53 protein-coding genes (2 of these 53 cut by a window edge) are annotated in these 55,702 nt (G+C 73.8%); 31 read left to right on the top strand and 22 right to left on the bottom strand.

The genetic code is table 11. The features are described 5' to 3' along the window. Positions 1–1,007, bottom strand: partial view of a helix-turn-helix transcriptional regulator gene (locus AB0J53_RS33245; protein ID WP_364179685.1) — the 5' portion only. 28 nt of this gene lie to the left of the window's left edge; 1,007 of the gene's 1,035 nt are visible here — the first part of the coding sequence; the start codon lies at positions 1,005–1,007; its stop codon lies off the left edge, out of view. 273 nt (positions 1,008–1,280) lie between these two features. On the opposite strand from AB0J53_RS33245, the gene AB0J53_RS33240 reads away from it, so the two are divergent. Beyond that, on the top strand, positions 1,281–1,511 hold the full coding sequence (locus tag AB0J53_RS33240; protein ID WP_219510032.1) for a hypothetical protein: 231 nt from the start codon (positions 1,281–1,283) through the stop codon (positions 1,509–1,511). Between the two features lie 6 nt (positions 1,512–1,517). Here the strand turns inward: AB0J53_RS33240 and AB0J53_RS33235 are convergent, their stop codons facing one another. From AB0J53_RS33235 to AB0J53_RS33215, 5 genes are read right to left on the bottom strand one after another with little or no spacing between them, the layout of a single operon-like run. Further along, positions 1,518–2,492, bottom strand: a complete 975-nt coding sequence (locus AB0J53_RS33235; RefSeq protein WP_364179683.1) for an LLM class flavin-dependent oxidoreductase — start codon at positions 2,490–2,492, stop codon at positions 1,518–1,520. Between the two features lie 34 nt (positions 2,493–2,526). Then, positions 2,527–3,552: a hypothetical protein gene (locus tag AB0J53_RS33230; RefSeq protein WP_364179681.1), complete on the bottom strand. Its 1,026-nt coding sequence runs from the start codon at positions 3,550–3,552 to the stop codon at positions 2,527–2,529. Further along, positions 3,549–4,031 carry a SigE family RNA polymerase sigma factor gene (locus AB0J53_RS33225; protein WP_357588471.1) on the bottom strand — a complete coding sequence of 161 codons (483 nt, stop codon included), beginning with the start codon at positions 4,029–4,031 and terminating at the stop codon, positions 3,549–3,551. The genes AB0J53_RS33230 and AB0J53_RS33225 overlap by 4 nt, the downstream gene beginning before the upstream one ends. Positions 4,032–4,083: 52 nt before the next feature. Continuing rightward, a complete protein-coding gene (locus AB0J53_RS33220; RefSeq protein ID WP_308125997.1) occupies positions 4,084–5,049 on the bottom strand; it encodes an adenylate/guanylate cyclase domain-containing protein in 966 nt (321 codons plus the stop codon). A 23-nt stretch (positions 5,050–5,072) separates the two neighbouring features. Continuing rightward, on the bottom strand, positions 5,073–5,825 hold the full coding sequence (locus AB0J53_RS33215) for a FadR/GntR family transcriptional regulator (protein WP_357588469.1): 753 nt from the start codon (positions 5,823–5,825) through the stop codon (positions 5,073–5,075). Positions 5,826–5,911: 86 nt separating this feature from the next. Between AB0J53_RS33215 and AB0J53_RS33210 the strand changes: the two genes are divergently transcribed. From AB0J53_RS33210 to AB0J53_RS33170, 9 genes are read left to right on the top strand one after another with little or no spacing between them, the layout of a single operon-like run. Next, complete coding sequence (locus tag AB0J53_RS33210) at positions 5,912–7,426, top strand: ABC transporter substrate-binding protein (RefSeq protein ID WP_364179678.1); 1,515 nt, start codon at positions 5,912–5,914, stop codon at positions 7,424–7,426. Further along, positions 7,423–8,370, top strand: coding sequence for an ABC transporter permease (locus AB0J53_RS33205; protein WP_219510026.1), 948 nt, complete (start codon positions 7,423–7,425; stop codon positions 8,368–8,370). Before AB0J53_RS33210 ends, AB0J53_RS33205 begins: the two co-directional genes overlap by 4 nt. Next, positions 8,367–9,200, top strand: coding sequence for an ABC transporter permease (locus AB0J53_RS33200; RefSeq protein ID WP_219510025.1), 834 nt, complete (start codon positions 8,367–8,369; stop codon positions 9,198–9,200). Before AB0J53_RS33205 ends, AB0J53_RS33200 begins: the two co-directional genes overlap by 4 nt. Further along, the gene (locus tag AB0J53_RS33195) at positions 9,187–10,107 is read left to right on the top strand and encodes an ABC transporter ATP-binding protein (RefSeq protein ID WP_219510024.1); all 921 of its coding nucleotides are present in this window, start codon (positions 9,187–9,189) and stop codon (positions 10,105–10,107) included. Before AB0J53_RS33200 ends, AB0J53_RS33195 begins: the two co-directional genes overlap by 14 nt. Then, entirely contained in the window at positions 10,070–10,870 is an 801-nt protein-coding gene (locus tag AB0J53_RS33190; RefSeq protein ID WP_219510022.1) for an ATP-binding cassette domain-containing protein, read from the top strand. The genes AB0J53_RS33195 and AB0J53_RS33190 overlap by 38 nt, the downstream gene beginning before the upstream one ends. Beyond that, complete coding sequence (locus AB0J53_RS33185) at positions 10,867–12,048, top strand: M20 family metallopeptidase (protein WP_246646062.1); 1,182 nt, start codon at positions 10,867–10,869, stop codon at positions 12,046–12,048. Before AB0J53_RS33190 ends, AB0J53_RS33185 begins: the two co-directional genes overlap by 4 nt. Further along, positions 12,045–13,091 (top strand): P1 family peptidase, encoded by a 1,047-nt coding sequence (locus AB0J53_RS33180; RefSeq protein WP_364179674.1) that lies wholly within the window; start codon positions 12,045–12,047, stop codon positions 13,089–13,091. The genes AB0J53_RS33185 and AB0J53_RS33180 overlap by 4 nt, the downstream gene beginning before the upstream one ends. A gap of 22 nt (positions 13,092–13,113) precedes the next feature. After that, positions 13,114–14,544 carry an aldehyde dehydrogenase family protein gene (locus AB0J53_RS33175; protein ID WP_364179672.1) on the top strand — a complete coding sequence of 477 codons (1,431 nt, stop codon included), beginning with the start codon at positions 13,114–13,116 and terminating at the stop codon, positions 14,542–14,544. Positions 14,545–14,592: 48 nt separating this feature from the next. After that, positions 14,593–15,192: a YHS domain protein gene (locus AB0J53_RS33170; protein WP_364179670.1), complete on the top strand. Its 600-nt coding sequence runs from the start codon at positions 14,593–14,595 to the stop codon at positions 15,190–15,192. Positions 15,193–15,198: 6 nt separating this feature from the next. Here AB0J53_RS33170 and AB0J53_RS33165 read toward each other — a convergent pair whose 3' ends face one another. The 4 genes from AB0J53_RS33165 to AB0J53_RS33150 form a co-directional block, all read right to left on the bottom strand. Beyond that, the gene (locus AB0J53_RS33165) at positions 15,199–18,552 is read right to left on the bottom strand and encodes a BTAD domain-containing putative transcriptional regulator (protein WP_364179668.1); all 3,354 of its coding nucleotides are present in this window, start codon (positions 18,550–18,552) and stop codon (positions 15,199–15,201) included. 169 nt (positions 18,553–18,721) lie between these two features. Beyond that, positions 18,722–19,486 (bottom strand): SDR family NAD(P)-dependent oxidoreductase, encoded by a 765-nt coding sequence (locus AB0J53_RS33160; protein WP_364179666.1) that lies wholly within the window; start codon positions 19,484–19,486, stop codon positions 18,722–18,724. Between the two features lie 47 nt (positions 19,487–19,533). Continuing rightward, the gene (locus AB0J53_RS33155; protein WP_364179664.1) at positions 19,534–20,073 is read right to left on the bottom strand and encodes a GNAT family N-acetyltransferase; all 540 of its coding nucleotides are present in this window, start codon (positions 20,071–20,073) and stop codon (positions 19,534–19,536) included. Positions 20,074–20,122: 49 nt separating this feature from the next. Beyond that, on the bottom strand, positions 20,123–20,593 hold the full coding sequence (locus AB0J53_RS33150; protein ID WP_364179662.1) for a hypothetical protein: 471 nt from the start codon (positions 20,591–20,593) through the stop codon (positions 20,123–20,125). A 244-nt stretch (positions 20,594–20,837) separates the two neighbouring features. Here AB0J53_RS33150 and AB0J53_RS33145 point away from each other — a divergent pair, with 244 nt between their 5' ends. Genes AB0J53_RS33145 through AB0J53_RS33125 form a run of 5 tightly spaced genes read left to right on the top strand, consistent with a single transcriptional unit; the run spans position 20,838 to position 26,880 of the window. After that, a complete protein-coding gene (locus AB0J53_RS33145) occupies positions 20,838–22,235 on the top strand; it encodes a CehA/McbA family metallohydrolase (RefSeq protein WP_219513960.1) in 1,398 nt (465 codons plus the stop codon). A 28-nt stretch (positions 22,236–22,263) separates the two neighbouring features. Further along, positions 22,264–23,271, top strand: a complete 1,008-nt coding sequence (locus AB0J53_RS33140; RefSeq protein ID WP_219513943.1) for an extracellular solute-binding protein — start codon at positions 22,264–22,266, stop codon at positions 23,269–23,271. Further along, entirely contained in the window at positions 23,271–24,950 is a 1,680-nt protein-coding gene (locus AB0J53_RS33135) for an iron ABC transporter permease (RefSeq protein WP_364179659.1), read from the top strand. The genes AB0J53_RS33140 and AB0J53_RS33135 overlap by 1 nt, the downstream gene beginning before the upstream one ends. Beyond that, positions 24,950–25,987, top strand: a complete 1,038-nt coding sequence (locus tag AB0J53_RS33130) for an ABC transporter ATP-binding protein (RefSeq protein ID WP_364179657.1) — start codon at positions 24,950–24,952, stop codon at positions 25,985–25,987. The genes AB0J53_RS33135 and AB0J53_RS33130 overlap by 1 nt, the downstream gene beginning before the upstream one ends. Positions 25,988–26,016: 29 nt before the next feature. Continuing rightward, the gene (locus AB0J53_RS33125) at positions 26,017–26,880 is read left to right on the top strand and encodes an LLM class flavin-dependent oxidoreductase (protein WP_364179655.1); all 864 of its coding nucleotides are present in this window, start codon (positions 26,017–26,019) and stop codon (positions 26,878–26,880) included. Positions 26,881–26,910: 30 nt separating this feature from the next. Here AB0J53_RS33125 and AB0J53_RS33120 read toward each other — a convergent pair whose 3' ends face one another. Together AB0J53_RS33120 and AB0J53_RS33115 are read right to left on the bottom strand one after the other, a co-directional pair. Then, a complete protein-coding gene (locus AB0J53_RS33120) occupies positions 26,911–27,438 on the bottom strand; it encodes an AAA family ATPase (protein WP_364179653.1) in 528 nt (175 codons plus the stop codon). A gap of 54 nt (positions 27,439–27,492) precedes the next feature. Then, the gene (locus AB0J53_RS33115; protein ID WP_364179651.1) at positions 27,493–28,215 is read right to left on the bottom strand and encodes a L,D-transpeptidase family protein; all 723 of its coding nucleotides are present in this window, start codon (positions 28,213–28,215) and stop codon (positions 27,493–27,495) included. A gap of 268 nt (positions 28,216–28,483) precedes the next feature. Between AB0J53_RS33115 and AB0J53_RS33110 the strand changes: the two genes are divergently transcribed. Continuing rightward, a complete protein-coding gene (locus AB0J53_RS33110; protein ID WP_219513923.1) occupies positions 28,484–29,002 on the top strand; it encodes a hypothetical protein in 519 nt (172 codons plus the stop codon). A 246-nt stretch (positions 29,003–29,248) separates the two neighbouring features. After that, positions 29,249–33,268: a hypothetical protein gene (locus AB0J53_RS33105; RefSeq protein WP_364179649.1), complete on the top strand. Its 4,020-nt coding sequence runs from the start codon at positions 29,249–29,251 to the stop codon at positions 33,266–33,268. Between the two features lie 8 nt (positions 33,269–33,276). On the opposite strand, the gene AB0J53_RS33100 is transcribed toward AB0J53_RS33105, so the two are convergent. Further along, positions 33,277–33,546, bottom strand: coding sequence for a hypothetical protein (locus AB0J53_RS33100; protein ID WP_364179647.1), 270 nt, complete (start codon positions 33,544–33,546; stop codon positions 33,277–33,279). A gap of 94 nt (positions 33,547–33,640) precedes the next feature. Here AB0J53_RS33100 and AB0J53_RS33095 point away from each other — a divergent pair, with 94 nt between their 5' ends. Beyond that, complete coding sequence (locus AB0J53_RS33095) at positions 33,641–34,618, top strand: acetylxylan esterase (protein WP_364179645.1); 978 nt, start codon at positions 33,641–33,643, stop codon at positions 34,616–34,618. Between the two features lie 64 nt (positions 34,619–34,682). Here AB0J53_RS33095 and AB0J53_RS33090 read toward each other — a convergent pair whose 3' ends face one another. Continuing rightward, complete coding sequence (locus AB0J53_RS33090) at positions 34,683–34,970, bottom strand: Fe-S cluster assembly protein HesB (protein ID WP_219513915.1); 288 nt, start codon at positions 34,968–34,970, stop codon at positions 34,683–34,685. 192 nt (positions 34,971–35,162) lie between these two features. Between AB0J53_RS33090 and AB0J53_RS33085 the strand changes: the two genes are divergently transcribed. Together AB0J53_RS33085 and AB0J53_RS33080 are read left to right on the top strand one after the other, a co-directional pair. Continuing rightward, complete coding sequence (locus tag AB0J53_RS33085) at positions 35,163–35,738, top strand: DUF4142 domain-containing protein (protein WP_364179643.1); 576 nt, start codon at positions 35,163–35,165, stop codon at positions 35,736–35,738. Positions 35,739–35,869: 131 nt separating this feature from the next. After that, complete coding sequence (locus AB0J53_RS33080) at positions 35,870–36,742, top strand: PRC and DUF2382 domain-containing protein (protein WP_364179641.1); 873 nt, start codon at positions 35,870–35,872, stop codon at positions 36,740–36,742. A gap of 72 nt (positions 36,743–36,814) precedes the next feature. Here AB0J53_RS33080 and AB0J53_RS33075 read toward each other — a convergent pair whose 3' ends face one another. Beyond that, a complete protein-coding gene (locus tag AB0J53_RS33075) occupies positions 36,815–38,500 on the bottom strand; it encodes an exo-alpha-sialidase (protein WP_364179639.1) in 1,686 nt (561 codons plus the stop codon). Positions 38,501–38,885: 385 nt separating this feature from the next. Between AB0J53_RS33075 and AB0J53_RS33070 the strand changes: the two genes are divergently transcribed. From AB0J53_RS33070 to AB0J53_RS33050, 5 genes are all read left to right on the top strand, one after another. Continuing rightward, the gene (locus tag AB0J53_RS33070) at positions 38,886–39,086 is read left to right on the top strand and encodes a hypothetical protein (protein WP_219513901.1); all 201 of its coding nucleotides are present in this window, start codon (positions 38,886–38,888) and stop codon (positions 39,084–39,086) included. A gap of 80 nt (positions 39,087–39,166) precedes the next feature. Beyond that, positions 39,167–40,567: an FAD-binding oxidoreductase gene (locus AB0J53_RS33065; protein WP_364179637.1), complete on the top strand. Its 1,401-nt coding sequence runs from the start codon at positions 39,167–39,169 to the stop codon at positions 40,565–40,567. A gap of 85 nt (positions 40,568–40,652) precedes the next feature. Next, positions 40,653–42,305, top strand: coding sequence for an MFS transporter (locus AB0J53_RS33060; RefSeq protein ID WP_364179635.1), 1,653 nt, complete (start codon positions 40,653–40,655; stop codon positions 42,303–42,305). Continuing rightward, positions 42,296–43,411 carry an FAD-dependent monooxygenase gene (locus AB0J53_RS33055; RefSeq protein ID WP_364179633.1) on the top strand — a complete coding sequence of 372 codons (1,116 nt, stop codon included), beginning with the start codon at positions 42,296–42,298 and terminating at the stop codon, positions 43,409–43,411. The genes AB0J53_RS33060 and AB0J53_RS33055 overlap by 10 nt, the downstream gene beginning before the upstream one ends. 87 nt (positions 43,412–43,498) lie before the next feature. Continuing rightward, complete coding sequence (locus AB0J53_RS33050) at positions 43,499–44,521, top strand: acyl-CoA desaturase (protein ID WP_219513887.1); 1,023 nt, start codon at positions 43,499–43,501, stop codon at positions 44,519–44,521. Here AB0J53_RS33050 and AB0J53_RS33045 read toward each other — a convergent pair. Then, entirely contained in the window at positions 44,513–44,794 is a 282-nt protein-coding gene (locus AB0J53_RS33045) for a hypothetical protein (RefSeq protein WP_219513885.1), read from the bottom strand. The two genes, AB0J53_RS33050 and AB0J53_RS33045, sit on opposite strands and share 9 nt — an antisense overlap. A gap of 66 nt (positions 44,795–44,860) precedes the next feature. Between AB0J53_RS33045 and AB0J53_RS33040 the strand changes: the two genes are divergently transcribed. Continuing rightward, positions 44,861–45,901: a hypothetical protein gene (locus tag AB0J53_RS33040; RefSeq protein WP_364179630.1), complete on the top strand. Its 1,041-nt coding sequence runs from the start codon at positions 44,861–44,863 to the stop codon at positions 45,899–45,901. A 68-nt stretch (positions 45,902–45,969) separates the two neighbouring features. On the opposite strand, the gene AB0J53_RS33035 is transcribed toward AB0J53_RS33040, so the two are convergent. Beyond that, entirely contained in the window at positions 45,970–46,962 is a 993-nt protein-coding gene (locus AB0J53_RS33035) for an aldo/keto reductase (RefSeq protein WP_364179628.1), read from the bottom strand. Between the two features lie 131 nt (positions 46,963–47,093). Between AB0J53_RS33035 and AB0J53_RS33030 the strand changes: the two genes are divergently transcribed. Next, positions 47,094–47,933 carry a helix-turn-helix domain-containing protein gene (locus AB0J53_RS33030; RefSeq protein ID WP_364179626.1) on the top strand — a complete coding sequence of 280 codons (840 nt, stop codon included), beginning with the start codon at positions 47,094–47,096 and terminating at the stop codon, positions 47,931–47,933. Positions 47,934–47,991: 58 nt separating this feature from the next. Here the strand turns inward: AB0J53_RS33030 and AB0J53_RS33025 are convergent, their stop codons facing one another. The 4 genes from AB0J53_RS33025 to AB0J53_RS33010 all read right to left on the bottom strand — a co-directional run bounded on the left by AB0J53_RS33025 (position 47,992) and on the right by AB0J53_RS33010 (position 51,439). Continuing rightward, on the bottom strand, positions 47,992–48,888 hold the full coding sequence (locus tag AB0J53_RS33025) for a hypothetical protein (RefSeq protein ID WP_246646465.1): 897 nt from the start codon (positions 48,886–48,888) through the stop codon (positions 47,992–47,994). A gap of 197 nt (positions 48,889–49,085) precedes the next feature. After that, a complete protein-coding gene (locus AB0J53_RS33020; protein WP_364179625.1) occupies positions 49,086–49,703 on the bottom strand; it encodes a pentapeptide repeat-containing protein in 618 nt (205 codons plus the stop codon). An 83-nt stretch (positions 49,704–49,786) separates the two neighbouring features. Next, positions 49,787–50,947, bottom strand: coding sequence for a cation:proton antiporter (locus AB0J53_RS33015; RefSeq protein WP_219513861.1), 1,161 nt, complete (start codon positions 50,945–50,947; stop codon positions 49,787–49,789). Between the two features lie 9 nt (positions 50,948–50,956). Further along, complete coding sequence (locus AB0J53_RS33010; RefSeq protein ID WP_364179622.1) at positions 50,957–51,439, bottom strand: cation:proton antiporter regulatory subunit; 483 nt, start codon at positions 51,437–51,439, stop codon at positions 50,957–50,959. A 229-nt stretch (positions 51,440–51,668) separates the two neighbouring features. Between AB0J53_RS33010 and AB0J53_RS33005 the strand changes: the two genes are divergently transcribed. From AB0J53_RS33005 to AB0J53_RS32990, 4 genes are all read left to right on the top strand, one after another. Next, complete coding sequence (locus tag AB0J53_RS33005) at positions 51,669–52,331, top strand: response regulator transcription factor (RefSeq protein WP_364179620.1); 663 nt, start codon at positions 51,669–51,671, stop codon at positions 52,329–52,331. A 71-nt stretch (positions 52,332–52,402) separates the two neighbouring features. After that, the gene (locus tag AB0J53_RS33000) at positions 52,403–52,798 is read left to right on the top strand and encodes an ATP-binding protein (RefSeq protein ID WP_219518851.1); all 396 of its coding nucleotides are present in this window, start codon (positions 52,403–52,405) and stop codon (positions 52,796–52,798) included. Positions 52,799–52,826: 28 nt separating this feature from the next. Next, on the top strand, positions 52,827–53,867 hold the full coding sequence (locus AB0J53_RS32995; RefSeq protein WP_364179618.1) for a PAS domain-containing sensor histidine kinase: 1,041 nt from the start codon (positions 52,827–52,829) through the stop codon (positions 53,865–53,867). After that, the gene (locus tag AB0J53_RS32990; protein ID WP_364179616.1) at positions 53,864–54,235 is read left to right on the top strand and encodes a response regulator transcription factor; all 372 of its coding nucleotides are present in this window, start codon (positions 53,864–53,866) and stop codon (positions 54,233–54,235) included. Before AB0J53_RS32995 ends, AB0J53_RS32990 begins: the two co-directional genes overlap by 4 nt. A 13-nt stretch (positions 54,236–54,248) precedes the next feature. Here AB0J53_RS32990 and AB0J53_RS32985 read toward each other — a convergent pair whose 3' ends face one another. Continuing rightward, a protein-coding gene (locus AB0J53_RS32985; RefSeq protein WP_364179614.1) for a phosphoketolase family protein crosses the window boundary here: on the bottom strand, positions 54,249–55,702 show its 3' portion. It continues 850 nt past the right edge of the window; only the last 1,454 of its 2,304 coding nucleotides appear in the window; its start codon lies beyond the right edge, outside the window; the stop codon is at positions 54,249–54,251.

Here is a 55,702-nt window from a genome sequence, read left to right as displayed (position 1 = left end):
GCGGGGCTCGTCCAGTCGGGTGTGATCACCAGGTTGTTCAGGATGACGACGCGGCTCAGGATGGCGAACGAGGGGCTGTCGCCGAAGCGCTCGCGCAGGAACTCGGTGTTCCTGTCGCGGAAGACGCTGTCGGTGAGCGCCCGGACCGCGCCCAGCGTGCCGCGCCCGTACATGCCGTTGCAGATCGTCAGGGTCCGCTCCTTGTTGAGCGGGCTGGGGCCCCGGTAGAACAGCGCGACGTCCTCCTCGAGCCGGCCGTCGGACAGCCGGGGGTGGAAGCGCTCGCTCCCGCTGTCGAAGTACGGGCCGTTCTCGCCCTTCCAGTCGTTGACCTGCTCGACGGGCAGGGAGAGCTGGTGGACGACGCCGGTCGTGATGTCGTTCCAGTCGACGCCGCCCAGCAGCACCAGGTGGGCGGTCAGGTCGTCGGGCTCCAGCTCGCGGGGCGTGCGGCGGCGCACCTCGCTGCCCGGGTTGCAGGCGCGGATGTGGCCGTGCAGCTCGAACAGGGCGTCGAGGTCGGCGTAGGTGTAGAGCTCGATGTAGTCGGGGTCCTCGGGCACGACGTAGGGCATGCGCGTTAACAGCTCCGGCGGGAGCCGGCCGCACACGAGCGTGATCTGCTGGCCGTCGTCGAACTGCCACGGGTTGCGCGTGGCGTGGAAGACCGTGTGGCCGGGCTCGCCGAGGGCGGCGGCGCGCAGCGTGAGCAGCTCGTGCAGCAGCTTTTCGCGCAGCCGCTGCTCCTCGGCGGTCAGCTCGTCCTCGCCGAGCCGGACGAGGTCGTCGCCGCGCAGCGAGCGGGGCGTGCAGAACAGGGCGGCGTAGACCTCCAGGCGGCCGGCCGGCGGGACCTTCGGCGCGGTGGAGGACTCCCACGAGGAGATGAGAGGGACGCTCACGTCGAGCGCGCGTGCCAGCTGGGGCTGGGTGACGCGGGTGCCCGGCCATTGCCGGGTGCGCAGCGAACGGAGCCGGCGTGCAAGGGCCGGACCGGAATCCGTCATGAGGACACCCCCCATCTGAACTTCAGTGTTTTCAGTAAACCTCTACTGATGCCCAGATGCGAGCACATTTTTCCTGTTCAGCGCCGGGTCGCGGATCGCAGGACAGCGGGAGGTCATTCTAGGCCAGGCGACCCTCACTCCGCACGGCGATTAGTGCGACTTTATCGGGGGAATGCAATCTTTAGGAGTTCGATGTAGATCTTCTGAAGGTTAACTGAAGTTTCTGCGAGGTCGTCCACGACCCCATCGGCGCTTCACACAACGGGACCCTACATGCTCGTCGCCACAGTCTTCCCCACCCCTGAGGGCATCGCGATGGCCAGCATGGTCTACGGCCTGCTCGCCATGCTCTCCGTCTGGACCCTGGTCTACGCCGTCCGGCAGATCAGGAAGGTCGTCACCACGCTGTTCCGCATGCTGCTCGTGCTGGTGTTCCTGGCCGCGCTCGGCCTGGCGGCCGTCGGGATCATCGGCCACGTCTGGCTCGCCTACGGGCTCGCCTGACCCGCCTCAGACGAGCCGGGCCAGCCGCCGGTAGGAGTCGAGCCGCTCCTCCAGGTCGTAGGTGTTCATCGTGACCATGACCTCGTCGGCCCCCGTGAGCTCGACGAGGTCGTGCAGCCGCATCGCCACCTCCCGGTCCGTGCCGTGGATCTGGCCCTTGCGCGCCTCCTCGAACAGCGCCCGCTCGCGCGCCGTCATCTCCAGCCGCATCACCGCGCCGGCCGGTTCGAGCGGCGGGAACGAGCCGTCGGTCCGCGAGCGCGCCGTCGCCCACGCCTCCGGCGCCTGAAGCAGCGCCGCCCGCTCGGCGCTCTCGCCGACCGCGACGTTCGCCGCCACCATCACGTACGGCCGCGCCGCCCAGGCCGAGGGGCGGAAGGCGGCACGGTAGCGGCCGACCGACTCGCGCAGCTTCGCGCCGCCCCCGCCGATCACCAGCGGCAGCCCGTGCTCGGCGGCCACGTCCGCGCCCGCCCCCATGGCCAGCACGAACGGCTGCGGGCGCAGCCCCTCGGCCGGCAGCGCGTGCACGCCCGGATGGACGTCCTGCTCGCCGGTGAAGAAGCCGAGCAGCTCCGCGAGCCGGTCGCCGAACGCGTCGGCGTCCTCCTTGCCGTGGCCGAGCGCCCGGCGGATGCCGCCGGTGAAGCCGACGGAGCGGCCCAGGCCCATGTCGATCCGGCCCGGGTACAGCGACTCCAGCACGCCGAACTGCTCGGCCACCACCAGCGGCCGGTGGTTCGGGAGCATCACGCCGCCGGTGCCGACCCGGATCCGGTCCGTGGCCGCCGCGACGGCCGCCGCCAGCACGGTGGGCGCCGAGCCGGCCACGCCGGGCACGCTGTGGTGCTCCGACACCCAGAACCGGTGGTAGCCGAGCTCCTCGGCCTGCCGCGCGAACCGCACGGTCTCACGCAGCGCGGCCGAGGGGGAGTGCCCCTGCCGGACGAGGGAACGGTCGAGAATCGCGAGCCTGGTCATGTCAGGATGCAACGCGGCCAGGCCCGAAATGTTCCTACTCGCCGGAGCCGCCGGTCCTGGTGTAGACGCCGACCGACCAGCGGACCGGGCGGTTGGTGGTCTCGCCCCACGCCGCCACCTCGCCGGTGATCACCAGGCGCTCGCCCTCGGGCACCTCGACCTCGGTGAGCGCGGCCGGGTACGCGCCCGACTCCCACACGCCGCAGCTCGCGCCGCCCGCCGGCTCCTCGTCGCCCACCCGGTAGGTGAACCGCATCCGCCGCGCCAGCTCGCCCGAGCAGAGCTGGTCGAGCGCGACCTTGCGGCCGTGGCCCTCGATCTCCAGCCGGACGACGGAGTCGCGCGGCCACACCCCGGAGGTGGACCCGGCCAGCTTCCACCCCTCGAACCGGGCCGGGAACTCCTTGACGGGCGCGGGGTCGGCCGGCTCGGCGGGCGGCGTCCACTCGTACACGCCGAGCGTCCAGGCGGCGGGGACCGCCTCGTCGCAGGCCGTCATCCCCGGGCCGCACACGCCGCTGCGGGTGGCGTCGAAGGTGACCTCGACCTGCCCGTCACCCTGGGAGACCACCAGCGGCAGCAGCTCCATCCGGGACGAGCACGCCCCGATCCGGGCGGACGGCGAAGGCGCGCGGCCGACGTACACCATCGGGGTGTTGTCCGCGCGCCCCTCGCCGTCGCACGCCACCGCCACGTCCAGCGGCCTGCCGGTGACCGGGACGGTCAGCGTCTTCTTCTGCTCCCCGGACCGGCCGATCGAGGTGACCGCGAGCCGCCGGTAGGCGGCGCCGTCGGGCGCGGTGAAGGACTCCGGCAGCTCCGGCCCCGGGGCGGTGGCGGCCGTCGTCCGCCCGCCCGGCGTGACAGTGTCCGGGAGCGCGCCAGGAAGCACCACCGCGCCCGCCGCGACGGCCGCGGCCACGGCCACCCCCGTCGTGATCCGCCTGCGCCGCCGGGTCCTGCTCACCCGGGCCCGCACCTGGGCGAGCCGGGCCGGGTTCGCCGGCGGCGGCCCGTCGGCGCGCTCGCGCAGCAGGTCACGCAGATCCTGTACGGTCATCCCCGCAGCTCCTTCACGATCGACTCGTCCACCCGCAGCGAGGCCAGCGCCTTGGCGGTCTGGCTCTTGACCGTCCCCGCCGCGCAGCCCATCAGCTGGGCCACCTCCGTCACCGCCAGGTCCTCGTAGAACCGCAGCACGATCACCGCCCGCTGCCGCGCCGGCAGCCGGCCCACCGCCCGCCACAGCTCCTCCCGGCCGTCGGCGGGCGGGTCGAGCACCGCCACGTCCGGGATCGTGTCGCTCGGCAGCTCCCTGCGCCACCTCCTGCGCCACCACGACGTGTACGTGGTCACCAGCACCCTGCGGACGTACGACTCCGGCTCGTCGATGCCCGGCCAGGCGGACCACGCCTTGGCCAGCGCCTCCTGCAGCAGGTCCTCGGCGGTGCCCCAGTCGTGGGTGAGCAGGTAGGCGGTGCGTAACAGCCGGTCGGACCTCGCGCTCACGAAGTCCTGGAACATGGCCCTGTCTGCCACCGGTGCGCCTCCCCATCAGCTTGCTGACGGTACAGACGCATCGAGGCGCCGATCAGGTTGCCCCGGCGCGGCTCACGGTGAACGGCGACAGCTCGCCCAGCCCGCGCACCGACAGCCGGTCGACCGGCCGCAGCCGGAACGCCCGGTCGCCCTCCAGCTCCTCGGCCAGCTCCGGATCGGCCAGCATGGTGCCCGGCAGGGCCAGCGCGGTGAGCCTGCTGGCCAGGTTGACGGTGGTGCCGAACACGTCGCCCATCCGCCAGATGACCGGCCCGGCGGCCAGCCCCACCCGCAGCTCCGGCATGCCCTTGCCGCGGGCGTGCTCCTCCAGCAGCCGCAGCCCGATCTCGGTCGCCACGTGCGCCTTGTCGGCCACGAACAGCACCGAGTCGCCCAGCGTCTTGACGACCCGGCCGCCGCACGAGGTGACGGCGTCGGCGGAGCGGCCCTCGAACCTGTCGATCAGCGCGGCCAGCTCCGTCTCGGTGATCTGCCGGCTCAGCCGGGTGAACCCGACCAGGTCCGCGAACCCGACGGCCAGCCGTACGGTGCTCATGTCCTGGACGGCGAGCCGCCCGGCGGCGGCGGCGAGCTGGCGCTGCCAGGAGTAGACCAGCAGCCGCGCCAGGTCGGGCACCACCCGCTCGGCCCGGCGCCGCCACGCCTTGGGCCGCTCGGCCAGCGGCACCCCGGCCTGGTCGAGCGCCTCGGCGCCGATCTCCGCCTGCGACTCGGCCAGCCGGGCGGCGGCCCGGCCGAGCGAGCGGGCGATCAGCAGCACGTGGTCCTCGTCGTAGACGCCGTCGCTGACCATGCCGAGCAGCGTCTTGAGCGCCACCACGTCCGACTCGGTGAACTCGACGGCGTCGTCGGCCACGTTGGCGAAGCCGAGCGCCCGCCAGAACCGCCGAGCCTTGTAGACCGGCACCCCGGCCATCTCGGCGACCTGGTGACTGGTGTAGCGCCGGGGCTCGCGCAGGAACGCCTCGGCCACCCCGTCCCCATCCTCCTCAGCCACGGAAGTCACACTACCCCGCCCCCCTACTCCAGCAGGGCCCGCAGAGCGGCCCGCTCGCCGGCCGGCACGTAGCCGACGTAGTAGTCGTACATCGTGCGCCGCGACAGCCGGGCGGCCAGCGGCCCGTCACCGGCCCGGACGGCGGCCAGCACCTCCTCGTGGTGGCGGATGCTCTGCAGCATCAGCGCCTCCCGGTCGTCCGAGCCCGCGATCTTCCCGGCGATCAGCCCGAGCACGATCGAGCGGACCACGTCGGTGCAGATCTGGATGAGCTTGTTGCGGCTGGCCCGGGCCACCGCGTCGTGGAAGGCCACGTCGGCGGCGCTGAACGCGTCGTAGCCCGCCCCGACCGCCTCGCGCATCCGGCCGATCGCCGCGTCCATCTCGGCCAGCTCGGCGTCGGTGCGCAGCCGCGCCGCCAGCAGGTTGGCCGAGGCGTCCAGCACCATCCTGAACTGCACCAGCTCGCCCAGCGACAGCTCGTCGACCCGGGCGAGCGTGGTCATCGACTTGTGTAATGCGGCGGGGGAGAAGGGCAGCACCTCCGCCCCGTTGGGATCGCCGGGCCGCGACCTGACCAGGCCGCGCGCCTGCAGCACCCGCAGCGCCTCGCGCACGGTGGACCGGCTGACGCCGAACTGCGCCATCAGCTCGCGCTCGCTCGGCAGCCGCGCGCCGGGCGGCAGTCCGCCGCTCTCGACGGCCTCCTCGATCTGCTCCACGATGCGCTCGTAGGCGCGTACGGTCCGCACCGGCTCGAAGCGTGGACCACCCATGTAAGCCCCCTTGACCCGAGCCGTCGCGGACTGGCAGTGTGCGTAGCCTACTGGTCAGACCAGTGCACTAGCCAGGAGGCTGAACAATGAGGCGAATCGGGACATGGATCGCCGTGGGCGGTCTCCTGCTGAGCGTAGCCGCCTGTGGCGGCGGTTCCGGCGGGTCCGGCGACGGCGGCACAGGCGGCACCGGCGGCGCCGGGGGCAAGGCCGAGGCGCTGTCGGTCGGGTTCGTGGCCGAGCCGGCCAACCTCGACTTCACCTCCACCGAGGGCGCGGCGATCCCGCAGGCGCTGCTGGTCAACGTCTACGAGGGCCTGGTCAAGCTCGACCAGGCCGGGCAGATCCAGCCGCTGCTCGCCGAGAAGTGGGACGTCTCCGACGACCGCAAGACCTATACCTTCACCCTGCGCAAGGGCGTCACCTTCACCAACGGCGCCCCGTTCACCGCCGACGACGTCGTCTTCTCGCTGGACCGGGTCAGGTCCGACTGGAAGCTCAAGATCAAGTCGCAGCTCGACATGGTCGAGGACGTGGAGAAGAAGGACGACGCCACCGCCGTCGTCACCCTCTCGCGGCCCAGCAACGGCTTCCTCTACACGATGGCCACCAGGCTCGGCGCCATGTTCAGCCGCACCGGCGTCGCCGACCTGGCCAACAAGCCCGTCGGCACCGGCCCCTACCAGCTCGGCGCCTGGCGGCGCGGCGACTCCATCCGCCTCGACGCCAACCCGAAGTACTGGGGCGCCAAGCCGCAGATCTCCACCGTGACGCTCAAGTACTTCAAGGACGCCACGGCCATGAACAACGCGCTGCTCACCGGCGGCATCGACGTCGTCTCCAGCGTACAGGCGCCCGAGTCGCTGCAGCAGTTCGCCGACACCAACCGGTTCCAGACGATCGAGGGCACCACCAACGGCGAGGTCGTCCTGTCCATGAACAACGGCCGCCCGCCCTTCGACGACAAGAAGGTCCGCCAGGCCGTCCGCCACGCCATCGACCACCAGGCCCTGCTCGACACCGCCTGGGCCGGGCGCGGCCAGCTCATCGGCTCGATGGTCCCGCCCACCGACCCCTGGTACGAGGACCGCACCGGCGACTACCCCCACGACGTCGCCAAGGCCAAGGCGCTGCTCGGCGGCAAGACGTACGACGTGAAGATGCGCATCCCCAACCTGCCCTACGCCGTCGCCTCCGCGCAGGTGGTCAAGTCGCAGCTCGCCCAGGTGGGCATCAACGCCGAGATCGAGCCGCTGGAGTTCCCCGCCCGCTGGCTGGACGTGGTGTTCACCAAGGGCGACTACGACCTGTCGATCATCAATCACGTCGAACCACGCGACATGGGCATCTTCGCTGACAAGGACTACTACTTCCGCTACGACAACCCCGAGTACGGCAAGCTGCTCGCCTCCGCCGACACCGGCACCGAGCAGCAGCAGACCGACGACCTCAAGGCCGCCGCCGCGCTGCTGTCGCAGGACGCCGCCGCCGACTGGCTGTTCCTGTTCCCCAACCTGATCGTCGCCAAGAAGGGCGTCACCGGCCTGCCGGAGAACGCCATCTCCGAGTCCTTCGACTTCACCGGGCTCGCCAAGCAGTGATCCTCTACCTGCTGAAGCGCCTCGGCGTGTTCGTCGCGAGCGTCGCCGTGGCCGGGGTGCTGGTGTTCGCCTTCATGGCGGTGCTGCCCGGCGACCCGGCCGAGGTCGCGCTGGGCGTCAACGCGACGCCCGAGGCGGTGGCGGCGCTGCGCGCCGAGTTCGGCACCGACCGGCCCGCCGCGGCCCAGTTCGCCGACTGGTTCGGCGGGCTCGTCACCGGCGACTTCGGCACCTCGTACGTGACCAGCGCCCCGATCGGGCCGCAGATCGCCGAGCGGCTCAACGTCACGGTGGCGCTGGTGCTCGGCGGCATGGTCATCGCGCTGCTCATCGCCGTCCCGGCGGGCACGTTCGCCGCCGTGCACCACCGCAACCCGCTGGGCGCGGCCATCAGCGCCTTCTCCCAGGTCGGCATCGCGGTCCCGGCGTTCCTGGCGGGCATCCTGCTGGTGTTCGTGTTCGCGGTGAAGGCCCAGGCGCTGCCCTCCGGCGGCTACGTGCCGTTCGCCGACGACCCCGCCGAATGGCTGCGCAGCCTGCTGCTGCCGTGGCTGTCGCTCGGCCTCGTCCAGGGCGCCGTGCTCACCCGCTACGTCCGCTCCGCCGTGCTGGACGTGATGCGCGAGGACTACCTGCGCACCGCCCGCGCCAAGGGCCGGGGCCGGATGGGCGCGCTGTGGCGCCACGGGCTGCGCAACGCCTCCGTCCCCGTCGTCACCGTGCTCGGCCTGCAACTGGCCACGCTGCTCATCGGCGCCGTCGTCGTCGAGCGGGTGTTCGTCATCCCCGGCCTCGGCGACCTGCTCCTCAACGGCGTCGCCGGCCGCGACCTGCTGCTCGTCCAGGGCGTCGTCATGGTGCTGGTGGCCGCCGTGCTGCTGATCAACTTCCTGGTGGACGTGGCCTACGCCGCGCTCGACCCGAGGCTGCGGGGGGCGCGATGAGAGGACGGCTCAACGCGAGCCTGGTCACCGGCGGCGTCCTCGTCGGGATCGTCGTGCTGGCCGCGCTGGTGTCGTTCGTGTGGACGCCGCACGACCCCACGCTCGTCGACGCCGCCGGCAAGCTGCGCGAGCCCGGCGACGGCTACCTGCTCGGCGCCGACAAGTTCGGCCGCGACACCTTCAGCCAGCTCATGGTCGGCGCCCGCACCACCCTCTACGTGGGCATCGTGGCCGTCGGCATCGCCGCGGCGATCGGCGTCCCGCTCGGCGTGATCGCCGGGATGACGCCGCTCGGCTGGCTGTCGGAGCTGATCATGCGGGTCAACGACCTCGTGTTCGCCTTCCCCGCGCTGCTGCTGGCCGTCATGCTCGGCGCCGTCTACGGGGCCGGCACGCTCACCGCGATGATCGCCATCGGCGTCGCCACCGTGCCCGCGTTCGCCCGCGTCGCCCGCGCCGCCACCCTCCAGGTCATGGTCACCGACTACATCCTGGCCGCGCGGGCCGCCGGCCGCCGCCGCGCCGCCGTCGCCTTCCGGCACGTGCTGCCCAACATCTCCTCCGTCCTCATCGTCCAGGCGTCGGTGTCGTTCGCGATCGCCATCCTGGCCGAGGCCGCGCTGTCGTTCCTCGGCTTCGGCACCCGGCCGCCCACCCCGTCGTGGGGCCGCATGCTCCAGGAGTCGCAGGAGCTGCTGTTCTCCACCCCCCGCCTGGCGCTGTGGCCCGGCCTGGCCATCGCGCTGGCCGTGCTCGGCTTCAACCTGCTCGGCGACGGGCTGCGCGACTACCTCGACCCCAAGCTCAGGAGGATCCGTGCTGAGCGTTGAGGGCCTCACCGTCGCCGCCGACGGCGTCGAGCTCGTCCACGACGTGTCGTTCACCATCGCCCCCGGCGAACGCGTCGGCCTCATCGGCGAGTCCGGCTCCGGCAAGTCCCTGACCGCGCTGTCGCTCATGGGCCTGCTCCCCGAGGGCGTCACCGCCACCGGCGCCGCCCGGCTGCACGACCGCGACCTCGTCGGCGTCCCCGAGAAACGCCTGAAGGACCTGCGCGGCAGCGAGCTGGCCATGGTCTTCCAGGAGCCGATGACCGCGCTCAACCCGCTCATGCGCGTCGGCGCCCAGGTCGCCGAGGTCATGACCCTGCACGGCGTCCCCCGCGACCGGGCCCGCGCCCGCGCCGCCGAGCTCCTCGGCCGCGTCCGCCTGCCCCACCCCGAGCAGGTCGCCCGCGCCTACCCCCACCAGCTCTCCGGCGGCCAGCGCCAGCGCGTCATGCTCGCCATCGCCCTCGCCAACGGCCCCGACCTGCTCATCTGCGACGAGCCCACCACCGCGCTCGACGTGACCGTGCAGAAGCAGATGCTCGACCTCATCGCCGAGGTCGCCCCCGCGCTGCTGTTCATCACTCACGACCTGGCCGTCGTCGCCTCCGTCTGCGAGCGCGTCCTGGTCATGTACGGGGGCCGCGTCGTCGAGAGCGGCCCCATCCGCGAGGTCTTCACCCGGCCCCGCCACCGCTACACCGAGGGCCTGCTGGCCGCCTCGAAACTCACCCCGCGCGGCACCCGGCTGCCCACCATCGCCGGCAGCGTCCCGGCCGCCGGGACGTTCCCCGGCGGATGCGTCTTCCGCAACCGCTGCCCGCACGCCGACACCACCTGCGAGCAAGCTCCGGCGCTGACAGGAGAGGGCCATGCCCACGCATGCTGGCACCCCGCTGATCGAGGCTAGCGGCCTCACCCGCGTCTACCACCGCCCGCGCACCTCGCTCACCAGGCCGGGCGAGCCCGTCCACGCGCTGCGCGGCGTGTCGCTGACCATCCGCAAGGGTGAGCGCTTCGGCATCGTCGGCGAGTCCGGCAGCGGCAAGTCGACGCTGCTGCGCCTGCTGTGCGCGCTCGACCGGCCCACCGCCGGGTCCATCCGCTTCGACGGCCGCGAGATCACCGGCCTGCCCGAACGCCGGCTCCGCTTCCTGCGCCACAGCCTGCAGATCGTCTTCCAGGACCCGATGAGCTCGCTCGACCCGCGCATGCGCGTCCGCGACCTGGTCGCCGAACCCCTCGTCGCCCTCGGCGAGCCCGTCGGCGACCGCGTCACCGAACTGCTCGACGCCGTCGGCCTGCCCGCCACCGCCGCCGGCCGCTACCCGCACCAGTTCTCCGGCGGCCAGCGCCAGCGCATCGCCATCGCCCGCGCCCTGGCCCCCCGCCCCAAGGTGCTCGTCGCCGACGAGCCCGTCAGCGCCCTCGACGTCTCCGTCCGCGGGCAGATCCTCAACCTGCTGGCCGACCTCGTCGACGAGCTCGGCCTCACCCTGGTCTTCGTCTCGCACGACCTGTCCGTCGTCCGGCACGTGTGCGAGACGGTCGCCGTCATGAACGACGGCGAGATCGTGGAGACGGGCGCCGTGGACGACGTCTGGGCCGAGCCCCGCCACGCCTACACGCGCACGCTGCTGCAGGCCGTACCGACCTTGGAGGGGTTTCGTTGATCGAGGTAGACGCCCGCGGAGTCGTCGAGTTCACCCAGGCGCTCGTCCGGATCCCGAGCACCAACGACCCGGCGCGCGGCCGCAGCGAGCAGCCCGCCGCCGACCTCGTCGCCGCCAAGATGCGCGAATGGGGCTGGGAGCCCAGCGTGTACGAGGCCGCGCCCGGCAGGCCCAACGTGGTGGCCGTCGTCGAGGGCGGCGGCGGTGACGGGCCGACGCTGATGTTCGAGGGCCACACCGACGTGGTCACCGAAGGCGACCTGTCGGAGTGGACCGTCGACCCGTTCGGCGGCGAGATCCGCGACGGCAAACTGTGGGGACGCGGCAGCGCCGACATGAAGTCCGGCCTGGCCGCCACCCTCTACGCCACCCGCGCGCTCCAGCTCGCCGGGCCGTTCCCCGGCCGGATCAAGGTGTGCGCGCTCGCCGACGAGGAGGGCCTCATGCTCGGCGCCCACCACTTCGTCGCCGAAGGGCTCGCCGCCGGCGTCGACGGCGCCATCGTCGCAGAGCCCGAGGCGGGCGAGATCTGCGCCGTCGCCAAGGGCGCGCTGCGGCTGCGCGTCGACCTCACCGGCAAGATGGCGCACGGCGCCATGCCCCAGCACGGCCGCAACCCCATCGAGGCCGTCGGCGACCTCCTCACCGCGCTGCGCGACCTCCAGGCCGAGCTCCAGCGCCGCCACCCCGCCCACGAGCACCTCGGCGAGGTGTACGTCACGCCCACCGTGGTCCGGGCCGGCACCGAGGAACAGGTCAACGTCATCCCCGCGACCGCCTCCGTCTTCGTCGACGTGCGCACCGTGCCCGGCGTCTCCCACGACGACGTCGCCGCCCGCGTCGCCACGCTGGCCGCCCGCGACGGCATCACCGCCGACGTGGCCGTCCTCGTCGACCGGCCGCCCGTCGACGTGCCCGTCACCACCCCCGTCGTCGCCGCGCTCGCCGCCGCCCACCGCGACGTCACCGGTGCGGAGCCCGTCTACGGCGGCGTCCCCGGCTCCACCGACGGCACCGTCCTCACCCACTGGGGCGGCATCCCGTCCGTCGTGTACGGGCCCGGCGGCAAGTGGATCGCCCACCAGGCCGACGAGCACGTCTCCGTCGACGAGATCGTCCGGTGCACCCGGGTGTTCGCCGAGGCCGCCCGCCGCTTCCTCACCGGGACCCTCACGTGAGACCCGGCCCCGCCAACGCCCTCACCGACGTCCCCGGCCTGCGCGTCGGCCACGCCCACCGCGTCGGCGACGGCTACCGCACCGGCACCACCGTCATCCTCGCCCCGCCGGGCGGCATGGTCGCCGGCGTCGACGTGCGCGGCGCCGCCCCCGGCACCCGCGAGACCGAACTGCTCGACCCGCGCAACCTCGTCGAACGCGTCCACGCCGTCGTCCTGTCGGGCGGCAGCGCGTACGGGCTGAGCGCCGCCTGCGGCGTCATGGACCGGCTCGCGGACGCGGGTGTGGGCTTCCCCGTCGACGGCGGCGTCGTGCCCATCGTCCCGGCCGCCGTCATCTACGACCTCGGCCGGGGCGGCGCCTTCCGCGCGACCCCGGACGCCGCCTTCGGCCACGCCGCCTGCGACGCCGCCCTGCCCTCGACGGGACGCCGCGCCGCCGGTGGGGCGCCCGCCGCCGGGTCGGTCGGGGCGGGGGCCGGGGCGGTGGCGGGCGGGCTGGCCGGGGGCGTGGGGATGGCGAGCGCCGTCCTGGACGCCGGGGTGACCGTGGCCGCGCTGGTGGTGGTGAACGCCGCCGGGTCGGTGCTGGACCCGGGCGGCGGGGTGCTGTCGGGCACCCGCTACGGGCTGCCGGGCGAGTTCGATCACCTGGGACCGCCGTCGCCGCGGGACGTGGCCGCCTGGGAGCAGGCGAAGGTCACGTCGCTCAACACCACCATCGGCGTCGTCGCCACCGACGCGACGCTGACCAAGGCGCAGTGCGGCAAGCTGGCCGGGGTGGCGCACGACGGCCTGGCGAGGGCGATCCGCCCGGCGCACACGATGGTCGACGGCGACACCGTCTTCGGCCTGGCGACCTGCGCGCGGCCCGCCCCGGGCGCGGAGCCGGAGGTGTTCGGGACGGGCGAGGCGCACCTGCACGACCTGCTGTCGGCCGGGGCGGACGTGTTCAGCCGGGCCGTCGCGCACGCGATCCTGGCGGCGACGGGCCGCGAGGGCGCCCCGGCGTACCTGGACGCGTTCCCGAGCGCGCTGCGATGAGCGATCAATTGGGGGAAATGAAATGACATTTCAGGCGGAGTGGCCCGCCGGGCTGCCGGTCGGCGACGGCTGGGTGGAAGCCCCGGCCACCTCGGACGTGATCTTCCCGTACGACGGCTCGGTCGTGACCCGCGCGCCCGTCGGCGACGCCGCGCTCGCGGCCCGCGCGGTGGACGAGGCGCTGGCCGTGGCCCCCGCCATGGCGGCGCTCCCGTCGCACGCCCGCCGCGCCGCGCTGACGGCCGCGCACGACGCGCTGCGCGAGCGGCGCGAGGAGTTCGAGCGCCTGCTCGTCCTGGAGACCGGCAAGCCGCTGGCCGACTGCAAGGTCGAGGTCGCCCGCACCGTCGTCACCCTGGCCACGGCCGCCGAGGAGGTGGCCAGGCTGCACGGCGAGACGGTGCCGCTCGACCTGCTCCCGTCGGGCGAGGGCCTGATCGGGTTCTGGACGCGGCGGCCGATCGGCGTCGTCGTCGGCATCACCGGCTTCAACTACCCGCTCCTGCTGGCCGCCCACAAGATCGCCCCGGCGGTCGCGGCGGGCTGCCCGGTGATCGTCAAGCCCGCCCCCGCCACCCCGCTGGCCACGCTCTGGCTCGTCCACCTGCTGCGCTCCTCCGGCGCGCTGCCGCCAGCCGCTGTGCAGCTCGTCACCGGCGACGTCGAGGTCGGCCGCACCCTCGTGGAGGACCGGCGGATCGGCGCGGTGTCGTTCACCGGCTCGGCCGCCGCCGGGCACGCCATCGCCCGCGCCGCCGCCCCCACCAAGGTCCTGCTCGAACTCGGCTCCAATGCCGCCCTCGTCGTCGCCGCCGACGCCGACCTGGAGGCCGCCGCCGACGCCGTGGTGCGCGGCGGCTACTACGCCTCCGGCCAGGCGTGCATCTCCGTCCAGCGGGTGCTCGTCGAGGAGGCCGCGCACGAGGAGTTCCTGACGCTGCTGGCCGAGCGGATGAAGGACGTGACCGTGGGCGACCCGCGCTCGCCGCACACCCGCGTCGCGCCGCTCATCGACCCGGCCGCCACCGACCGGGTGCTCGGCCGGATCGGCGCGTCCGGCGCCCGCGTCGTGACAGGCGGCGTCCGCGACGGCCGCGCCATCGCGCCCACCGTGCTCACCGGCGTCCCGGAGGGGGCCGAGGTGTGGGACGAGGAGATCTTCGGCCCCGTCGTGTGCGTCCGCCCGGTGCCCGACCTCGACGCCGCCTTCGACGCCGTCAACGCCTCCCGGTACGGCCTGCACGCCTCCGTCTACACCCGCTCGCTGGCCACCGCGTTCGCCGCGATCGAGCGCATCGACGCCGGGGGAGTGGTGGTCAACGAGGTGCCGGGCTTCCGGGCGGACAACATGCCGTACGGCGGCGTCAAGGACTCCGGCGCGGGCCGCGAGGGGCCCCGCTTCGCCATCGAGGAGCTGACCGTCACCCGGATGGCGATCATCCGCCCGTCCTGACAGCCGTCTGACAGCGGCCCGGCAGGCCCCGGCGGCACGCTGGGCCGCATGATGTTCATCGAACTCTTCGTCCCCAAAGGCGTCCTCGACTCCGACCGCCGCCTCGTCGCCGAACGCCTCGGCTCCCTCCACGAGCTGACCGGGGGAGGCGAGCTGATCGGCGACGCAACCGCCGAGGTGTTCCGGTCCATGTTCCAGGTGGTCGTGCACGAACCGGACGTGTGGGTGGCCGCCGGACGCGCCCTCGGCCCCGCCGACCGGCCCCGCTACCTGGTCCGCGTGTACGTTCCCGGCCCCTGGCGCAAGGACATGAGCGAGGCGGTGGTCTCGTACGCGACCAAGGTCCTCAGGGAGTCCGACGGCCGGGACCCGGACGTGCAGGTGCACGTGCTGGGCGTGCCCGAGGGCGGCATCGGCCTCAACGGGCGCGCCACCACCTCCGAGGGCATCGTGGAACTCCTGAACGCGCCGGTCGAAACCGACCTCGCCGGCGGACGCGCCGCCCGCGACCCGATGTGCGGCGTGATCGTGCCCCTGGACGACGACGCGGTCACCCTGGAGGAGGACGGCGTCCTGCACGCCTTCTGCTGCTCCGGCTGCCGCGACGCCTACGTCGACAGGCGCGCCAGGCAGGCCGCCCGCTCCTGACGCGCCTCACACCGCCCGCAGGGCGGCGAGCGCGGCCGCCCGGTCCAGGCGGCGGCCGCGCTCGTAGGCGGCCCGGCGCCCGGAGGTGACCAGCAGGGCGCGCGTCAGCCGGACGACGTCCGGGTGGCGCGCGTCCGGGCCGCCCCGCACCGCCTCGGCGGCGCCCAGCGTCTCCGCCGCCCGCACCGGCTCGCCGCGCCGCAGCAGCAGATCCGTCAGCCCCACCCCCACCTGCGCGACCATCGGCGGGTCCGGCATCGCCGCCGCCAGCGCCAGCGCCTCCCCGAGCCAGCGGGCCGCCGCCTCCAGCTCCCCGGCGGCGACCGCCAGCCGCCCCGCCCCCGCCGCGTACAACGTCCGGTACGGCGTGTCGCCCTCCTCGCCCGCCAGCCGCAACTGCCGGCCGGCCTCGCCCAGGTCCCCATCGCAGCGGGCCAGGTCCGCCAGCGCCACCCGCGCCACGGCCGCCCGCCGCGGTCCGCCGGGCCCCGGCTCGCCCTCCTCGGCCAGCCGCAGCAGCCGCGCCCGGGCCCGCTCCGGCTGCCCGGCGTGGACGCGCACCATCGCCACCCACACCCCCAGCTCGTGGTACGTGCCCAGGTCGGCGGCCAGCCCCTCGGCCTCCTCCAGCGCCGCCACGGCCGCCTCGTACGCGTCGGCGGCGATCTCGACCGACGCCAGCGACATCAGCGTCAACGCCAGCCCCCACCGCTCCCCGGCCTCCCGGAACCCCGCGACCGCCGCCACCAGATCGGCGCGCCCCGCCGCCATCCCGGCGCCGGTGCCGCGCAGCAGCGACCGCGCCAGCCACACCATCCCGCGCGTCCAGGGATCCTCCGCTTCCAGGTACGGCTCCAGCCCGCTCAGCCCGCTGTCCGCCTCGCCACGGGCCAGCGCCAGCAACGCCCCCGCGAAGGCCCCGAGCGCGCCCTCCTCGCCCGAACCGCCGGGGTCGTCCGGGGGGAGCGCCGCCGCCGCGCCCGCCAGATCACCCGCCATCAGGGCGTTCAGCAGGAAGACGGCCACCGCCGTCCGCCGGGGACCCGGCGCGGACCGGCCCGGCACCTGAAGGGCCGCGCGCAGCCGGGCGACCGCCTCCGCGTGCTCACCGCGCACCGTCCAGAACATCGCCAGCGCCGCACCCAGCCGCACGGCCACATCCGCGTCGCCGTGGTCGCACGCGGTGCGCAGCGCGGCCAGCAGATGGTCCCGCTCGGCCGCCAGCCGCGCCACCCGGCCCAGCTGTCCGGCCCCTCGCAACTCAGGCCCCGCGGACTCGGCCAGCGCGAGAAAGCACGCGGCATGCGCCTCCCGCGCCGCCCGCAACCGGCCCGACTCCGCCAGCCGCAGCAGCCCGTACTCCCGGATCGTCCCCAGCATCCGGTAGCGGTCGCCGTCGAGCTGCAGCAGCGACTTGTCCACCAGCGCGTGCAGCGCGTCCTCACCGACACCCGCCCCGGCCGCCGCCTCCGCCGTGAAGCTCGCCGGGAAGACCGCCGCCCGCTCCGCCGCCTCCCGGACGCCGCCGTCCAGCAGGTCCCAGCTCCACTCCACCACGCCGCGCAACGTCCGGTGCCGGGGCGAGGCCGTCCGGCTGCCGCCCGTCAGCAGCCGGAACGGGCCGTCCCCGCGCGGCAGCCGGTCGCCCAGCCCGTCGGCCAGCCGGTCCAGCGTCATCGTCCGCAGCCGGGCCGCGGCCAGCTCGATCGCCAGCGGGAGCCCGTCCAGCCGCGCGCACACCTCACCGACCCGCCCCGACGGGACGAACCCCGGCCGCACGGCCAGCGCCCGCGCCGTGAACAACCGCTCAGCCTCCTCCGGCGGCAGCGGGGCCACCGGGCACAGCGCCTCCCCGCCGATGCGCAGCGGCTCCCGGCTCGTCGCCAGCACCCGCAGACCGGGGCAGCGGCCGAGCAGCGCCTCCACCAGCCGGGCCACCGGGTCCGCCACGTGCTCACAGTTGTCCAGCACCAGCAGCGCCCGCGCCCCCGCGAACGCCTCGGCCAGCTGCTCCACGGCGTCCGCCCGGACCCGCAACCCCAACGCCCGCGCCACCGCCAGCGCCACGTCCCCCGCGTCGGCCACCGCCGCCAGCCCTGCCCACCACACCCGACGGTCGGGATCGCTCCGGCGCGCCTCGGCGGGCAGCCCGCCGGCGGCCACGGCTGCGATGGCGAGGCGCGTCTTCCCCACGCCGCCGGGGCCGACCAGCGTCACCAGCCGACCGGCGGCCAGACGCGCGGCGATCAGCCGCAGCTCCGCCTCCCGCCCGACGAGCTCCGTCAAGGCCACCGGCACCCGCCCCTCACCCCCGTACAGCCCCTCACCGGACGGACCGGTGCGGGAGCCCGGGAGGTGCGCGCCCTCGGCCCCATGCGGGCCCTCGCCCCCGTGCTCGGCCTGGCCCTCGTCCCCGTGCGGGGTTTGGCTTCCGTGGGGGCGCTCACCCTTGCTCGGGCGCTGGCCTTCGCGCTCGTCTGCTACGGAGGGAGTGCGGTCCTGAAGTTCCCTCGGGTGTGCGCCGTCTGGCGTGGCCCCGGGGGGCGGGGGATCGGAGGGGAGGGGGGTGGGGTGCCCAGGACCGTGTGCTGGGGTACGCGACGGGGCCGGGGAGGGCGGGGTGGGGGGTATGCCGCGGAGGAGGCGGAGGTGCAGGGCGCGGAGGTCGGGGCCGGGGTCGGTGCCGAGTTCGGCGGCCAGCAGGCGGCGGTAGGTCTCGAAGGCGGCCAGGGCTTCGGCCTGCCTGCCGTGGGCGGCGAGCGTGCGGAGGTGGAGGGCGCGCAGGCGCTCGCGCAGGGGGTGGGCGGCGGTGAGCTGCTCCAGCTCGGCCACGCCGCCCGGCGGCCGGTGCCCGGTGGCGAGTTCGGCCTCGATGCGGTCCTCCAGCGCGCCGAGCCGCAGCTCCTCCAGGCGTACGGCGGCCGAGGCGGCGAAGGGGAGGGCGGCGGCGTCGGCCAGCGGTTCGCCCCGCCACAGCGCCAGCGCGCCGGCCAGCGCGGGCAGGGCGGCGTCCGGGCGGCCCTGGCGCAGCGCCCGGTGCCCCTGGGCGGCGAGCCGTTCGAAGCGGGTCACGTCCACGCTGTCGCCGGGCAGGTCGAGCCGGTACCCGGCGGGTTCGGAGCGCAGGGCGGCGCGGCCGGGCAGGGCGCGGCGCAACCGGGACACGAGCGAGTGCAGGGCCGGGGCCGGGTTGGCGGGGCCGTCGTCGGGCCACAGCGCCTCGGCCAGGGCGCGTGAGGTCACCACGCCGCCCGGGTCCAGGGCCAGCCGGATGAGCAGCGCCCGCAGCCGGAACCCGCCGACGTCGACCGGCCGCCCGTCCGCCACCACCTCCAGTGGCCCGAGCACCCCGATGCGCATGACCCCACTCTGCCACGCCACGCCGGACCGGCAGGCGGCAGCCGGACCGGGAATGCGCCCGGCTCCGCAGGCACCCAACCCGGCGAGCGGCCGGTCCGGGAGGCAGCCGCTCGGAGGCGGCCAACCCGGGAGGCGGCCAACCCGGGAGGCGGGTGGCCTCGGAGGGGCGCTAGTTCGGTGGGTCGAAGCGGCCGTCTACGGCGGTCCAGCCGCCGTCGACGTGGAGCACGGAGCCGGTGACGAAACTGGCCGCGTCGCTCGCCAGGTAGACGACCGCGCCGGCCATCTCCTCCGCCGTGGCCCACCGGCCCAGCGCGCTCTTGGCCGCGTAGGCGTCGTACCAGGCGGGGTTGTCCTTGATCTGCTTGGTCAGCGGCGTCTCGACGACGCCGGGCGCGATCGCGTTGACCCGCACCCCGGACGGCCCGAACTCGGCGGCGGCGGTGCGCAGGAGCTGCACCAGCCCGGCCTTGGTGGCCGAGTAGACGCCCTGGCCGGGTTCGGTCACGGAGGCGCGGATCGAGGCGAAGCCGATGATGGAGCCGCGGCCCCGTTCGACCATGCCCGCGCCGAAGGCCCGGATCACCTCGAACGAGGCGCGCAGGTTCAGGGCGACGACCCGGTCGAACTCCTCGCCGGTGTAGTCGAGCAGCCGCTTGCGCACGTTCGTGGCGGCGGTGAACACGAGCACGTCGACGGGGTGTTCGGCCGCGGCGGCGGCGCGCAGCTCGCCGGTGTCGAGCACGTCGAGCAGCCGGGCGGCGCCGCCGCAGCGCTCGGCGGTGGCGGTGGCGGCGGCCAGGTCGCGGTCGGCGCACACGACGTCGGCGCCGTGCGCGGCCAGCGCGAGCGCCGACTCCCTGCCGATGCCGCTGCCGGCTCCGATGACCACCGCACGCCGCCCGTCCAGGCGGAACAACCGCTCGTATGCCATGGAGGCACCCTAACGACTGGTCTGACCAGTGCACCAGGCCGGGTGGTTCAGGACCGGAGCGCCTCCCACTCCTCGCGGGTGATCTCGTACTCGACCTCGCCCTGGTCGGAGCCGTCGATCACGTCCGGCCAGTCCTGGAAGAACGTGCGCACGAAGCGCAGCCCGCACTTCTCCATGACGCGCCGCGAGCCGCGGTTGACCGTCATCGTCTCGGCGTACACGCGCCGGGCGCCGAGGGAGAAGGCGCGGTCGATGAGCGCCAGCGAGCCCTCGGTCGCGTAGCCCTTGCCCCAGGCCGCCTTGTGCAGCCGGTAGCCCAGCTCGGGCCCCTCGGCGGGGCCGTTCAGGAGGAACCAGCCGATGAACGTCTCCCCGTCGAACGCGGCGTAGAAGCCCCCGGCGGCGAACCTCGGCAGCGTCTCCCCGGTGATCACCTCGCGGGGGACCGGCTTGCCGCCGTTGAGGTAGCGCATCACCTCGGGGTCGTTGTGCAGGTCGTACAGGAGGTCGGCGTCGGCCTCGGTCTCGGTGAAGCGGCGCAGGGCCAGGCGGTCGGTCCGCAGGTAGAAGTCCACCCGCTCACGCATACCACCCGGCTCCGGCGCGGTTCGACAGGTTTTCCGGCCTGGCCGGCGGTCACTTCGACAGGTAGAGGGTCTTCCAGGTGCCCGCGTACAGGCAGGTGAGGGAGGGCTTGGCGGCCTTGGGCTCGGCGCAGACCTTGAGCTCGACCTGGTAGACGTCCCCGTGGCTGATCGTGAAGTGCTTCGGGGTGCGGTAGGAGCAGTCGCGGGCCCAGCGGTGCCGGAACGGCAGCTCGCCGCCCGAGCGGTAGGTGATGCGGAAGACCGCCCACCCGCACGCGGCGCCGCGCGTGTTGTCGCGCACGGTGCCGCTGATCCGGACGGCGTCGGCGGTCGGCAGGTCGGCGTGGTCCTCCCCGGTGGCGCTCAGCGTGCCCGCGGCGACGGCCCGCTTCCCGGGAGCCTGGTACGGGCCCCACGACCCGGCGGCGGGGGCGGCGTGTGCGGCGGGGGCGAGGGTGGCGAGGGTGACGGCGGCGGTGGCGGCGGCTGCGAGACCGGCGAGGGCGCGGGAGAGGCTCATCGGAGGACCGTCCTTCCTGGTGGATGGCCTCACTGTGCGATGCGGCGGTTTCAACCGGCTTGCCGGTGAATGACCGCCGATTTCAACCGGCTTGCCGCGCTCCGCCCCCTTTACCGGAAGTAGGTACGTCTCCGCGACCATACGACAGATTCACCTAATGTCTTAACAAACGTTGACATTTCGTTCATCTCCCGGATAGAAAGCTGTCACTGATCGGCAAGGAAGACGGGAGTCCGGCGGCACCATGATCGGGGAGATCGAGCTGCTCAGCGTGGCCACCAGCCTGCCGGAGCCCGCGCTGGACCTGCACTACCTGCACTACCCGCTGGACGTCCCCGAGGGCGCGGGCGAGCTGGAGCTGGAGCTCGCGTACGACAAGGTCATGGACGTCGTCCAGATCTACGCGGTGCTCCTCGACCCCGCCGGAACGTTCCGGGGGCACGTGCAGTGCCCCGGCGGGCCGGGGCCGCGGCGGCTGGTGATCCGCGTCGGGCGGCACGACGCGACGCCGGGATGCGTCCCGGGCCCGGTGCCGCCCGGTCGGTGGACCGTACGCCTCGATCTCGACCGCCACAAGCGGGCCGCGCCGTACGAGCTGACGGTGCGCGCCCGCCCGGCCGGGGAGCCGGCGACGGCGGCGGCGCGGGCCGTGCCGCGCGAGCGTCCCGCGCCCGGGGAGGTCACGCGCGGCGGCGCCGGCTGGTACCGGGGCGAGCTGCACAGCCACTCCCACCACTCCGACGGCCGCAGGCCCGTCGCCGACCTGGTGCGGGCCGCCCGCGACGCCCGCCTGGACTTCCTGGCCGTCACCGACCACTTCACCTCCGCCCACTGGGACGACCTGGCCGCGCACGACGACGAGCTCGTGCTGCTGCGCTCGATGGAGCTCACCAGCCACCGCGGCCACGCCAACCTGCACGGCCTGTCGCGCTGGGTCGACACGTACGTGGACCGCCCCGAGCACACGATGACCCAGGTGGCCGCCGACGTGCACGAGCAGGGCGGGCTGCTCTGCGTCAACCACGCCTTCAGCGGCGACCAGGCGTGGCGGCGCTTCGACACCCCGTGGGACCGCGTCGACCTCATCGAGATCGCCCACCTCCAGCAGGGCGCCAACAACGACGCGCAGATCGGTCTGTGGGACCGGCTGCTCACGGCCGGGCACCGGGTGATCGGCGTCGCGGGCAGCGACTGCCACGACCCGCACGACCCGGCGCAGGCGCTCGGCCAGGTGGTCACCGTGGTGCACGCCGAGGAGGCGAGCCGGGCGGGGATCGTGGCGGGGCTGCGGGCCGGGCGGGTGGCCGTGTGGCGCGGCGCCGACCTCGACATGCGCGTGGACGGCGCGCCGATGGGGTCGAGCACCGGGCGCGGGCGGGTGCGCGTCGAGGTGGACGTGCGGGCGGACGAGCCGGTCGTGGTGTTCGTGCTGCGCGACGGGCTGATCATCGGCGTGGTCCCGGCCGGGGACCGGCCGGGGGAGTGGCAGCGGATCGCCGTCGAGGACGTGATCGACCGGCCCGGCTACTACCGGGCCGAGGCGCACGCCGACCCCGGCAGGCACGACCCCCGCTTCTGGGCCAGCTCGATGCGCGACCACAGCTCGCTGCGGGCCGCCGGCAACCCGGTATGGATCCGCTGAAACCCCCCTCAGATCAGGAGACACCACCATGCGGTACGGGATCATGCTCGGCGCGGTCACGCTGGCCCTGGCGGGCTGCTCGGGTGTGCTGACCAACAACGACGCGGGCGCCGGCCAGGGCGACGCGAACTCGCTCACGCTCTACTCCGTCAGCGGCCCCGAGGTGACGGACCCGATCCTGGCCGCGTTCAGGACCGCGCACCCCGACATCACCGTCAACAAGATCAGTCTGCCGGGCACCGGCGAGGCGTTCGCCCGCGTCAGGGCGGAGAAGGACCGGCCGCTCGGCGACGTCATCTGGGGCGGCTCGTCCGAGCTGTACTCGGCCAACGCCGACCTGATCGCCCCCGTCGAGCTGCCCAACGACGCCGCCACCGTGGCCAAGGACCCCAACCACGTCTGGCACGCCACCGACCTGCTCTTCCAGGCGATCGCCGTGAACACCGACAAGTTCCCCGACGCGAGCAAGCACCCCAGGACGTTCGCCGACCTGGCCGAGCCGGACTACCCCGGCGGCGAGATCGCCTTCGCCACCCCCAAGTCGTCCGGCACCTCCTACAGCCTGCTCACCACCATGGTCACGCTGCACGACTGGGAGTACGTGACGCGGTTCGCGAAGAACGCCCGGCTGCTCGACGGCTCCACGGCCATGTTCAACATGGTCAAGGACGGCGAGGTCGGCACCTCGTTCATCAACGAGGACCTGGGCGCCAAGTGGATCGAGGCCGGGGCCAAGATCAAGCTGATCTACCCGTCCGACGGCGTGTCCAGCCAGATCGGCTCCGCCGGGGTCATCAAGGGCGCCAAGCACCTGGAGGCGGCCAAGACGTTCGTGGACTTCCTGATGTCGAAGGAGGCCCAGCAGACGATGGTCGACCAGGTGCAGCGGCGCTCCTCCCGCGCCGACGTGTCCGCGCCGACCGGGCTGCCGCCGGTCGAGCAGCTCAAGCGGGCCGGCGTGGACGAGAAGTGGGCGGCCGGGCAGAAGGACGAGATCCTGGCCAAGTTCGACGACGCGGTCAAGAGCGCGGGCTGATGGCCGTCCGGTCCCGGTCCCGTTCCTCCCGGGCGAACTGGCGCGACCCGTGGCGGCTGGCCGGCCTCCTCGCCCTGCTCGTCCTGCTGATCTTCATCGTCTACCCGCAGCTGTGGATCGTCACGGCCGCGTTCACCTCCGACACGGGCGAGTTCACGCTCGACCGGTTCGCCGCGTTCGCGGCCGACGACCGGTTCACCGCGCCCCTGGTGCACAGCGTGGTCGTCAGCCTCGCCGTCGCGGCGGGGGCGGCGCTGGTGGCGGTGCCGCTCGCGTTCGTCATGGCCCGCTACCGGGTGCCCGGCCGGGAGGCCGTGCTCACGCTGCTGACGATGGCGACGACCTCGCCGCCGTTCCTCGGCGCGTACGCGTGGCTGCTGCTGCTCGGCAGCGGCGGCATCGTCACCAAGGCGGCCCGCGAGGCGGGCGTGCCGCTGCCGTTCGACTCGATCCTCGGCGTCGGCGGCATCATCTGGGTGGGCGTGTGGTTCACGTTCGCGCTGATCTTCCTCATGGTGTACGACGCGTTCCGGGCGGTCGACCCGGCGCTGGAGGAGGCCGCGCTGTCGGTCGGGTCCACGCCGTGGCGGGCGCACTGGAAGGTGACGCTGCCGCTGGCGGTGCCCGCGATCGTCACCGGCTGCTACCTGGCCGGGATGCGGATCTTCGCCGACTTCGGCACGCCCATGCTCATCGGCGGCGGCTACCAGATGCTGCCCGTCGTGGTCTACCAGAACTTCATGTCCGAGGTGGCCGCCAGCCCCGGCGTCGCCGCCACGGCCAGCATCGTGATGGTGCTCGTCTCCGGGCTCGCCCTGGTCGCGCAGCGGCGGATCGTCGCGCGGCGCTCGTTCGCCGTGACGGGCGGCCGGGAGCAGCCGCTGCGCGAGCTGCGCGGCCTGTCCAGGGCGCTGACGCTGGGCGGGATCTGGACGGCGCTGCTGCTCGGGTTCGTGCCGCACCTCGTGGTCGTCCTCACCAGCTTCCTGCGCTGGCAGTCGGGCATCCTGCAGTGGGAGCCGACGCTGGACAACTACCGGCGGCTGTTCGAGGAGTCGCTGCAGCCGATCGTGCTCAGCTTCGTCTTCGCCGGCATCGCCTGCCTGCTCGCGCTGGTCACGGGCGTGGTCGTGGCCTACATCGTGGCCCGCAAGCGCTTCCGGATCTCCGGCCCGCTGCTGAACAACCTCGTCATGGTCCCGTACATCCTGCCGGGCACCGTGTTCGCCATCGGGTTCATCCTGGCGTTCAACCACCTGCCGGTCATCCTCACCGGCACCGCGCTGATCATCGTGGTCGCCTACTTCATCCGGCGGCTCCCGTACGTGATGAAGTCCATCGAGACCGCGCTCGCCCAGGTGCACCCGTCGCTGGAGGAGGCCGCGATGAGCGTCGGCGCGCCGCCCAGGCGCAGCTTCCGCGACATCGTCGTGCCGATCATCAGGCCCGCCGTCATCTCCGGCGGCACCGTCGGCTTCCTGCAGATGATCACCGAGCTGTCGGCCACCGTCATGCTGTACGCGGTGCCGTGGGTGACCATGACCGTGGTCATCTTCACCAACGCCATGCAGCCGGGCAGCCCGTTCGGCGTCGCCTCGGCCATGACCACCGTGCTGCTCGTGTCCGTCTACGTCCCCCTCTACCTGCTGCGCCGCCGCTACAACCTCCGGAGCATCTGATGGACATCAGCATCGAGGGCGTCTCCAAGTCCTTCGGCGAGACCACCGCCCTGGAGTCGGTCGACCTGCGGGTGCCGTCGGGGCGGCTGGTCACGCTGCTCGGCGCGTCCGGCTGCGGCAAGACGACGCTGCTGCGCATCGTCGCCGGGTTCGAGACGGCCGACACCGGCAGCGTCCGGTTCGGCGAGCGCGACCTGGCCCGGGTGCCGGTGTGGAAGCGCCGCATCGGGTTCGTCTTCCAGAGCTACGCGCTGTGGCCGCACATGACCGTCGCCGAGAACGTCGCGTACGGGCTGCGCCTGCGCAAGCTGCCCAAGCAGGAGATCGCCGCCAAGGTGGCGGCCGGGCTGGCCATGGTCGGGCTGACCGGCCGCGAGCAGCGCAGGCCCGGCCAGCTCTCCGGCGGCCAGCAGCAGCGCGTCGCCCTGGCCCGCGCGCTCGCCCTGGAGCCCGACGTGCTGCTCATGGACGAGCCGCTGTCCAACCTGGACGCCAAGCTGCGGATCGAGATGCGCCGCGAGATCCGCCGCATCCAGCAGGAGACCGGCATCACCGCCGTCTACGTCACCCACGACCAGGACGAGGCGCTGGAGATCTCCGACCTGGTCGCCGTCATGAACGGCGGCCGCGTCGAGCAGATCGGCGCCCCCGAGGACGTCTACGACCGGCCGGAGACCACGTTCGTCGCCTCGTTCGTCGGCACCGTCACCCTGCTGAAGGGCGAGGTCACCGCCGACGGCGGGCTCGCGCTCGGCGGCGGCGCCACCGTCGCGCTCGGCCGGCCGCCCGGCCCGCCCGGCGCCGTCGTGAACGTCGCCCTGCGCCCCGAGGACCTGCGCCTCGTCGACACCGGCGCCCAGCTCACCGGCACCGTGGTGCGCAGCAGCTTCCAGGGGTCCGGCCGCGAGTCCGTCGCCGAGCTGCCCGGCGGCGAGCACGTCACGTTCGAGCACCGCAGGCCGCTCGCCACCGGCGCCACCGTCGGGCTGGTGGCCGACCGCTTCACCGTCGTCGAACGCGACACGGGCCTCGCCTGAGCCCCGGACCGGCGGGTACAAAGGATCACATGACCGCACTCGGCGCCGTGTTCCGGCCCCAGCTCCCGCCCGAACGCCTCCGCGAGGTCGCCCAGGCCGCCGACGACGCCGGGCTGGAGCAGCTGTGGCTGTGGGAGGACTGCTTCTTCGAGGGCGGCGTCTCCACCGCCTCCGCCGCGCTCGCCTGGACCCGCAGGCTGCGCGTCGGTGTCGGGCTGCTGCCCGTCCCGCTGCGCAACGCCGCGCTGGCCGCGATGGAGGCGGCCGCGCTGCACCGGATGTTCCCCGGCCGGGCCGTCGTCGCCCTCGGCCACGGCGTGCAGAGCTGGATGGGGCAGACCGGGGCGCGCGTGGAGTCGCCGCTCACGCTGCTGCGCGAGCACCTGGCGGCCACCCGGGCGCTGCTGCGCGGCGAGCGCGTCACCACGCGGGGGCGTTACGTGCGGCTCGACGACGTCGCCCTCGTGTGGCCGCCCGCCTCGCCGCCGCCGGTGCTCGCCGGCGCCACCGGGCCGCGCACCCTGCGTCTGTCGGGCGAGGCCGCCGACGGCACCGTCATCGTCGCCGGCACCGCCCCGGACGACGTACGGCGGGCGCGCCGGCTCATCGACGAGGGGCGGGAGGCGGCCGGGCGTGACGACCGGCATGAGCTCGTCTGCTACCTGCACGCCGCCACCGGCCCCGACGGGCCCGCCCGGCTCGAGGCCGAGACCGCCCTCAGCGGCAGGCCGGAGTACGGCGCCGCCGGGCCGGCCGCGGCGATCGCCGAGGCCGCCGCGCGGCTGGCCGAGGCCGGGGCCGACACCGTAATCCTGCAGCCCACCGGTGACGAGCCCGACCCGGCGGGCTTCGTCCGCTTCACCGCGGAAGAGGTGCGGCCCCTCCTGACCTGACCGAACGCCGTACCGGGGCTCGCGGCGGCGTCAGGGGGCCCAGGCGGTGGCCTTCAGGACGGCGGCGGCCACGACGGCGGGCGGGTCGTCCGCCACTTGCACCGTGACGTCGTCGACCTCGGCCGCGTCCAGGATGTCGTCGAGCTCGCCCGCGCGGGCCAGGTGCCAGCGCAGCCGCGCCTCGTCGCCGTCGTGCCGCCGGACCAGCCGCCGCCGGAGCGTGGCGGGCTCGACGCGCAGCCGGCACACGGTCAGGTCGACGCCGAGCGCCTCCCGGTAGCGTCCCCGCTCCTCCAGGCTCTCGATGACGCCCGCGAGGACCAGCCGCACGGCCCCCGCCTCCAGGTAGTTGCGGGCGACGCTGCGCAGGTTGCGCACGGTCATCGCCGAGTTGAACGGGTCGCCGGGCGGCGACGGCCAGGAGCGGCGCAGCCAGTCGAGGTCGAGCACGGCGCCGGGGACGCGGGCGTCGGCGAGCAGGTCGCCGAGCGCGTCCGCCACCGTGGTCTTGCCAGCGCCGACAGTGCCCGTGATCAGGAGGGCGCGGGCTGGGGACATGCGGCCATTCTGGCAGAGACCCCGTCCGGCCGGTCCGTGGCCCCGGCGGCCGGCTCACCTCCCGCCGCGCCGCACGTACACGGGCTCACCCACGTCGACCAGGCGATACAGCTTGTCGGCGGTGTCCATCGGCACCCGCACGCAGCCGTGGGAGGCGGGCCGCAGCGGCACCTTCGTCGACCCGTGCATCGCCACCCCGCCGACGAAGTACAGCGAGTTGTACATCGACCCGAGCGGCCCCGTCGTCCATCCCGGGGCCCGCTTGGTCACCCGGAAGTCACCCTCCGGGGTGCGCGCGATCCGGCAGCGGCCGCCCTCGCAGAACTGCACTCCGGCGCCGCTCGACATGTGGGAGATCAGCACCGGCCGCCGGTCGCGGTAAACGGCGAGAAGCTGGCGGCGCAGGTCGACCTCGACCCGGTCGCGGGGGCCGCCCGGCACCAGCGGGCGCATTCTCCGGGGACGTTCCAGGGCGCGCAGCACCTTGGCGTCGGCCACGTTGCGCGGGCGCATTCCCTGGCTCTTCTGGAACCCCCACACCGCGGCCCGGGTGGATTCGTCGAAAACCCCGTCAGCCTGTCCCCAGAAATAGCCGCCGGCCCGCAGCCGCCGCTGCATCTGCTTCACGGCGGGGCCCCGGTCGCCGGGCCGCAGCACGCCCGCCGGAGCGGCGGGATCGGCGGCCGCGCGGGCGGCGGGCGCCAGCGCCGCGGGTGCGGGGACGGCGGGAGCGAGGGGCAGTCCCAGGCCCACCGCGAGAACCAAGACGTTGATCATACGCCACTTCGTTTCCCTGTTCGGTGCATGCGCACCCCGGCGAAATGCCTTTTTCCGTAAAGGGCTGCGAGCCATTGTTGTCCCGCTAAATCCGGACAAATTGAATTTCGCTCTCACGCCTCGCGGAAATGGCGATCCTTTGATCATCCATTGCTGTTCGACTGGATAAGAGTGATCGGGAGTGCGGGTATGTCTGCGGCTGTCGCGGAGCGAGAGAGTCGGCGCCCCGCGTCCAGATCGATAAACCCATGAACGGAAACGATCGCCCATGAACACTGAGAGTCGAGCGCCGCGCGCGCTCAAGCGGGTCGCCACCCTGGCCCTCGCGACTGCTGCCGCCAGCGTCATGCTTCTCCCGGCGGCGCAGGCCGCCGGCGCCAGCACGGCTCAGGTGGCCGGCACCGCCGTCCAGGCGGGCGTGGTCACCGGTGCGCACGAGAAGCCCCTCCTGGGCTGCCGTCACCGCCGCTGCGGGCACGGCTGGGGCCACCGCTGGTGGGGTGGCTGGCGCCACAAGTGCCACCGTCACCACCACCACTGCCGTCGCGGCCCGAGGGGCCCCGAGGGTCCGCGCGGCCCGCAGGGACCGGCGGGTCCGCAGGGCCCCCAGGGCCCTCCCGGAAAGGTCATCCACAAGCCGGTGTGGCCCCACAAGCAGCACGAGCTGGAGCCGTGGTGGGCGCACAACGACCACGACCACGACCGCGACTGGAACCGCGGCTGGGACGACGGTAACGGCTGGTGGGAAGGCTGGCGCCACCACGACCGCAACCACGACGACGACTGACCGGCGGGCGCGCCCGCGCGCCCGCCCGGTCTGACCGCTGATGCCGCGCCCGTGCCACGGGTGCGGCATTCGCGCGTTGACGGCCGGATGAGCCGCCGGCTGCCCGGCTCCGTGCTTACCGTCCGTAGCCTGGAGCTCCACGGCTTGACTACAAGTCAGGATATGTGGTCGTCTCGTCACTTCTATTCGTAACGGGATGACTTCGGGGGGTTTCGCGCCATGCCATGCCGGCACGCCGTGGGCCGCGTGCTCGCTTCCACGTCCATGGCGATCGCCGCTCTGGCGGCCACCCCTCACCCGGCCCCGGCACACGCCGACCCGGCCCGCCCGGCGGGGCAGCCTGCCCGGACGGAGGCCCGGACTCCCCGCGCCGGGACCGTGCCGCCGGTGCCCACGCCGGCCGGCACGCCGGTGCGGGTCGCGCTGGAGCCGTCGCCCGCCCTGGCCGACCCCGGCGACGGGCAGACCGGCCCGGAGGCCCCCGAGGTGACCACCCCGGCGGGCCCGGCGCTCGCCGAAGCCGTCGAGGCCGAGGCCCGCGAGAGCGCCCGGGCGCCGGAGACGGACCCCCAGGCGGACGACGGGCCGGAGAACGACGGGCCGGGCGACGACGGGCGGGAGAACGACGGGCCGGGGAACGGCGGGCCGGTGTCGCCGCGGGACGTGCTGCCCGCCGCCGACGGGGCCGCGCCGCTGGCGTTGCAGGCCCCCGTCGCCGGGCTGTTCGGCAAGCTGGCCAAGCAGGTTCCCGGCCTGACGTACCGGCTGTGCGTGGAGAGCGAGCGGGTGCCCGTCTCCTGCTCGGGCCCGCAGCCGCTGGCCAAGCCGGTGGCCGCGGACGTGACCGGCGACGACAGGGCCGACGTGGCGGCGTACCTGCTGCCCGAGGCCGAGCCGGGGAAGTCCGCCGTCGGGCTCGGCTTCACGGTCAGGCGGTTGCCCGGCCGCCCGGCCGCCAGGGCCCGGGTGTGGGCCGAGTACGACGGCCGGGTCTCCGTCGGCTTCGGCGGCCTGCTGTCCGGCACCGACCGGGGCACGTTCACCGTCGACCTGTCGGGCGGCCACGTGAAGGCGAGCGTGACCCGTACGGACCCGGGGGCGTCCGCCACGACGGTGGCGGGGCTGACCGGGAAGGCGCTGGTGAGCCTGCGCCAGACGCCCGCCACCGGGCGTCTCACGGTGGACGCGAGCCTGGGCTCGCCGCGCCTGGACGTGACCGCGTCGGCCCCGGCCCGGGTGGAGGCGCTCGCGGTCACCGGCCGCCGCGTGACCCGGGCGGTGCTCGACCGGATGCCGAGGAGCGCCCGGGTGACGCTGGAGGGCGGCGGGGCGCGCTTCACCGCGCCGAGCCGGATCGGCCGCGCCGAGCTGCACGACCACCACTACAGCGAGGGCCGGCTCATCCGGCTGGCGAGCGTCGAGCTGCGCGACGTGCCGCCGGTCCTGACCGCCCGGTACGCGACCGAGCGCGGCAGGCAGGTGCTGACGTTCGGCACCGGGCGCGGCCGGGCCGGGGCGGCGCGCGTCCGCTACTACGACCGGGCGGCGGGCCGCGCCGTGCTGCGCGCCGGGCTCACCGGCCTGCCCGCCCGGCTGCGCCTGGTCAACGACCCGGCCGCGCACCGGGTGCGGCTGACGGCGAGCTCGCCCGTGGGCCGGTTCGAGGCCGTGCTCCAGCGCGGCGGCGGCGCGCTCGCCACCCCGCGCGGCGGCCACGTCACCATGATCAAGGACGGCGCCGCGTTCGGCGTCTCGGCGCTGCTGACCAAGCTGTCGGCGTTCGACGTCACGTACGGGGCGCGGCCGCGAGCGCGGCTGGAGTCGGGCGGCGGCCGGCCGTTCACCGGCGCGGCGAGCGTCGACGGGGCGCACCGGGCCAGGCTGGAGCTGTCGAACACGCCGCACGAGGTGGAGGTCACGCTCGACCCGGCGGGCAAGGCCGTCTACCGGTCCGCCGGCACGATCGGCGAGGTGCGCGCCGCCTACGCGAACACCCGTTCCGCCCTCGCCGTCGACGTCACCGCGCGGGGCGTGCGCGGCGACGCCGGCGCGTCGTGGGAGCTGGGGGAGCGGTCGAGGGCGGCCGTCTCGGGGTCCGCGCCGCTGCGCGAGATCCGGCTGCGCGCCCGGCGCGGCGGCGACGACCTGAGCGCCACGGTGACCGGCCCCGGCAGGCGCGCCGAGCTCGTCGCCGACATCGCCGCCAGGACGCTCACCTGGACCTCCGGCGCGCCCGTCCGCTCGGTGGACGCGCTCGCCCGCGCCACCGCCGGCGGCCGGAAGGTGCGGGCCGCCGCCCGGGTGACCGGCGTGCCGGCCCGCTTCGACGCCTCCTGGGACCCGCGCGGCTACCGCTTCCGCGGCCTGTCCGGGCCGGTCGGCTCGGCGGCGCTCGCGTTCACCAACCACGACGGCGCCAAGGTCCCGGCGGGCCCGCACCTGGCCGCCCACTACGACGAGACGTCCGGCGACCTGGACGCCGCCGTGCGGGTCAAGGGGCTGCGCTCGGTCGCGTTCACGCCGTCGGACGGCGGGTTCGCCGCCGACGTCCGGGCCGCCCGGCAGACGCTCGCGCTGTCGGCCGACGTCACGCGCGGCGACGTGCGCGCCGGGCTGCTCGGCACCGCCGGGCCCGCGCCCGGGCGGCTCGCGGTCTCGGTGTCGGGCGGGCAGGTCACGTACTCGGGCACCCGCATGGACGTGCGCGCCCGCGCCTGGGCCGGCAAGACCGGGGCGCTGCGCGACCTGAAGGACGCGCCCGCGCTGGACGACGGCATCTCGCTCGTCGACGGCGGCTGCCGGCCGGGCACGCGGGGCTGCGCGCCGGGCGCGTTCTGCGCCGAACGGGGCTGCTTCGCTGTCCGGGCCCACCTGGACGTGGCCGGGCTGCCGGAGAAGGTGACGGTGGACCCGGCCAGGAGGACGTTCACCTTCGACGGCTACCGGCCGGGCGGCCGCGGCCTCGGGCTCTACCTGGCCGGGACGGTCCTGCCGCCCGCGCCGGTCAAGGTCGCCGCCCGGCTCACCGGGCTGCCGTCGCGGATCACCCGCATGTCCCTGGGCCCGTTCGGCGTGACGCCCGGCCCGCAGGGGAACGTCGTCGAGGCCGCCTACCGCGTCGAGCCGGCGGCCACGCTGGGCGCGCTCACCGCGCACGCCGAGGCCGGGGGCGCGCGCGGGCGGGTCGCCGTCGCGCCGGTGCCCGCAGCCGTGGCCGTCCACGGCACGTACGGGGCGCGGACCCGCGTCCGGGTGATCAACTCCGCGCCGGTCGAGCGGCTCAGCGCCCAGGTGACGGTCCCGGGAGCCGGGAGCGGGGAGCTGCGGTTCACCGACGTGCCCGCCCGGTTCGGCGTGGACGCCGACGCCTCGGCCACCGGGCTGCGCGTCCCGGCCGTCACGTACAAGGCCGAGGGCGGCCTGTCCACGCTCGACGGCCTGCTCCGCGTGGACGGCGGGCTGGCCGACCGGTCAGGACGGCTCGGGCACGTGTCGCTCTCCGTCACCGACCTGGCCGCCGACACCACCGTCAGGCTCGGCCCCGGCCTGTCGGTGGACCTGGTGTCGCGGCCGGTGCCCACCGGCCGGGTCGCGCTGCGCGCCGGGCTCACCGTCGACCCGGTCGCCCGCCAGCGGGTGCGCGCCGCCCAGGACGTCCCCTACACCGGCGGCTTCCTGTCCTACCAGGTGAACGGCGACTTCGCGCTCGGCCGCAGCTCCGTCGCCGACCTGTCGCTGGCCGTGCGGAAGGTGTCGCGGCTCACGGTGCGGCCGGGGCGGGTCCCGTTCGGGCTGAAGGCGCCGGCGGCGCTCGGCTACCTGACGCCCGGCTTCGAGGGCGCCTACGACCGGCTCACGCTGCGTGCCCGCGGCGTCGACCTGCGGCCGGACGTCACGCTGGGCGTCCGGCTCAGCCGGGAGGTCGGCGCGGACGTCTTCCGCGAGTCGGTGCGCCTGGGCGCGGCCAGGTCGCTCGCGCCGCGCCGCTACGACCAGCGGCTGCGCCGCATCTCCACCCGTCCGCAGATCGCGGCGGCCGGGATCAGGCTCGCCTGCCTGGCGGTCAGTGCCAAGCCGGGGTTCGCGGCGCGGGGGAAGGGCGACTCCATCACGCTGCGCGGCGCGGGCGGGCCGCAGATGGTGTCGTTCCTGGACCCCGGCGGCCAGACGCCCGACTACGCGGTCGACCTGCTCACCCACTTCATGTCGCCGTTCCCCGGCGCCGTGTGGAAGGTGGACGCGCGCGCCGGGGGCTGCCGGGCGTAGGCGGCGGTTCAGTCGAGCGGGTGGCCCAGGCGGATGAGGCGGCGGCCGCCGCGCTCGACGACCTCGCTCACCGTCCACACGCGCTCGGCCACCACCGTGCCGTCCATGGTCATGTAGCCGCCCACGCGCAACACCGGGCGGCCGGTGTCGTCACGGGTCAGCTCCGCGCGCGACTCGGAGTCGTCGCCGAAGCGCAGCAGCAGGTCGTCGAACTCGACCGGCGCGTCCAGGATCATGCCGGGGGCCAGCCGGGGGTCGGAGGTCTCGATGAGGTCCATCCGCCCGCACTACCCAGGAAAACGGGGGATAGCGGTTACCAGGGTCCATGCGGTGAAATATCTCCGGACCCTCAACAAAGGCTGGAGTTTCGCAGTGCCCCTGTTCGATCTGCCGCTTGACCAGCTCCGCGACTACCGCCCGGAACGCGACGAGCCCGCCGACTTCGACGACTTCTGGGCCCGTACGCTGAGCGAGGCGCGCGAGTTCGCCCTGGACGCCGTCTACACCCCCTACGACGCTCCCTACGCCCACGTGGACGCGTTCGACGTCTCCTTCTCCGGCTGGGGCGGGCACCGGATCAACGGCTGGTTCCTGACGCCGCGCGGCGCCGAGGGTCCGCTGCCCTGCGTCATGCACTACATCGGCTACAGCGGCGGGCGCGGCTTCCCGCACGACCACCTGCTGTGGCCGGCGGCCGGGTACGCGGTGTTCGTCATGGAGACGCGCGGCCACGGCGGCGCGAACTTCGCCAGCCCCGGCACCACCGCCGACCCGCACGGCAGCGCCAACGCGCAGGCCCCCGGCATGATGACGCGCGGGATCATGGACCCGGACGACTACTACTACCGGCGCGTGTTCACCGACGCGGTGCGGGCGGTCGACGCGGCGGCGGAGCACCCCGCCGTCGATCCCGGCCGGATCGTCGTCTCCGGCGGCAGCCAGGGCGGCGGCATCGCGCAGGCCACGGCCGCGCTGCACCCGGGGGTCCTGGCGGCGCTCGTCGACGTGCCGTTCCTGACGCACTTCCGCCGGGCCGTCGAGATCACCGACCGCGACCCGTACCAGGAGATCGTGCGCTTCCTGGCGAGCCGGCGCGAGGTCGCCGACCAGGTGTTCCGCACGCTGTCGTACTTCGACGGGATGAACTTCGCCGCCCGCGGCCGGGTGCCCGCGCTGTACTCGGTGGCGCTGATGGACCTGACCTGCCCGCCCTCGACGGTGTTCGCGGGCTACAACCACTGGCAGGGCGCCAAGGAGATCACCGTCTGGCCGTGGAACGACCACGAGGGCGGCAGCGGCTACCAGCGTGAGGAGCAGCTCCGCTACCTGCACAAGCTGCTGTCCGCCTGACACGCCGCCGGTCCGGTACGGGCGCGTACCGGACCGGAAGCGTGTGTGTGGTCAGGCTGTGTGGTCAGGCTGGGCGGTCGGTGACCAGGAACGACACCGCCCCCTGGTCGTCGGCGCCCGCGTCGAGTGACTTGTCCTCCAGCACCGTGGCGGCCACCGGGTCGAGGTAGACGCGGGCCCCCTCGGCCTCCACCACCTCGTCGGCCGGTTCCGGAGCCGTCGCCAGCGACAGGGTCAGCGAGTTCGCGCTGTCGCCCTGGGACGAGATGCGGATGCCGCTCTGGGCCGGCTGGGGCGCCGTCGCCGTCAGGTCGCGGATGGCCTGCGCTGCGTTGGCTGTCAGGGTGAGCACCAGGGCTCCTCCTCGTTTTCGACGTACATGAGTTGCCTGCCCTTCCCCCTTCCACCGGACCCAACCATCCGCGGCCGAAATCTTTACCGTTCGGTGCGCGCCGCCCGGCGCGGCATGGCGCGGCGGAGAACGCGAACACCTTATTACTGTTCGTGGTTGACATCTCACTGACAGTGATTCGGGGGACCGTTCATGCGTATCCGATCTCTTGCCCTGCTGGTGGCGGCGGGGGCCGCCGCTGCCGCCGTGTCCGGCTGCGCCGACGCCAGGACCTCGGCGGGGCTGCAGTCGCCCGCCCCCTCGCCCACGGCGACGGGCACGGCCTCCCCGGGGGCGCTGTCCGACCAGGACCGGATCTGGATGAAGAAGATCCACCAGGGCAACCTGGCCGAGATCCAGGCCGGTGAGCTCGCGGCGGACAAGGCGACCGGGGCCAAGGTCAAGGAGGTGGGCGAGCTGCTGGTCAAGGACCACACCGCGCTGGACGAGCAGCTCACGGCCGCCGCCGGGAAGCTGGGCGTCAAGCTGCCGTCGAGCGCGACGAGCGCGCAGAAGAAGGTCATCCAGGCGCTGGAGTCGGCCGCCAAGGCGGACTTCGACGAGGAGTTCCTCGCGGCGATGCGGGCCGAGCACCGCAAGGCCGTCGCCGAGACGCAGGTGGAGCTGAAGAAGGGCTCCTCGCCCGAGGTGAAGGCGATGGCCGAGGACGCGCTGCCCAAGCTGCAGCACCATCTGGACATGATCAAGGAGGCCGGGGCGGCGAACTGAATCCCGGGATCCGGCAAAACCTGCCCGTCAGGCGTGCGCTTATAGAAATGCGGGGTATTTGTCCGATTTGAGCCACCTGTCGGCCATGACATAGGCCGCGGGACGAACAATTCGGGGGAATCGTCGTGGCTATGCAAACAGAGATCCGCAGTCTGCTCGACTGCCATGTCATCGGCTCGGACGGCCAGCACATCGGCAAGGTGGGCCAGGTCTTCCTCAGCGACCGCACCGGCGAGCCGGAGTGGGTGACGGTGCGCACCGGCATGTTCGGCATGCGGCAGACCTTCGTGCCGCTGGCCGGCTCGCGCCGCTCGGGCGGGGAGATCCGCGCCCCGTACGACAAGGAGACCATCAAGGGCGCGCCCAACGTCGACGTGGACGACCGCCTGACCCTGGAGGAGGAGGCCGCGCTCTACCGCTACTACGGCCTGCAGCCGTCGAACATCCCGACCCAGCGCAAGCCCGAGACGGGCACCGGGACGACCGGGACGACCACGGGCAAGGGCACGGCGGCGGGCACGGCGGCGGGCACGGCGGCGGGCACGGCGGCGGGCGCCGGCCAGGCGATGCGCGGGCGCGAGCGCGATCGCGAAGGCGACATCGACATGACCCGCTCCGAGGAGCACATGCACGTCGGCAAGGAGCGCCGCGAGGCCGGCCACGTGCGGCTGCGCAAGTACGTCGAGAGCGAGGACGTCGAGGAGACCGTGCCGCTCGCGCACGACGAGGTCGTGATCGAGCGTGAGCCCATCAAGGACGGCAGCACCACGGACGCCAGGATCGGCGAGGACGAGGAGGTCATCACCCTGTACGAGGAGCGGCCCGTCGTCGGGACCGAGACCACGCCGGTCGAGCGGGTGCACGTGCACAAGGAACGGGTCAGCCGCGAGGAGAAGGTGCGCGGCAAGGTCCGCAAGGAGCACCTCGACGTGGAGCAGGACCAGGACGGCAGGCCCCTGGACGAGGGCGTCCGCCGCGACCGCGACAGGCGCGGCGACCGCTGAGCGGGCGGCCGCCGGCCCGGATGTGGCGGGAGCGCACCGCGTTTCCCGCCATTTCCCAATAAAGTTATAGATTCAATCGAATATTGTATTGTCAAGTTCAGTCAAGTTGCCTGTCAGAAGCTTTTTGCGAGGCTTGGCATAAAGCTCGACCTCGTTGAGCATCGCGCAGGTTGCGCCGATCTCGGGATCGCATCCCGAGCTCTCCTCGGCGACGATTCTGACGTGCCTGCCCCTGACCGGCGGGTCGAACGTCACATGGCGCAGCGCGTAATCGGTGCGGTCCGTGACCGTCGCCACCGGCTCGCCCCAGGAGACCCCGTCGTCCGAGACGTACACGCGGGCGCTCGCCGGATGCCCCGGCCGCAGGCTGAGCCCGAGCCGGGTGAACCGCTGCCGCTTGCCGAAGCCGAGCGTGAGCGTGCCGGGCCCGCCGGCGGCCACCGCGCCCGACCAGTAGGCGGTGCTCCCGTCGAAGGCCCCCTCCGCGCGCGTGCGCGGGCGTGACGGGCTCGACCAGGTCATCGTCGACTCCACGGTGAGCGTGCCCGAACGGTGCAGCGCCGCCAGGTCCAGCCTGCCCGGGGCCGGCTCCGGCAGGTCGATCGTCCGGTGCCGGATCCCGTACCAGCTCCCGTGCTCGAACAGCCCGCTGTCCGGGCAGGCGGTCTCGTTGAGGCCGCCGCCGGGCAGCAGCCCCGGGAGCTTGCAGTTGTCGAACACCTGCAGCAGCCGGTGCGGCCCGACCGCCGCGATGCCGGTGTAGCCGGACGTGCCGTGCGCGTCGTAGACGCCGTCGCGGTTGTGGTAGGTGACCCGGGGGTCCTCCCACGTCTCGCCGAGCCCGTCGGGTGAGAGCGCCAGCCACACGTCCGGGCGGCCCGCGCTCAGCACCAGGGTCCCGCCCGGCATCAGCAGCAGCCGCGGCGCCACCCCGCGCACCACGCAGTCCTTGCCGTCGAAGGTCAGCTCGCGCACCGGCGACCAGGTGACGCCGCCGTCGGCCGAGCGGCTGGTGGCCAGCGTGGCGTACTGGCCGCCCTCGCGGCGCAGCACCGCCAGCAGGCTGCCGTCGGCCGTCTGCTCGATCGCCGCCTCGTTGTACACGTGGACCCCGGACGGCCTTGCGATGACGCCGCGCCGGTTGAACGTCCTGCCGCCGTCCGCGCTGGCGTACACCTCGGCCTGGTGCTTGCCGGTGTCGGTGTAGCGGGTGTAGACGCTCACCAGGATCGTGCCGTCGGCGAGCTGGATCGGCAGCCCGTGCGCCACCCCGCCGCCGACCAGCTCGCCGGGGCTGGTGAACGTGGCCTCGGTGCGCGTCCACGGCTGCCCGAGCCCCGGGGAGGTGAACACGCCGAGCCGGTTGGTGTGCTCGTCCTGCCTGGTCAGGTAGTACGCGGTGGCGAACAGGCCGCCGTCGTGGAGCTGGATCGGCGCCTCGCGCAGCGGCGTGTCGGCGGGCGCGCCGAACGTCAGGCCGCCGTCCGTGGACGCGGCCTCGGCGCTCTTGTACGACTCCATCACGGCGTCGGCGTTCCGGGAGTACGTGACGAGCACCCGCTGCGAGGGCGACCCGTCGGCCTCGGCGGTGTCGATCGCCGCGGCGTTCGGGAAGCCGGCGAAGTCCAGCCGCTGCCGCGCGTCGGGCTCGGCCGCCGGAGGGCGCGGGGCCGGGTGGATCCAGGCCGGTTCGGTCAGCCGCGTGTCGGGCACCCGGCAGTACGCGACCCCCGCCGCGCTCCGGGTCGCGGGCAGCATCGGCAGGAGGCAGGCCGCCGCGACGACCGCGACGGAGCCCGCGTATCGGGGTCCCCCGCTGTAACCGCGGGGTCGCCTTTTCCCGGCCTCAGGGGACGTTCATCTTGCCTTAGCGCCATATCCGGACTGTAGATCACGAAAGGCGCGATGAGCCGCATTTACCTGACGAGTCCTGCCGAAACGGCGCACGGGCGCGGCTGGAGCGGCGTTCGGGGCGCCCTGCGGCGGGCGAGGCGCTTGCCCAGCCTGCCGAACGGTAAACCAGCCGCCTTCGTTAAGTGCCAGTTGACAGGAGGGGGGCTATTGGCAGGATCATGACTCACAGAATTAGTGGAAGTTTACAGAGGCACGGCTGACCGCACCCCCACGGTAGGAGCCCCACGTCATGTCCCTCCACACCGACAACTACCGCCACCCCTACAGCGCCGACCCGCCGCGCCGGCCGCGCTTCGCCGTGCTGGAAGCCCCGCCGGAACTCCCCCCGGAAGAGCCCGACACCCAGGTGGCCGAGCGACTCCAGCAGATCAGGGAGATCTCCCACCGGGCCATCGGATCCATCGACGACTTGCTCAAGCGCACCGCCTGATCGCGGGACCAGCGGGGGGATTCCGCCGGGAGCGCACCGGCGGGACCACACGGGACGACATCTCAGCAAAGAGGAGTGTCATGCAGGGTCAAACGCGACTGGCGTCGGCAGCACGGGACGTCGGAGCTCACCGTCCACGCGTCATCGCGGGTGTCGCACGCCCGCAGAGCGTCACCGAGGTGCGCGCCGTGGTCCGCCGCGCCGCCGCCGACGGACACCGGATCTACCCGATCAGCACCGGCCGCAACTGGGGGATGGGATCGGGCGTCCCCTCCACCGACGACAACGTGGTCGTCGACCTCAGCGGCCTCGACCGCATCCGCAGCCTCGACCTCGACAACGGCTTCGCCGTCGTCGAGCCCGGCGTCACCCAGGCCCAGCTCGCCGCCGAGCTGCGCGACACGCCGTGGCTGCTCAACGTCACCGCCTCGTGCGCCGACACCTCCGTGCTCGGCAACGCCCTCGAACGCGGCGACGGCTCCGTGCGCTCCCGCATCCAGGACGTCGCCGGCATCGAGGCCGTCATGCCCGACGGCAGCCTCGTCCACACCGGCGGGCTCGACACCTGGGGCCGCTACCGCGGCCGCGTCGCCGGCCCCGACCTGACCGGCGCGTTCGTGCAGAGCAACCTCGGCATCGTCACCGCCATGGCGATCGCGCTGGTGCCCAGGCCCGCCAGTTTCGGCCTCGTGCACGGGCGCATCCCCCGCGACCAGGTCGGCCGGGCCGTTGGCGCGCTGGGAACGTTCCTGCGCCGCGGCAACCCCGCCGAAGGACTGCTGCGCGTCCGCGACATCGCGCTCGTGCCCAGCCGCGGCGGCTGGACCGTCCCCGACGGCGTCGACCCCGAGCTGTTCACCATCGTCGGACCGCTGCTCGGCAGCGGCGAGACCGTCCAGCTCGCCGAGGAACTGCTGCGCAAGGCGCTGCTGGAGGTCGAAGGCGCCGAGGGCCTGCGCGTCTTGGACGCCACCGCCGTCATGTCCGACGACCCGCTCTACCCGCGGGCGCTCATGGCGCAGGGCATCCCCACCTGCCGCGGCGTGCACAAGGCGCTCGGCGTGACGTCCTGCGACCAGATCGACACCGGCAAGATGGGCTTCCTCGCCCTGCTGCCGCAGCTCCCGATGGAGTCGCGCTCCACCGACAACATCCTCCAGGTGCTGCGCGCCGCCGTCGAGTGCAACGGCACCGCCGCCATGCTGGAGTGGAACCTGATCAGCAGGAACCTCGCCAACGGCGTCATCCAGATCTTCTTCGACCGCGACGACGCCGACGCCGTCAGCCGCGCCCACCGGCTCCGCCAGGACGCGGGCGGCCTGCTGCGCGGCCACGGATGCGCCATCTACCGCTCCGACATCGACAACTCCGCCGCCGACCTCTACGCGCAGAGCACGCCCGACACCCTCGGCATGCTGCGCAGGCTCAAGACCGCGATGGACCCGTACGGGCTGGTGTCGCCCGGACGTTACAGCGCTTGACCGACCCCCGTCCGCCGGCCGGCGCGCCAGGGCCGGAACCCCGCGCCGGCGGCGGTCAACCATAGGCTCTCATGGAGGTGACCACGTGCCCTCGTCACCAGCGGCCATCCAGGCAGGAGGCCCCGCCGTCCGGCGCGGAACCCTGCTCCGGCTCGTAGGAGCGGGCGTCATGCTGGCGGTCATGGCCGACATCACGGCCACCACGATCGCCGTCGGCCTGATGCGCCACACCGACGCCGGCAACGGCATGCCGCTGAACGACCTGGTCTGGCTGACCAGCGCGGCCTTCGTCCCGATCGCGGCGCTGCTGGCGACCGCCGGTCGCTGGGCCGACCTGTTCGGCAGGCGGCGCGTGCTCGTCATCGGGCTGCTCGTGTTCGTCATCGGCGGCATCGCCACCCTCACCATGCCCACCTGGCCGCTCGTGCTGGCCGCCCGGGCCGTGCAGGGCGCGGGCGCCGCCGCGATGATCCCCGCCAGCCTCGCCGTCCTGCTCGGCGAACTGCCCGAGCACCAGCGGCGCGGCGCCATCGCGCTGTGGAGCTCCGCCTCCGGCCTCGGCTGCCTGCTCATGCAGGCCGGCGCCGGCTGGCTCGCGGGCGCCTTCGGCTGGCGCGCCCTGTTCGCGCCCGTCGTCGTCGTCGGCCTGCTGCTCCTCGTCGCCAGCGCCTGGCTGCCCGAGGGCAGCGCCCGCGCCCAGGCCAGGAGCAGGCCCGACATGATCGGCGCCGTGCTGCTGGCCGCCGCCATCGCCGCCCTCGTGCTCGCCATCTCCAAGGTCACCGCCTGGGGAGCCGACGCGGGCTGGCTCGCCTGCGGCGCCCTCGTGCTGCTCGCCGCCGCGCTCGCGCAGGCCCGCCGCCACCGGGTGCCCGCCGTCGACCTGACGCTCTGGCGCCGGCCCGGGTTCGCCTGGGGCTGGCTGGCCACGTGGGGATTCGGCGTCCTGTCGTACGGGCTGCTCACCCTCCAGCCGCTCTACCTGATGCACGTGGGCTTCTCCATGATGGAGGTCGCCCTCTGGCTGACCCCGACCTCGATCGCCATGGTGATCACCGCCTGGCTCGGCGGCAAGATCGTCCGCAAGATCGGGCCGTACGGGCTCATCTACCTCGGCGCCGCGGTCTCCGGAGGCGCCTGCGTCGTGGCGCTCGCCCAGACCGGGCCGACCCTGTGGGGCCTGGCCGCCAGCGTCGCCGTCGGCGTCGGCGTCGGCGCCCTCGCGCCCGGCACCTCCATGGCCACCACCCTGGCCGCCCACCCGCACCAGTACGCCTCCGCGGTCGGCGCCGCCGTCATGTCCCGCATGGTCGGCGGGGCCGTGGGCGTCGCCACCGTCTCGGTCGTCATCGACCACCCGTTCATGGCCGGGCCCATGGGCGGACTCGCCAGCGCGCTCGCGCTGTGCGTGGCCGTCTCGGTGCTTATCGGCAGCCTGGCCCTGATCAAGATGCTCCGCATGCCGCACGCCACCGGCGAGGTCATGGTACTGGTGCCGCGCCGCATGCTCCTGGAGCTCCGCAGCACGCTCGCCGCGGTCGCCGCCGAGGCCGACGCGCTGCTGCCCGCCCAACCCGGAGAGCGCCCGGCAGCCGCGACCGGCCGAGCCCCCCATCCCGTACCCGCTCCGCGGCGAGCCCAGGCCCATGCCATGAGGGCCACCCCCGGCTCGTCCACCCGCGCCCATGGGGGCACGCGTCTCGTCCGATCATCAGAAGGGCTCTCGTCATGGCAATGACATCCTGCGACGTCGCGATCGTCGGCGCCGGGCTCGGCGGCTGCTTCCTGGCACTGCTGCTGGGCCGCGGCGGCAAGCACGTCGTCGTCGTGGAGCAGGGGCCGTCCGTCCCCACCGCCGGCGCCGACTTCGTCAAGCGCCCCGGCATGCAGGTGCTCGCCCGCCACGGCCTCATCGGCCTCGTCGAACGGCAGGCGCTCAAGCGCGACGTCGTCCGCTACTACCACGACGGGCAGCCGATCCAGGAGTGCCGCTACCCCGACGGGTTCCTCATCCGCCCCTACCGCGAGCTGGTCGAGGTCATCTACTCCTCCTGCGCGATGGAAGGCGTCGAGTTCCTGTTCGACGCCCGCATCGACCACCTGGCCACCGACGGCGACAACATCGGCCACCTGGTCCTCGCCGACGGCCGCGAGCTGCGCGCCGGCGTCGTCATCGGCGCCGACGGCACCCGCTCGGCCGTGCGCCAGGCGCTCGGCGTCGAGAGGAAGACCACCGCCTACCCGCACCTGCTGCGCGTGGCCACCGTGCCGCTGACGGCCAGCATCGCCCAGCTCAACCGGCTCTACTTCGACTCCAGAGGCTGGTTCAGCTACCTGTACCCGGTCGACCAGGACCAGGCCAGGGTGTTCGTCGGCCTGCCCGGCGACGCCGAGCCCAGCACGCCCGAACTGCTCGACGGCCTCCGCTCGTTCGTCACCGACAACGCCGACGCCTTCGACGTGCTCGGCAACGCCGCCTGGCAGACGATCCCCATCTCCGCCATGCGGGTGCCCGCCTACCACCGGGGCAACGCCGCGCTCCTCGGCTCCGCCGCGTTCGCCTGCCACCCGATGACCGGCATGGGCATGAGCTACACGCTGCACGACGCCGAGATCCTCGCCGAGGCCGTCATCGGCGCCGGAGGCGACCCCGCCCGGCTGGAGAAGGCGCTGGAGGACGCGTACGAGCCGCGCAGGCGCGCGCACGGCGAGCTCATCGACTACGGCGACGCCCTGGCCGGGACCTACCACGACAGGGACGCCTACCTGCGGACGTTCCGCCAGGACCTGCACGTGTTCGGCGACACGCCGCCGATGGACGAGCAGTTCGTCACCCGCCTCTGAACCCCGCCGCGGTAGGGCCAGCCCTACCGCGAAGACGGGTGGCAGCGGCAGTCCGCCGGCCGGGCGCGACCGCGATGCTTGAGCGATATGACGATCGACCAAGCCCCGGCACGCCCGGCCCGGCAGGGCAGCGACTTCGCCGGCCTTTCCCGCCGCATCGCCCAGGCAGGGCTCCTGGAGCGCAGGCCCGTCTACTACGCCGTCCGCATGACCCTGGTGGCCGCCCTGTTCGCCGGCGGCTGGACCGCCTTCGCCCTCGTCGGGGACTCCTGGTGGCAGATCCTCGTCGCCGTCTTCCTCGCCGTGATGTTCGCCCAGGTCGCGCTGCTCGCCCATGACCTGGCGCACGGCCAGGTGTTCCGCTCCCGCCGCCGCAGCCGCGTCGCCGGCCTCATCGCCGGAAACCTCGGCATCGGCCTCGGCTACGGCTGGTGGACCGACAAGCACACCCGCCACCACGCCAACCCCAACCACGAGGACCACGACCCCGACGTCTCGCCCGACGTGCTCGTCTGGTCCGTCAAGCAGGCCGAGAACAGCAGCGGCGTGGCCCGCTTCGTCGGCCGGTGGCAGGCGTTCCTGTTCTTCCCGCTGCTGACGCTCGAAGGACTCAACCTGCACGTCTCCAGCCTGCGATCGCTGCGCCGCCCCACGCTCAAGAACCGCGGCACCGAGGCCGCCCTGCTCATCGCCCACGACGTCGCCTACCTGGCCGCCGTCTTCGCCGTCCTGCCCGTGGGCAAAGCGCTCGTCTTCCTCCTCGTCCACCAGGCGTGCTTCGGCGTCTACCTCGGCTGCACGTTCGCCCCCAACCACAAGGGCATGCCGGTCCTGACCGCCGACGACGAGCTCGACTTCCTGCGCAAGCAGGTGCTCACCTCACGCAACGTCCGCGGCGGCCATCTCGTCAACGTGGCGCTCGGCGGGCTCAACTACCAGATCGAGCACCACCTGTTCCCCAGCATGCCCGCGCCCAACCTGCGCCGCGCCCGGCCCATCGTGCGCGACTACTGCCGCTCCCTGGACGTCCCGTACACCGAGGCCGGGCTGTTCGCCTCCTGGGGGCAGGCGCTGCGCCACCTGCACGAGGTCGGCCGCCCGCTACGGTGACGACAGCACCACCAGCTCCGCGCCGTCGCCGTCCTCCGACACCTCGAACCCCGCCTCCGCCAGGACCGTCCGTAACGCCAGCCGGACCGCCACCCGAATCGTCGCCCCCCGCGCGCCGTCGCCGCGGGCGGGCACGTCCCACCGGACCACCACCCCGCGGCCCGGCTCCCGCCACACGCTCAGCCCGCCGTCCGCCGGGGCCGCCGCCCGCTCGATCGTGAACCCGGCGTCGATCAGCTCCCGGCGGACCAGCCGCTCCAGGTCCGGGCTCACAGAGCGCATCCCCTACGACTGCCCGAGGACGGGCGCGGCGAACCTGGCCGCGCTAGGCTCGGCGGGATGCTGATCGCTGAGGCCCGGCGCGTGGCGGGGGAGTGGGCGCGCGACGAGGGGGCGCGGCTGCCCGGGTTCGCCGGGGCGTTCCTCACCGGGTCCGCCCTGTGGGCCGAGTCCGGCGACGACCTCCCCACCGGCTCCGACGTGGACGTGATGGTCGCCCTCGACCCCGTCCCCGACGCCGTCCCCCTCGCCGGGGGCGGCAAGTTCCGGCACCAGGGGGTGCTGCTGGAGGTCTCCTACCTGCCCGCCGACGCCGTCGCCGACGCGGAGACGGTCCTCGCCGACTACCACCTCGCGGGCGCCTTCCACCGGCCCGGCGTGCTCGCCGACCCCGCCGGGCGGCTCACCGCGCTCCAGCGCGAGATCTCCCGCCGCTTCGCCGAACGCCGCTGGGTCCTCGCCCGGACCGGCCACGCGCTGGACCGGGTACGCGCCTTCCTGGCGGACGTCGTCACCCCCGGCCGCCCGGGGATGACGGAGGAGGCGCACGTCACCGCCTGGCTCTTCGGCACCGGCGTCACCGCGCACGTCCTCCTCGTCGCCGGGCTGCGCAACCCGACCATCCGCCGCCGCTACGAGGCCGCCGGCGAGCTGCTGGCCGCGCGCGGGCTGCCCGAATGCCACGAACACCTGCTCGACCTGCTGGGCAGCGCCTCCCTCACCCCCGCCAGGGCCCGACGCCACCTGGCCGCCGTCGAACGCGCCTTCGACCACGCCGCCCCGGTCCACGCGCCCGCCTACCGCTTCTCCTCCGACATCAGCCGCCCGGCCCGGCCCGTCGCCGTCGACGGCAGCCGCGACCTCCTCGACCGCGGCCTCCACCGCGAAGCCGCCTTCTGGCTCGTCGCCACGTACGCCCGCTGCCTCGCCAAACTCGCCTCAGCGGGCCGGCGGCCCCCGGCGGCCCTGCTGGACGACTTCCACGCCCTCCTCGCCGACCTCGGCGCCGACACCCCGCACGCCCGCCGCGACCGCGCCACCCGCGTCCTCGCCGCCCTCCCCGCCCTCACCCGGATCGCCCACACTTTGGCTCCCTCCTGACCCCTGCGGACGTGGGCACCCCGCCCCCGCGCCGGACCGCCCCGGGCTCGCGCTGCATCCGGGGTGGGTCAGCGGCCGTCGAGGAGGCGGTATTCGGGGCCGAGGGCGGCGGAGGTGGCGTCGCCGATGAAGTCGAGCGGGAAGCCCAGGGAGAAGGGGACCGCGGACTCCAGGCGGCGCAGGGCGTCGTCGGGCAGGGTGACGGCGGCGGCGCCGAGGTTGTCGCGGAGCTGGCCGGGGCCGCTGGCGCCGATGATGGGGTGGACGGCGCGCGAGCGGGCCATCGTCCAGGCGATGGCGACCTGCGAGGCCGTGGCGCCGAGCTCGGCCGCGACCTCCAGCACCGCGCGCGCCGCCGCGTGCTCGCGCTCGCCGAGGGAGGCGGGCGCGACGCGGGTGCCGGGCGCGACCGGCGCGCCGCCGGTGAACTTGCCCGACAGGACGCCGCCCGCCAGCGGCCCCCAGGCGGCGACGCTCATCCCGAGCTCGCCCGCCATCGGCAGCAGCTCGCGTTCGATGTCGCGCCACAGCAGGTTGTACGGCACCTGCAGCCCGGCGAAGCGGGTCCAGCCGCGCCATTCGGCCAGCGTGTCGGCCCGGCTGACCACCCACGCGGGAGCGTCCGACATGCCCACGTACAGGACCTTCCCGGCGCGGACCGCGTCGTCGAGGGCGCGCATGGTCTCCTCGATCGGCGTGTGCCGGTCCCACATGTGCACCCAGAACACGTCGACGTAGTCGGTGCGCAACCGGCGCAGGCTGCGTTCGAGTGACAGGACGAGGTTCTTGCGGTGGTTGCCGGAGGCGTTCAGGTCGGAGGGGTCGCGGCTGAGCGTGTACTTGGTGGCGAGCACGAACCGGTCGCGCCGCCCGGCCAGCAGCTCGCCGACGACCTCCTCGCTCTCCCCGTACGCCGAGGCGGTGTCGATGACGTTGCCCCCGGCCTCCGCGTACAGGTCGACCATCTCGCGCACCTCGGGGGACGCCTCGCGGAACGTCATGGCCCCCAGGAACAGCTCGGAGACTCGCAGCCCGGTCCGGCCGAGCAGGCGATAACGCATGTTGTTCGTACCCTTTCGTCATGAGCGGTCCCCGCCCACGATGCCGTTCCGGTCGCGCCGGAGGGAGACCGGCCCGATACCGGCCCTGCGGGGGCCACCCTGAGCCCGCCCGATCCGTACACTTCGTCCCCGTGAGTGACAACGAGCTCGGCTCCTGCCTGCGCGCCCTCCGTGAAGCCGTCCGCCCCGCCGACGTGGGGCTGCCCGCGGGCCCCCGGCGGCGCACCCCCGGCCTGCGCCGCGCCGAGCTGGCCACGCTGGCGGGCGTCAGCGTCGAGTACCTCACCCGCCTCGAACAGGGCCGCGACCGCAAGCCGTCGCCGCAGGTGCTGGGCGCGCTCGCCGACGCGCTGCGCCTGCCTCCGGGCGAGCGGCTCCACCTGCACCATCTCGTCAAGGTCAACACCGGTGAGAGCGCCCTGTGCCCGGGCATGGACCAGCCGCCCGCGCGGGCCGTGCGCGCCACCGTCCGGGCCGTGCTCGACCGGCTGGAGCCCGCCCCGGCCGTGCTGGTCAACCGGGTGTACGACGTGCTCGCGCACACCACCGGTTACGCCAGGCTCGCCGGGCCGCTCGGCGTGCTCGACGGCGAGGCGCCCAACCTGGCCCGTCACCTGTTCACCGATCCGCGGGCCAGGGCCGCCTACCCGGACTGGGAACGCCTCGCCGCCGCGCAGGCCGTCGAGCTGCACCGCGCCGCCGCGCTCGCCGACGTCCAGGCCCGCGCCCTGGTGGACGAGCTCGCCGTCACCGCCGGGGCGGCGTTCACCGGCCGCCCGGCGCTCGCGGCGGCGGAGCCCGGCGCGTACCGGGTCGTCCATCCCGAGGCCGGCGAGCTGCGGCTGACGCCGGAGACCCTGGAGATCCCCGACGCGGACCAGCGCCTGGTCGTCCACCTGCCGGGCGACGCCGCCACGGCCGCGGCGCTCGACGCGCTCGCGGACCGGCGTCCCCGCGCGCTCACCGGCTGAGCACGGCAGGGCGGGCCCCGCCGCCACCGGCGGCGAGGCCCGCTGTCGGAACCGCCGGTCAGCCGGGCGGGATCCGGCCGTCCTTGGCGACCGGGACGCCGAGCTGGACCGCCGCGGTGAGCGTCGCCCGCTCCTCGGGCAGGCGGGCGAGCACCGGGTTGAGATGCCGCAGCGCCAGGTCGACGGGCGTGATCGCGCGCGCCGTGATGTCGTACTTCTCCAGGTCGATCCACCGGACGATCTCCAGCACGTCGGCCGGGATGTCGTCGCCGCCCTTGTACACGGGCACGCAGAGCTGGCGCGAGTAGCTCACCCGCACGTCCGCCGTCGGGATCTTGCCGACGAGCACCGGGTTGAGCTGCTGGAGCGTCAGCGCCCTGTTCATCGGCACGTTCGGGGTGGCGCCGTAGCAGAGCAGGTCGACGTGGCTGACGACCCGCAGCACCTCCGCCGGGGGCAGCACGCCGTTCTTGGCGACGGGGACGCACAGCTGCTCCGGCCGGTTCAGCGTGATCTGCTTGCGCGGCACGTCACGCAGGACGGGGTTGAGCTGGCTGAGCACGAGCGGCTTGTTCGCCGCCGGCCCGGTGACCCGGTAGCACGACAGGTCCACGAACCGGATGAAGTCGAGCACCCCGTCCGGCGGGATCACGCCGTTCTTGGCCACGGGGACGCACAGCTGGTCGCGCTGGCCGAGCGTGACCTGCTCGCTGCGCAGGCCGCTGAGCACCGGGTTGAGGTGGCGCAGCGTCAGCCCGACGGCGGGCGGCTGGTAGGGGCTGGTCTTGAAGCACTCCAGGTCGAGGTTCGACACCAGTTGCAGCGGGGTGGGCAGCGCGACGGCGCTGACGGGCGGGGTGACGAGGAAGACCAGCGCGACGAGTCCGACGATCGCCGATAAGGCGCGGCGGACCCGGCGCGTGGGACGGCGTTCTGCGGGGGCGGGCGGTTGCATGCTTCTCCTCAGGGTGCTGGACGGCGGGCGAGCGAGGGCTGGGCGGCAGCACGCGCGGGTGGGACGGGCCGGTGAGACGGACCGGTCGGTGAAGGAGAACGCGTCGCGCGGCTCTCACCGTCGTGCGTGGCCGACCTGACAACGCGACTGTCCGCCGCGTGAACCACCCGGTCAACCCCACGAATGAGGGGCGAGGCTCAGCCGGTCACCGTGAAGCCCAGGGCGCTCGCGACGACCGTGGCCTGGAAGGGGTCGATGATCGCCCGATCGACCGCCGTGACGTGCGGGTCGAGGCTGCCCAGGTCGCTGCCGCGCAGGTCGCAGCCGGTGAGGTCGGCGCTGTGCAGCCACGCGCCCGACAGGTCGCACCGCTTGACCTCCGAGCCCTCCAGCCGGGCCCCGGTCAGGTCGGCCTCGCGCAGCCGGACGCCGTGGAAGGAGCTGCCGCGCAGGTCGGCGCCCGGCAGGCCGGCGAACGACCAGTCGCCGCCCTCGACCTTGAACAGGCCGAACGTGCAGCCGTCGAACATGCTGCCGGTCAGCTTGCAGCCGCGGAACGTCGCGTCGAAGAAGGAGGAACGCGAGAACGTGCAGTTGAGGAAGCTGGCGTCCTCGTGCTCGGAGACGTTGAAGCGCACGTTGCTGAACGTGCACTCCTCGAACGCCGAGCCCCGGTCGACCAGCTCGGTCATGTCGACGTCGACGAACAGCACCCGGTGATAGGTCTCGCGGATCAGCTCACGGCCGTCCCAGTCGGCGGACCTGATCGCCGACTCCGTCGGCGGCGCCGGGACCCCGTGCTTGCGGTCGGCCATCCAGCCCGTCACCCCTTCCGCGCCCAGCGCTCACCTCGGAGGACCAGCCTGCCATCGCCCACCGACAGAAAACGCGCCCGGGGTCAGGCGCGCTTGGCGATGGCCTCGAACAGCGGCTGCACCAGCTTGGCCGCCAGCGGGCCGAACGCCGCCAGGATCAGCACGTACGCCGCCGCCAGGGGCCCGAGGTCGGGATGCGCCCCGGCCGCCACCGCCAGACCGGCGATGACGATGTTGAACTCGCCGCGCGGCACCAGCGCGATGCCGGCCCGCGCCTGACCGGCCTTCGAGATCCCCGCCCGGCGGGCCGCGTACATGCCGGTCAGCAGCTTGGTGATCATGCTGACCAGCGCGAGGGCGGCGGCCAGCCCGGCCACCGGGAGGATCTTCGCCGGGTCGGTCTGCAGGCCGAAGAAGACGAAGAAGACCGCCGCGAACAGGTCGCGCAGCGGCGCGAGCAGCGCCTGCGCGTCGTGCGCGAGCTGGCCCGACAGCGCGATGCCGACGAGGAACGCGCCGACCGCCGCCGACACCTGGAGCTGCTGCGCCAGCCCGGCCACCAGCAGCGCCAGGCCGACGACCTTCAGCAGCAGCACCTCGGAGTTCGGGCTGGAGACGAACGCCTCGATCCACTTGCCGAACCTGAGCGCGACCAGCAGCACCACGCTCACGGTGCCCAGCGCGATCGCCACCGTCACCGCGCCGCTGACCAGGCTGAGCCCGGCGAGCATCGCCGTCAGCACCGGCAGGTAGATCGCCATCGTGAGGTCTTCGAACACCAGCAGCGACAGCACCGTGGGCGTCTCGCGGTTACCGATCCACCCCAGGTCGGACAGGACTTTCGCGGTGATCCCGGACGAGGTGGCGTACGTGACGCCCGCCATCGCCACGGCCGCGACCGGGCCCCAGCCGAGCAGCAGGGCGCAGATCGCCCCCGGCGCGGCGTTGAGCACCAGGTCGACGATGCCCGCGCGGGCGTTGCTCTTCAGGCTCGTGACGAGCTCGTCGGCGTTGTACTCGAGCCCCAGCGTCAGCAGCAGCAGGACGACGCCCAGCTCCGCGCCGACGGAGATGAACTCCTCGCTGGTGGCCAGCGGCAGCACGCCGCCCGTCCCGAAGGCCAGGCCGGCGATCAGATAGAGGGGGATGGGCGAGATGCCGGCGCGCAACGCCAGCGCGCCCAGCACACCCAGACCAAGAAGTACGGCACCGAATTCGAGAAACAGGATGGCGGTGTGGTGCACCCGCGGCCCTTAACCTTCGGCCAGGATGTCGGCGACTTCGGACGTGCTGTCGGCGGTGCCCACCACGACGACGATGTCGCCGGCCGCGAACACGAAACCGGGGCCCGGGCTGGCGACCACGTTCCCGTTGCGCACCACCGCCACGATGGAGGCGTTGGTGCGGGTCCGGACGCGGGCGTCGCCCATCGGGCGGTCGGCGTACGGGGAGCCCGGCGGGATCGCGAGCTGGAGGCTGACCAGCCCCTCGACCTCCTGGTGCGCCTGGTTGAGCCGCTGCACGATGCGGGGGGCGCCGAGGAGCTCGACCAGGGCGTCGGCCTCCTCGTCGTTCAGCTTGACGACCTCGCAGGCGCGGTCGGGGTCCTCGCGGTCGTAGATCACCAGGTCGCGGCGGCCGGTGCGGTGCGAGACGACACCGACGCGTTTGCCGGACTGGGTGGTGAAATCATGGCGCAGCCCGATCCCGGGCAGTGCCGTCTGCTCGACCTCCACCGGTCTATCCCACCCATCAAGTCCGGAAATATCCCGAATACCCTACCAATGCTCTCCGCTGGGTTTGTCCATACAGAAGCCCTCTTCAGGGCACAACAGGCTCCCCTCGCGGCCACAGACCGAGCCCGGTTCGGTCGCCCCCGGACGCAGGCAGGGGTCTCGCGGGCCTCCGGCGGGATCGCGGACAATGGACGGGCCCGGTGACCGGCCCTCAGCGAACGGAGCCCGCATGACGCAGTTACCGCGCCCCACGGCGACCGGCCCGATCCGGCTGATGCTGGTGGAGGACCACGACATGGTGGCCGAGGCGCTGGGCGCGGCGCTGGACGAGGCGGCGGGCATCGACCTGGTGGCCACAGCCGCGACCGTGGCGGCGGCGGTGGCCGGCGCCGGGAGGTGGCGCCCCGACGTGGTGGTGCTGGACCGGCGGCTGCCCGACGGCGACGGCGTCGCGGCGATCGGCCGCATCCGGGAGGCGGCGCCGGGCGCGCGCGTGCTGGTGCTGACGGCCGAGGCGTCGGCGGACGTGGCCGCGCGGGTGGTGGAGGCCGGGGGAGCGGGCCTGGTGGTGAAGACGTCGCCGCTGCGGGAGCTGGAGTCGGCGGTCCGCGAGGTGGCGGCGGGCGGCGTGGTGTTCGGGCCGGCGCTGCTGCCCGGGGTGCTCGACCGGCTGGCGGGCCGGGGCCGCGGCCCGGGCGGGACGCTCACCGGGCGCGAACGGGAGACGCTGCTGCTGCTCGCCGACGGGGTGAGCACCGAGCAGATGAGCCGGCGGCTCGGGGTGGCGCGCAACACGGTGCGCAACCACGTGCAGCACGTCCTGGAGAAGCTGGGGGCCCGCTCGAAGCTGGAGGCGGTGGCGATCGCCCGCCGCGAGGGCCTGCTCGACTGATGCGTTTGCACCAGGCGGACCGGGGCGGATGCGTCTCGTGATCGACGGGCGCGCTGCCCGACAGTAAAGGCATGGGCACGGAGGTCGGGCCGTTCAGGCTGGAGCACCGCCTGGCCGAGGAGATGGGCAGCATCACGACGGCCCGGCGGATCGCCCGCGACGCCATGGACGCCTGGGACTACCACGGCTCCCGCGACGACGTGCTGCTGGTGGTGTCGGAGCTGGTCACGAACGCGCTGCGGCACGGCTCGGGCGAGCCGGTGCTGCGCATCACCGGCGGCTCGTGGCACGTCCGCGTCGAGGTCGGCGACGACGCGGAGCGGCTGCCGGAGGCGCGCATGCCCGGACCGGCCGACGGCTGGGGCCTGCACGTCATCGGCGAGCTGTGCACCCGCTGGGGCGTCACGCCGCACACGGGCGGGAAGGTGGTCTGGTGCGAGCTGACAGCCGGGGAGCGGGCGGTGTGACGAGCGCGCGGCTGTGCGAAGCTGCGGTATGCCCGAGCAGAGCGACCTGGAGCTGCTGGTCCAGAACGTCGTCGACTACGCGATCTTCATGCTGGACCCGCGCGGACACATCGTGAGCTGGAACGCCGGCGCCGAGCGCATCAAGGGGTGGACCGCCGGCGAGATCGTCGGACGCCACTTCTCGGCGCTCTACCCGCCCGCCGACGTGGCGGCGGGCAAACCGGCGCGCGAGCTGGAGGTGGCCGTCGCGGAGGGCCGGCTGGAGGACGAGGGCTGGCGCGTCCGCAAGGACGGCACCCGGTTCTGGGCGAACGTGATCATCACCGCGCTGCGCGACGACCAGGGGCGGCTGCGCGGGTTCGGCAAGGTGACGCGCGACCTGACCGAGCGGCGCGCGGTCGAGCGGGCGCTGGACGAGCGCGGCAGGCTGCTGGCGCACCTGGTCCACGCGCAGGAGATGGAGCGCCGGCGCATCGCCTGGGACGTGCACGACGACACGATCCAGTCCATGGTGGCGGTCGGCATGCGGCTGCAACTGCTGGCCACGCGGCTGACGGGCGAGCACCAGGCGGCGGTGACGCGGCTCAACGACACGGTCGACGCCGCCGTGGGCCGGCTGCGCAACCTCACCTTCCGGCTGCACCCGCCGGGCATCGACAGCACCGGCCTGGTCGAGGGGCTGACCCGCTACCTGGACCAGGTGGTGTCGGGCGACGGGCTCACCTACGAGCTGACCCACGACCTGGCGGCCGAGCCGCCGCCGGAGACGTCGATCACGATCTTCCGCATCTGCCAGGAGGCGTTGACGAACGTCCGCAAGCACGCCCGCGCCCGCGCGGTGACGGTCCGGCTGGCCTCGGCGGAGCAGGGCGTGCACGTCTGGGTGAACGACGACGGCCACGGCTTCGAGCACGCCGGGGAGAACGACCCCGAACCCGGCCATTTCGGGCTGATCGAGATGCGGGAGCGCGCCGAGATCGCGGGCGGCTGGTGCGCCGTGCGCGGCAACCCGGGAGAGGGGGCGACGGTCGAGTTCTGGGTGCCCGCCGTCTCCCGGGGCGGGCCGTGAGCGACCCGGTCACGGTGCTGGTCGCCGATGACGAGCCACTGATCAGGGAGGTGCTGGCCGAGGTGCTGGAGGCCGAGCCGGGACTGACGGTGGTGGCGGTGGCGGCCGACGCGGGCGAGGCGGCCGAGCTGGCGGAGCTGCACCGGCCGGCGGTGGCGGTCCTGGACGTGCGGATGCCCGGCGGCGGCGCGTGGGCGGCCCGCGAGATCCGCCGCCGCTCGCCCGCCACCCGCGTCGTGGCGTTCTCCGCCTACGGCGACTCCGGCTCGGTGGACGAGATGCGCCGGGCGGGCGTGACCACGTACCTGCTCAAGGGCCTGCCCAACACGGCCATCGTGGCGGCGGTGCGCCGGGCCGCCACCGGCTGAACCCGCACGGCGCTCAGGACATGGACGTGTCCGGCCAGGTCCACGAGCTGATCGCGGGGGCGTCCTCGCCGTGCAGCCGGGTGTGGGCGCGGGCCTGGAGGCGGGAGTCGGCCATCCGCTGGCGCAGGTGGGCGGCCCGGGCGCCGAGGCCGGGGACCCGGTCGACGACGTCCATGACCAGGTGGAAGCGGTCGATGTCGTTGAGCATCGCCATGTCGAACGGCGTGGTCGTGGTGCCCTCCTCCTTGTAGCCGCGCACGTGCAGGTTGGCGTGGCCGTGGCGGCGGTAGGTGAGCTGGTGGATCAGCGTCGGGTAGCCGTGGAAGTCGAAGATGATCGGCCTGTCGGTGGTGAACAGCGTGTCGAACTCGGCGTCGGACATGCCGTGCGGGTGCTCCGACGACGGCTGCAGCCGCATCAGGTCCACCACGTTGACGACCCGCACCTTCAGGTCCGGCAGCTCCTCGCGCAGGATCGCGGCCGCCGCCAGCGTCTCCAGCGTGGGCACGTCGCCGGCGCAGGCGAGCACCACGTCGGGCTCGGCGCCCGCGTCGCTGGAGGCCCACGGCAGGATGCCCAGGCCGCGCGTGCAGTGGGCGATCGCCTCGTCCATGGTGAACAGGTCGAGCACCGGCTGCTTGCCCGCCACGATCACGTTCACGTAGTCGCGCGAGCGCAGGCAGTGGTCGGCCACCGACAGCAGCGTGTTGGCGTCCGGCGGCAGGTAGACGCGCACCACCGACGCCTTCTTGTTGACGACCACGTCCAGGAAGCCCGGGTCCTGGTGGCTGAAGCCGTTGTGGTCCTGCCGCCACACGTGCGACGACAGCAGGTACGTCAGCGACGCCACCGGCCGCCGCCAGGGGATCTTCTGCGACGACTCCAGCCACTTGGCGTGCTGGTTGAACATCGAGTCCACGATGTGGATGAACGCCTCGTAGCAGTTGAACAGCCCGTGCCTGCCGGTCAGCAGGTAGCCCTCCAGCCAGCCCTGGCACAGGTGCTCGCTCAGCACCTCCATCACCCGGCCGCCGGGCGCCAGGTGCTCGTCGGTGGGCAGCCGTTCGGCGTTCCAGGCCCGGTCGGTGGCGTCGAAGACGGCGCTGAGCCGGTTGGAGGCGGTCTCGTCCGGGCCCATCAGCCGGAACGTGCGCGGATTGTCCCTGATGACCTCGCGCAGCAGCGTGCCGAGGACCTTGGTCGGCTCGCTCGCCTGCGTCGCCGGTGACTTGACCTCGACGGCGAACCTGCGGAAGTCGGGCAGCCGCAGCGGCGACAGCAGCTCGCCGCCGTTGGCGTGCGGGTTGGCGCTCATCCGGCGCCCGCCCTCCGGGACCGTGCCGAGCACGCCCGCGACCGGCCGCCCACCGGTGTCGAACAGCTCCTCCGGCCGGTAGGAGCGCATCCACTCCTCCAGCATCGCCAGGTGCTCGGCGTTGTCGCGCACCGCCGCCAGCGGCACCTGGT

The organism is Nonomuraea sp. NPDC049725 (genome assembly GCF_040674795.1).
Taxonomy (GTDB): Bacteria; Actinomycetota; Actinomycetes; order Streptosporangiales; family Streptosporangiaceae; genus Nonomuraea; species Nonomuraea ceibae.
This window is presented reverse-complemented; position numbering and strand designations above follow the sequence as displayed.

Excerpts from the sequence above, each read along its gene's own strand:
- AB0J53_RS33130 (WP_364179657.1), top strand. The coding sequence starts at position 24,950 with ATGGACATCAGCATCGAGGGCGTCTCCAAGTCCTTCGGCGAGACCACC.
- AB0J53_RS33065 (WP_364179637.1), top strand. The coding sequence starts at position 39,167 with ATGCAGGGTCAAACGCGACTGGCGTCGGCAGCACGGGACGTCGGAGCT.
- AB0J53_RS33110 (WP_219513923.1), top strand. The coding sequence starts at position 28,484 with ATGAACACTGAGAGTCGAGCGCCGCGCGCGCTCAAGCGGGTCGCCACC.
- AB0J53_RS33200 (WP_219510025.1), top strand. The coding sequence starts at position 8,367 with ATGAGAGGACGGCTCAACGCGAGCCTGGTCACCGGCGGCGTCCTCGTC.
- AB0J53_RS33175 (WP_364179672.1), top strand. The coding sequence starts at position 13,114 with ATGACATTTCAGGCGGAGTGGCCCGCCGGGCTGCCGGTCGGCGACGGC.
- AB0J53_RS33145 (WP_219513960.1), top strand. The coding sequence starts at position 20,838 with ATGATCGGGGAGATCGAGCTGCTCAGCGTGGCCACCAGCCTGCCGGAG.
- AB0J53_RS33150 (WP_364179662.1), bottom strand. The coding sequence starts at position 20,593 with ATGAGCCTCTCCCGCGCCCTCGCCGGTCTCGCAGCCGCCGCCACCGCC.
- AB0J53_RS33055 (WP_364179633.1), top strand. The coding sequence starts at position 42,296 with ATGGCAATGACATCCTGCGACGTCGCGATCGTCGGCGCCGGGCTCGGC.
- AB0J53_RS33100 (WP_364179647.1), bottom strand. The coding sequence starts at position 33,546 with ATGGACCTCATCGAGACCTCCGACCCCCGGCTGGCCCCCGGCATGATC.
- AB0J53_RS33135 (WP_364179659.1), top strand. The coding sequence starts at position 23,271 with ATGGCCGTCCGGTCCCGGTCCCGTTCCTCCCGGGCGAACTGGCGCGAC.
- AB0J53_RS33170 (WP_364179670.1), top strand. The coding sequence starts at position 14,593 with ATGATGTTCATCGAACTCTTCGTCCCCAAAGGCGTCCTCGACTCCGAC.
- AB0J53_RS33000 (WP_219518851.1), top strand. The coding sequence starts at position 52,403 with ATGGGCACGGAGGTCGGGCCGTTCAGGCTGGAGCACCGCCTGGCCGAG.
- AB0J53_RS32995 (WP_364179618.1), top strand. The coding sequence starts at position 52,827 with ATGCCCGAGCAGAGCGACCTGGAGCTGCTGGTCCAGAACGTCGTCGAC.
- AB0J53_RS33080 (WP_364179641.1), top strand. The coding sequence starts at position 35,870 with ATGCAAACAGAGATCCGCAGTCTGCTCGACTGCCATGTCATCGGCTCG.
- AB0J53_RS33115 (WP_364179651.1), bottom strand. The coding sequence starts at position 28,215 with ATGATCAACGTCTTGGTTCTCGCGGTGGGCCTGGGACTGCCCCTCGCT.
- AB0J53_RS33235 (WP_364179683.1), bottom strand. The coding sequence starts at position 2,492 with ATGACCAGGCTCGCGATTCTCGACCGTTCCCTCGTCCGGCAGGGGCAC.
- AB0J53_RS33085 (WP_364179643.1), top strand. The coding sequence starts at position 35,163 with ATGCGTATCCGATCTCTTGCCCTGCTGGTGGCGGCGGGGGCCGCCGCT.
- AB0J53_RS33020 (WP_364179625.1), bottom strand. The coding sequence starts at position 49,703 with ATGGCCGACCGCAAGCACGGGGTCCCGGCGCCGCCGACGGAGTCGGCG.
- AB0J53_RS33075 (WP_364179639.1), bottom strand. The coding sequence starts at position 38,500 with ATGCTGCCCGCGACCCGGAGCGCGGCGGGGGTCGCGTACTGCCGGGTG.
- AB0J53_RS33240 (WP_219510032.1), top strand. The coding sequence starts at position 1,281 with ATGCTCGTCGCCACAGTCTTCCCCACCCCTGAGGGCATCGCGATGGCC.
- AB0J53_RS33050 (WP_219513887.1), top strand. The coding sequence starts at position 43,499 with ATGACGATCGACCAAGCCCCGGCACGCCCGGCCCGGCAGGGCAGCGAC.
- AB0J53_RS33005 (WP_364179620.1), top strand. The coding sequence starts at position 51,669 with ATGACGCAGTTACCGCGCCCCACGGCGACCGGCCCGATCCGGCTGATG.
- AB0J53_RS33025 (WP_246646465.1), bottom strand. The coding sequence starts at position 48,888 with ATGCAACCGCCCGCCCCCGCAGAACGCCGTCCCACGCGCCGGGTCCGC.
- AB0J53_RS33140 (WP_219513943.1), top strand. The coding sequence starts at position 22,264 with ATGCGGTACGGGATCATGCTCGGCGCGGTCACGCTGGCCCTGGCGGGC.
- AB0J53_RS33215 (WP_357588469.1), bottom strand. The coding sequence starts at position 5,825 with ATGGGTGGTCCACGCTTCGAGCCGGTGCGGACCGTACGCGCCTACGAG.
- AB0J53_RS33160 (WP_364179666.1), bottom strand. The coding sequence starts at position 19,486 with ATGGCATACGAGCGGTTGTTCCGCCTGGACGGGCGGCGTGCGGTGGTC.
- AB0J53_RS33125 (WP_364179655.1), top strand. The coding sequence starts at position 26,017 with ATGACCGCACTCGGCGCCGTGTTCCGGCCCCAGCTCCCGCCCGAACGC.
- AB0J53_RS33035 (WP_364179628.1), bottom strand. The coding sequence starts at position 46,962 with ATGCGTTATCGCCTGCTCGGCCGGACCGGGCTGCGAGTCTCCGAGCTG.
- AB0J53_RS33165 (WP_364179668.1), bottom strand. The coding sequence starts at position 18,552 with ATGCGCATCGGGGTGCTCGGGCCACTGGAGGTGGTGGCGGACGGGCGG.
- AB0J53_RS33230 (WP_364179681.1), bottom strand. The coding sequence starts at position 3,552 with ATGACCGTACAGGATCTGCGTGACCTGCTGCGCGAGCGCGCCGACGGG.
- AB0J53_RS33120 (WP_364179653.1), bottom strand. The coding sequence starts at position 27,438 with ATGTCCCCAGCCCGCGCCCTCCTGATCACGGGCACTGTCGGCGCTGGC.
- AB0J53_RS33155 (WP_364179664.1), bottom strand. The coding sequence starts at position 20,073 with ATGCGTGAGCGGGTGGACTTCTACCTGCGGACCGACCGCCTGGCCCTG.
- AB0J53_RS33190 (WP_219510022.1), top strand. The coding sequence starts at position 10,070 with ATGCCCACGCATGCTGGCACCCCGCTGATCGAGGCTAGCGGCCTCACC.
- AB0J53_RS33210 (WP_364179678.1), top strand. The coding sequence starts at position 5,912 with ATGAGGCGAATCGGGACATGGATCGCCGTGGGCGGTCTCCTGCTGAGC.
- AB0J53_RS33070 (WP_219513901.1), top strand. The coding sequence starts at position 38,886 with ATGTCCCTCCACACCGACAACTACCGCCACCCCTACAGCGCCGACCCG.
- AB0J53_RS33040 (WP_364179630.1), top strand. The coding sequence starts at position 44,861 with ATGCTGATCGCTGAGGCCCGGCGCGTGGCGGGGGAGTGGGCGCGCGAC.